General features: G+C 50.1%; 49 protein-coding genes and 1 tRNA gene (1 of these 50 running past the window's edge). 28 read left to right on the forward strand and 22 right to left on the reverse strand.

The genetic code is table 11. The features are described from left to right. From N836_RS60735 to N836_RS60745, 3 genes are all read left to right on the forward strand, one after another. Window positions 1-1279: tetratricopeptide repeat protein (locus N836_RS60735; RefSeq protein ID WP_023074612.1), on the forward strand; the 1279-nt coding region annotated here is incomplete at its 5' end. A gap of 526 nt (window positions 1280-1805) precedes the next feature. After that, window positions 1806-2051, forward strand: coding sequence for a hypothetical protein (locus tag N836_RS60740; RefSeq protein WP_023074613.1), 246 nt, complete (start codon window positions 1806-1808; stop codon window positions 2049-2051). A 252-nt stretch (window positions 2052-2303) separates the two neighbouring features. Next, window positions 2304-2684 carry an endonuclease domain-containing protein gene (locus tag N836_RS60745; protein ID WP_023074614.1) on the forward strand — a complete coding sequence of 127 codons (381 nt, stop codon included), beginning with the start codon at window positions 2304-2306 and terminating at the stop codon, window positions 2682-2684. A gap of 59 nt (window positions 2685-2743) precedes the next feature. On the opposite strand, the gene ileS is transcribed toward N836_RS60745, so the two are convergent. From ileS to N836_RS73640, 4 genes are all read right to left on the reverse strand, one after another. Beyond that, window positions 2744-5659 carry an isoleucine--tRNA ligase gene (ileS, locus tag N836_RS60750; RefSeq protein ID WP_023074615.1) on the reverse strand — a complete coding sequence of 972 codons (2916 nt, stop codon included), beginning with the start codon at window positions 5657-5659 and terminating at the stop codon, window positions 2744-2746. A gap of 340 nt (window positions 5660-5999) precedes the next feature. Further along, window positions 6000-7175 (reverse strand): response regulator, encoded by a 1176-nt coding sequence (locus N836_RS60755; RefSeq protein ID WP_023074616.1) that lies wholly within the window; start codon window positions 7173-7175, stop codon window positions 6000-6002. 337 nt (window positions 7176-7512) lie between these two features. Continuing rightward, the gene (locus N836_RS60760) at window positions 7513-7974 is read right to left on the reverse strand and encodes a GFA family protein (protein WP_023074618.1); all 462 of its coding nucleotides are present in this window, start codon (window positions 7972-7974) and stop codon (window positions 7513-7515) included. Between the two features lie 6 nt (window positions 7975-7980). Then, entirely contained in the window at window positions 7981-8859 is an 879-nt protein-coding gene (locus tag N836_RS73640; protein WP_023074619.1) for a Ycf66 family protein, read from the reverse strand. Between the two features lie 189 nt (window positions 8860-9048). On the opposite strand from N836_RS73640, the gene dapB reads away from it, so the two are divergent. Beyond that, window positions 9049-9876, forward strand: coding sequence for a 4-hydroxy-tetrahydrodipicolinate reductase (gene dapB / locus N836_RS60765; protein WP_023074620.1), 828 nt, complete (start codon window positions 9049-9051; stop codon window positions 9874-9876). On the opposite strand, the gene N836_RS60770 is transcribed toward dapB, so the two are convergent. Continuing rightward, on the reverse strand, window positions 9847-11064 hold the full coding sequence (locus tag N836_RS60770) for a quinone-dependent dihydroorotate dehydrogenase (RefSeq protein ID WP_023074621.1): 1218 nt from the start codon (window positions 11062-11064) through the stop codon (window positions 9847-9849). The two genes, dapB and N836_RS60770, sit on opposite strands and share 30 nt — an antisense overlap. 366 nt (window positions 11065-11430) lie before the next feature. On the opposite strand from N836_RS60770, the gene N836_RS60775 reads away from it, so the two are divergent. Continuing rightward, on the forward strand, window positions 11431-14220 hold the full coding sequence (locus tag N836_RS60775) for a GAF domain-containing protein (RefSeq protein ID WP_023074622.1): 2790 nt from the start codon (window positions 11431-11433) through the stop codon (window positions 14218-14220). 121 nt (window positions 14221-14341) lie between these two features. On the opposite strand, the gene N836_RS60780 is transcribed toward N836_RS60775, so the two are convergent. Then, entirely contained in the window at window positions 14342-15940 is a 1599-nt protein-coding gene (locus N836_RS60780; protein WP_023074623.1) for an NAD(P)H-quinone oxidoreductase subunit N, read from the reverse strand. A gap of 634 nt (window positions 15941-16574) precedes the next feature. On the opposite strand from N836_RS60780, the gene topA reads away from it, so the two are divergent. Both topA and N836_RS60790 read left to right on the forward strand, forming a co-directional pair. Next, the gene (gene topA, locus N836_RS60785; protein ID WP_023074624.1) at window positions 16575-19334 is read left to right on the forward strand and encodes a type I DNA topoisomerase; all 2760 of its coding nucleotides are present in this window, start codon (window positions 16575-16577) and stop codon (window positions 19332-19334) included. 93 nt (window positions 19335-19427) lie between these two features. Next, window positions 19428-21080, forward strand: coding sequence for a DUF3352 domain-containing protein (locus N836_RS60790; protein ID WP_023074625.1), 1653 nt, complete (start codon window positions 19428-19430; stop codon window positions 21078-21080). An 11-nt stretch (window positions 21081-21091) separates the two neighbouring features. On the opposite strand, the gene N836_RS60795 is transcribed toward N836_RS60790, so the two are convergent. From N836_RS60795 to N836_RS60810, 4 genes are read right to left on the reverse strand one after another with little or no spacing between them, the layout of a single operon-like run. Beyond that, the gene (locus N836_RS60795) at window positions 21092-21910 is read right to left on the reverse strand and encodes a TPM domain-containing protein (protein ID WP_023074626.1); all 819 of its coding nucleotides are present in this window, start codon (window positions 21908-21910) and stop codon (window positions 21092-21094) included. A gap of 57 nt (window positions 21911-21967) precedes the next feature. After that, window positions 21968-22462, reverse strand: a complete 495-nt coding sequence (locus tag N836_RS60800; protein WP_023074627.1) for a DUF948 domain-containing protein — start codon at window positions 22460-22462, stop codon at window positions 21968-21970. Beyond that, window positions 22455-22769, reverse strand: a complete 315-nt coding sequence (locus tag N836_RS60805; protein WP_023074628.1) for a YtxH domain-containing protein — start codon at window positions 22767-22769, stop codon at window positions 22455-22457. The genes N836_RS60800 and N836_RS60805 overlap by 8 nt, the downstream gene beginning before the upstream one ends. A gap of 17 nt (window positions 22770-22786) precedes the next feature. Continuing rightward, entirely contained in the window at window positions 22787-23083 is a 297-nt protein-coding gene (locus N836_RS60810) for a hypothetical protein (RefSeq protein ID WP_023074629.1), read from the reverse strand. 99 nt (window positions 23084-23182) lie between these two features. On the opposite strand from N836_RS60810, the gene N836_RS60815 reads away from it, so the two are divergent. From N836_RS60815 to N836_RS60850, 8 genes are all read left to right on the forward strand, one after another. Next, a complete protein-coding gene (locus N836_RS60815) occupies window positions 23183-25342 on the forward strand; it encodes an S-layer homology domain-containing protein (RefSeq protein WP_023074630.1) in 2160 nt (719 codons plus the stop codon). Between the two features lie 143 nt (window positions 25343-25485). Then, a complete protein-coding gene (gene psb28 / locus N836_RS60820) occupies window positions 25486-25818 on the forward strand; it encodes a photosystem II reaction center protein Psb28 (RefSeq protein ID WP_023074631.1) in 333 nt (110 codons plus the stop codon). 47 nt (window positions 25819-25865) lie between these two features. Continuing rightward, entirely contained in the window at window positions 25866-26252 is a 387-nt protein-coding gene (locus N836_RS60825; RefSeq protein WP_327058723.1) for a MogA/MoaB family molybdenum cofactor biosynthesis protein, read from the forward strand. Between the two features lie 256 nt (window positions 26253-26508). Further along, window positions 26509-27186 (forward strand): hypothetical protein, encoded by a 678-nt coding sequence (locus N836_RS60830; RefSeq protein WP_023074633.1) that lies wholly within the window; start codon window positions 26509-26511, stop codon window positions 27184-27186. Window positions 27187-27301: 115 nt separating this feature from the next. After that, complete coding sequence (locus N836_RS60835; protein ID WP_023074634.1) at window positions 27302-27997, forward strand: MotA/TolQ/ExbB proton channel family protein; 696 nt, start codon at window positions 27302-27304, stop codon at window positions 27995-27997. A 64-nt stretch (window positions 27998-28061) separates the two neighbouring features. Continuing rightward, window positions 28062-28493, forward strand: coding sequence for an ExbD/TolR family protein (locus N836_RS60840; protein ID WP_023074635.1), 432 nt, complete (start codon window positions 28062-28064; stop codon window positions 28491-28493). Between the two features lie 3 nt (window positions 28494-28496). Beyond that, the gene (locus N836_RS60845) at window positions 28497-28910 is read left to right on the forward strand and encodes an ExbD/TolR family protein (RefSeq protein WP_023074636.1); all 414 of its coding nucleotides are present in this window, start codon (window positions 28497-28499) and stop codon (window positions 28908-28910) included. A 155-nt stretch (window positions 28911-29065) separates the two neighbouring features. Then, entirely contained in the window at window positions 29066-29938 is an 873-nt protein-coding gene (locus tag N836_RS60850) for a hypothetical protein (protein WP_023074637.1), read from the forward strand. 307 nt (window positions 29939-30245) lie between these two features. Here the strand turns inward: N836_RS60850 and N836_RS73645 are convergent, their stop codons facing one another. Beyond that, window positions 30246-30686 carry a hypothetical protein gene (locus tag N836_RS73645; RefSeq protein ID WP_152532223.1) on the reverse strand — a complete coding sequence of 147 codons (441 nt, stop codon included), beginning with the start codon at window positions 30684-30686 and terminating at the stop codon, window positions 30246-30248. 363 nt (window positions 30687-31049) lie between these two features. Beyond that, complete coding sequence (locus N836_RS73650; RefSeq protein WP_023074639.1) at window positions 31050-31790, reverse strand: DVUA0089 family protein; 741 nt, start codon at window positions 31788-31790, stop codon at window positions 31050-31052. Between the two features lie 531 nt (window positions 31791-32321). On the opposite strand from N836_RS73650, the gene N836_RS60860 reads away from it, so the two are divergent. Next, window positions 32322-32630 (forward strand): YkvA family protein, encoded by a 309-nt coding sequence (locus N836_RS60860; protein WP_023074640.1) that lies wholly within the window; start codon window positions 32322-32324, stop codon window positions 32628-32630. Window positions 32631-32677: 47 nt separating this feature from the next. Here the strand turns inward: N836_RS60860 and N836_RS60865 are convergent, their stop codons facing one another. From N836_RS60865 to N836_RS60875, 3 genes are all read right to left on the reverse strand, one after another. Next, window positions 32678-34525 carry a peptide ABC transporter substrate-binding protein gene (locus tag N836_RS60865; RefSeq protein ID WP_235071138.1) on the reverse strand — a complete coding sequence of 616 codons (1848 nt, stop codon included), beginning with the start codon at window positions 34523-34525 and terminating at the stop codon, window positions 32678-32680. 401 nt (window positions 34526-34926) lie between these two features. Further along, window positions 34927-35232: a hypothetical protein gene (locus N836_RS60870; RefSeq protein WP_023074643.1), complete on the reverse strand. Its 306-nt coding sequence runs from the start codon at window positions 35230-35232 to the stop codon at window positions 34927-34929. A gap of 123 nt (window positions 35233-35355) precedes the next feature. Further along, the gene (locus tag N836_RS60875) at window positions 35356-36948 is read right to left on the reverse strand and encodes a photosystem II high light acclimation radical SAM protein (protein WP_023074644.1); all 1593 of its coding nucleotides are present in this window, start codon (window positions 36946-36948) and stop codon (window positions 35356-35358) included. Window positions 36949-37528: 580 nt separating this feature from the next. On the opposite strand from N836_RS60875, the gene N836_RS60880 reads away from it, so the two are divergent. From N836_RS60880 to N836_RS60895, 4 genes are all read left to right on the forward strand, one after another. Continuing rightward, window positions 37529-37873: a DUF1830 domain-containing protein gene (locus tag N836_RS60880; protein WP_023074645.1), complete on the forward strand. Its 345-nt coding sequence runs from the start codon at window positions 37529-37531 to the stop codon at window positions 37871-37873. A 223-nt stretch (window positions 37874-38096) separates the two neighbouring features. Next, on the forward strand, window positions 38097-38531 hold the full coding sequence (locus N836_RS60885; protein WP_023074646.1) for a DUF4079 domain-containing protein: 435 nt from the start codon (window positions 38097-38099) through the stop codon (window positions 38529-38531). A 104-nt stretch (window positions 38532-38635) separates the two neighbouring features. Continuing rightward, window positions 38636-39181 (forward strand): hypothetical protein, encoded by a 546-nt coding sequence (locus tag N836_RS60890; RefSeq protein ID WP_023074647.1) that lies wholly within the window; start codon window positions 38636-38638, stop codon window positions 39179-39181. Window positions 39182-39229: 48 nt separating this feature from the next. Then, entirely contained in the window at window positions 39230-39994 is a 765-nt protein-coding gene (locus N836_RS60895) for an ABC transporter ATP-binding protein (RefSeq protein ID WP_023074648.1), read from the forward strand. Here the strand turns inward: N836_RS60895 and N836_RS60900 are convergent. Continuing rightward, a complete protein-coding gene (locus N836_RS60900) occupies window positions 39991-40740 on the reverse strand; it encodes a response regulator transcription factor (RefSeq protein WP_023074649.1) in 750 nt (249 codons plus the stop codon). The two genes, N836_RS60895 and N836_RS60900, sit on opposite strands and share 4 nt — an antisense overlap. Before the next feature lie 490 nt (window positions 40741-41230). On the opposite strand from N836_RS60900, the gene N836_RS60905 reads away from it, so the two are divergent. Beyond that, window positions 41231-41479, forward strand: a complete 249-nt coding sequence (locus tag N836_RS60905; protein ID WP_023074650.1) for a DUF6761 family protein — start codon at window positions 41231-41233, stop codon at window positions 41477-41479. Window positions 41480-41549: 70 nt separating this feature from the next. Here N836_RS60905 and grxD read toward each other — a convergent pair whose 3' ends face one another. The 3 genes from grxD to N836_RS73655 form a co-directional block, all read right to left on the reverse strand. After that, window positions 41550-41873: a Grx4 family monothiol glutaredoxin gene (gene grxD, locus N836_RS60910; RefSeq protein WP_023074651.1), complete on the reverse strand. Its 324-nt coding sequence runs from the start codon at window positions 41871-41873 to the stop codon at window positions 41550-41552. 180 nt (window positions 41874-42053) lie between these two features. Beyond that, window positions 42054-42305, reverse strand: coding sequence for a BolA family protein (locus N836_RS60915; RefSeq protein WP_023074652.1), 252 nt, complete (start codon window positions 42303-42305; stop codon window positions 42054-42056). A 147-nt stretch (window positions 42306-42452) separates the two neighbouring features. After that, window positions 42453-43502, reverse strand: a complete 1050-nt coding sequence (locus tag N836_RS73655) for a hypothetical protein (RefSeq protein WP_023074653.1) — start codon at window positions 43500-43502, stop codon at window positions 42453-42455. Between the two features lie 133 nt (window positions 43503-43635). On the opposite strand from N836_RS73655, the gene N836_RS60920 reads away from it, so the two are divergent. Further along, a complete protein-coding gene (locus N836_RS60920; RefSeq protein WP_081716932.1) occupies window positions 43636-45777 on the forward strand; it encodes a S8 family serine peptidase in 2142 nt (713 codons plus the stop codon). Between the two features lie 582 nt (window positions 45778-46359). Here the strand turns inward: N836_RS60920 and N836_RS60925 are convergent. Then, window positions 46360-46433: transfer RNA gene (locus tag N836_RS60925), tRNA-Pro, on the reverse strand. A 412-nt stretch (window positions 46434-46845) separates the two neighbouring features. Here N836_RS60925 and N836_RS60930 point away from each other — a divergent pair. The 3 genes from N836_RS60930 to tsaA all read left to right on the forward strand — a co-directional run bounded on the left by N836_RS60930 (window position 46846) and on the right by tsaA (window position 49924). Next, a complete protein-coding gene (locus N836_RS60930) occupies window positions 46846-47337 on the forward strand; it encodes a hypothetical protein (RefSeq protein WP_023074655.1) in 492 nt (163 codons plus the stop codon). 220 nt (window positions 47338-47557) lie between these two features. Next, window positions 47558-49021, forward strand: coding sequence for a phosphoglucomutase/phosphomannomutase family protein (locus N836_RS60935; protein WP_023074656.1), 1464 nt, complete (start codon window positions 47558-47560; stop codon window positions 49019-49021). Between the two features lie 180 nt (window positions 49022-49201). Beyond that, on the forward strand, window positions 49202-49924 hold the full coding sequence (gene tsaA, locus N836_RS60940; RefSeq protein WP_023074657.1) for a tRNA (N6-threonylcarbamoyladenosine(37)-N6)-methyltransferase TrmO: 723 nt from the start codon (window positions 49202-49204) through the stop codon (window positions 49922-49924). A gap of 380 nt (window positions 49925-50304) precedes the next feature. Here the strand turns inward: tsaA and N836_RS60945 are convergent, their stop codons facing one another. Both N836_RS60945 and N836_RS60950 read right to left on the reverse strand, forming a co-directional pair. Beyond that, entirely contained in the window at window positions 50305-50628 is a 324-nt protein-coding gene (locus N836_RS60945; protein ID WP_023074658.1) for an AzlD domain-containing protein, read from the reverse strand. Further along, window positions 50618-51346: an AzlC family ABC transporter permease gene (locus tag N836_RS60950; protein ID WP_023074659.1), complete on the reverse strand. Its 729-nt coding sequence runs from the start codon at window positions 51344-51346 to the stop codon at window positions 50618-50620. The genes N836_RS60945 and N836_RS60950 overlap by 11 nt, the downstream gene beginning before the upstream one ends. Window positions 51347-51516: 170 nt before the next feature. Between N836_RS60950 and N836_RS60955 the strand changes: the two genes are divergently transcribed. The 3 genes from N836_RS60955 to N836_RS60965 form a co-directional block, all read left to right on the forward strand. Further along, window positions 51517-51948, forward strand: coding sequence for a hypothetical protein (locus N836_RS60955; RefSeq protein WP_023074660.1), 432 nt, complete (start codon window positions 51517-51519; stop codon window positions 51946-51948). A gap of 48 nt (window positions 51949-51996) precedes the next feature. Beyond that, window positions 51997-56904: a DUF4132 domain-containing protein gene (locus N836_RS60960; RefSeq protein ID WP_023074661.1), complete on the forward strand. Its 4908-nt coding sequence runs from the start codon at window positions 51997-51999 to the stop codon at window positions 56902-56904. 615 nt (window positions 56905-57519) lie between these two features. Then, on the forward strand, window positions 57520-57671 hold the beginning of the coding sequence (locus N836_RS60965; protein ID WP_031293515.1) for an efflux RND transporter periplasmic adaptor subunit. 1210 nt of this gene lie beyond the right edge of the window; only the first 152 of its 1362 coding nucleotides appear in the window; its start codon is at window positions 57520-57522; its stop codon lies off the right edge, out of view.

The raw sequence follows: 57671 nt of genomic DNA on the forward strand, positions 1-57671 counted from the left end.
GAAGCAGTATGAGAAGGCGATTGCGCAGTACGAAAAAGCGATCGAGTTGGACCCGTCCTATGCCGTAGCTTACAACAATCTCGGCAATACGTGCTATAGCTTGAAGCAGTATGAGAAGGCGATTGCGCAGTACGAAAAAGCGATCGAGTTGGACCCGTCCTATGCTATGGCACATAATGGTATAGGTAATTTTTATCTAACTATTGGAAATTATCGAGCAGCTTGTGCGAGCTACACAAAATGCATAGAACTGCAGTCTGACTTTGCAGATGCCCTTATTGGTAATGCCAGAGCATTACTATGTCTTGGACAAATAGATAAAGCTTTAGAACATTCGATGAAAGTATTACAACTTTCCCCCGACAATTTGGAGGCAACTCTGTTGCAAATGACATTATCTACGCAAAAAGAAAATTGGATTGAAGCTGGTCAAATAATGTGCAGCGTTAGTGAACGTACTCCTGAACTTTTAGAGCTATTACAGAAAGCTGATAGTCAGCCCAATCAAAGATTACAGGCGGATCAACTTAAGCAATTTGCTACGTCATTCGGTTTGGATATGGAGACTTTTCAAACACAAAGCGATGAGTTCAAAGATGTTTTGAATAATCAATTGGAGAATGCATCTCAGATCTTTATGATGCAAGGACTTCAACTTCAAGCCTTAGGTTATTGTCAACAAGGTAATTATCAATCAGCCATATCGAGTTACTCTCAGGCTATTAAGATGGATGTCAATAATTCTCGGCTTCGTAGCGGCTTAGGAGATGTGTACGTTGAATGTATGCAGTATGAAAATGCGATCTCAAATTATAAGAAAGCAATTGAGCTTGACCCAGATGCATCCTATGCATATAACCGTCTGGGTTGGTTGTATCTGCTTGATAATCATCTAGATGAAGCTGAGAAGACTCTTGAAAAAGCCATCGAATTAGATGATGAGATTGATAACAGCTATATGTTTAATCTGGGTACTGTGTATGCCAAAAGAGGAAATGTTGAGCAAGCTCGTCAATTTTGGCAGCAAAGCCTAGAATTAGTAGATAACGAGAGTGATTGGGACAGAGTTAGCAGAGTCTTCTACAAGTTTGTTTTAGGATATACAGAGCAAGAAATCATAAAAATGGAGATGCTTATTAATTCTGGTGTCTCTCTTGTGGCAATAAAAGATGTTTTAGGAGATGCTGAAATCCTTGCCACTTGCCCTCAACCTCCTGACCGTATCGAAGAAATGATCACCCTTCTCCGCAGTGCTATTGACCAACAATCAATCCAATAATAAGAAAAGTTGATGCGAAGAAAGAAGTCAGGAGCAGGTATCCAGAGATCAGAATTTTACTGCTCACTGACTCCTGTATTCTGAATTCCCGTCTGCTAAAATTATTGACTAACCATCCACTCAACATTTCACAATTTGTATCTTGACTCCAATAGATCAAGTACTCTACCGTTAGCAACAGGTCCGCAAGACCCACAGAACTCAAACCCTTAGCGCTATCGGCGGGTGCTAGCAACACCTACCGACAGCTAACCTCACAAGCTGATCAGGCCAGCTTGAAGGCTAATGTTAAATGTACCTTAGCCCTTCCAGTTTGCAACACTTGCGGGACGGCTAAGGCTTGAGTTTTGGTCCATGCCTGAGGTGAGTTGCCATCAAGGCAGAGGATGAAGGGAGTAGGGGATAGATGGGTTATAGGAGTAGATGCAAAAAAGCATTTGCTCACCCTCATGCCTATCCACCCTAACACCCATCCACCCTCACCCTCACCTCAGGCACTATCCACATCAAACAAACGACCAAAACCATGTTCCAAGACAACACCCAGGGCGCAGGTGCGTCCAACGTTCCACCTGCCAATAATTCTCTCCCCGAGTACCAATTTGAAACTGTCAATCACACTCTCTTTGGCACATTAGACGCGGTACAAAACACCATCAAACTGCTCCACAAGCTCAACTATGCCGAGCCCAACGACTGGAGCCGACCGTTGCCCACCGGGCGAGTCAATGAGGTGATGGCAATTTTGACCCGACGAGTGAGAGTAGGGTAATCACAAGACCTTAAAACCTTAGGGATACCCTCATCCCCTCCTGGGAGGGGCAACGGGGTGGGTCGACCGATAGCGCCCAAGCCGTCGAGACCCACCCCGCCTGCGGCACCCCTCCCGAGAGGGAATGTTCGTAGAATAGTATTTGCTCTGCTTATAAACTTTAATTTTGATAATTGAGCTATGGGCTGTTAGCTAGCGATTTTGAGAGGGATAAATGGTTGAGACTTCCTCACATCTGAACGCTCTCGGTCTATGAAACACCGCATAATACCTTACAACCCAAGACTCAAAGAGCGGGCTCATCGGTTAAGGCAAAATATGACCAAAGGTGAAATTATCCTTTGGCAAAAGCTCAAAAGAAAGCAAATGATGGGATATGACTTTGATCGACAACGTCCCATTGATCAATTCATCGTGGATTTTTACTGTAAGGCTTTACGTCTTGCCATTGAAATCGATGGCTCCTCCCACGATAGCCCAGTAGCGCAAGCACGGGACCACCAACGCCAAGTCAAGCTTGAAGCTCTCGGAGTCAGATTTCTTAGGTTTCGCGATACCCATGTAAAACAGAATACCGACGACGTCTGTCAAGCCATCAGGCAATGGATAACTCAGCACCAACAAGACGAGTAGTAATGCCACTATCCAAGACTAAATCCCCTCCAGGGAGGGGCTCCGGGGTGGGTCAACACCTAGAACTTCCCATCTAACGCTTCTACACAACGCTCACAAACAGTCTCATGCTCTGCTGAATCGCCCACATGGGTGGAATAATTCCAGCAGCGATCGCACTTCTTACCATCCGCATCCACAATACCGATACCAAAGGCATCGGACTCACTGCGATACTTGATGTCTTTTAGCGGTTCCACACTGTCTAAAATCTCCACCTGAGAGACCAACAGCAAATACCGGATCTCATCCACATGGTTCGCTCCAGCCGCCACCGCATCACTCGGATTCATCGCTTTAAGTTGTTCTCTTAGCTGTGTATCTGCCACATAGAGCAACGCTTTCGCCTGTAACGAAGAACCAATATCCTTGGCGGAGCGGGCCTGCTCCAAGACTTGATTCACCTCATCCCGCAGCTCCCGCAGCTGATTCCAGGTAGCCGCCAGTTCTGGTTTGGCCCACTGTGGGTCGATCTGCAGCCAGCCAGCTTCAAAGACAGATTTTGTCCCCGTCTCGTAGGGCATAAACTGCCAGATATCCTCTGCCATATGGCAAAGCACTGGCGCGATCGACTTCGCCAGATTCTCTAGGGCGACTGCCAGAACAGTCTGACAGCTGCGCCGCCGTGGAGAGGCCGCATCGCTGATGTACAGACGATCCTTGGCAATATCCAAATAGAAGTTAGATAGGTCCACCACGCAGAAGTTCTGCACCGTCTGGAAGAACCGGAAGAACTGATAGGTGTCAAAAGCGGACTCCACATCAGCAAAGATTTCGGTCATGCGGTGGAGCATGTACTGATCCAACGAAGGCATCTGGTCATAGGGAACAGCGTCCTTGGCTGGGTCAAAGTCATGTAGATTACCCAGCAAGAATCGAGCGGTATTACGAATCTTGCGATACACATCCGCCAGCTGCTTGAGGATATTTTTGCCAATCGGTACATCAGAGGAATAGTCCACTGATGAGACCCACAGCCGTAGCACGTCAGCACCGTAGGGCGGATTCTGCTTCTTGTTTTTACCACCTTCAATGATTTCGTAGGGGTCCACTACGTTACCGACGGATTTACTCATCTTGCGTCCATTTTCATCCAGGGTAAAGCCATGGGTAAGGACGGTCTTGTAGGGGGCACAGCCATGGGTCGCCACGCTAGTGAGCAGGCTGGATTGGAACCAACCCCGGTGCTGGTCCGAGCCTTCCAGGTAAAGGTCTACCGGATACTTAAGCGCGTCTCGCTGGTCGGCTACTGCGGCCCAGGAAGAGCCAGAGTCAAACCACACATCCATGGTGTCGAAGCCCTTGCGGTAGCTATGGCCATTGTGGCGATAGCTCTCGGGCAGTAGTTCTTCTACAGACATGCTCCACCAGGCATCGGACCCATGTTCAGCAAAAATATCTCGCACATGGGAGATGGTTTCCTGGTTCATCAGCACTTCGCCGGTTTCCTCGTCGTAGAAAGCCGGAATCGGCACACCCCAATTGCGCTGCCGGGAAATACACCAGTCAGATCGATCACCCACCATGGGTGTGATCCGGTTTTCACCCTGGGCTGGAATCCATTGAACATCTGAGATCGCCTTCAGCGCTTCATCACGGAACCCTTCTACAGAAGCGAACCACTGCTCGGTGGCCCGGAAGATGGTGGGTTTTTTAGTACGCCAGTCGTAGGGGTATTTGTGAACGTAGGGTTCATGCTTGAGCAGGGTTTTGGAGTCGGTGAGGGCCGAGATAATTTCGTCGTTGGCGTTTTTGAGAACATTGAGTCCTTCAAAGCTGCCCGCTTCGGCGGTGAAGTTACCACGTTCGTCTACGGGACAGAGGATGGGGAGTCCGTATTTCTGGCCAACACCAAAGTCTTCCATCCCGTGGCCAGGGGCCGTGTGGACTAAACCGGTACCCGACTCGGTGGTAACATAGTCGCCGCCGATGACGATGGGGCTTTCCCGATCGAAGGTTTCGTCCTTGGTGGCCAGGGGATGGCGATAGGTGGAGCCTGCCAGGTCAGATCCTTTGATATCTACCTTGGCGGTGAGACCGCTGCCAAAGGTGTTGGTCAGACGCTCTACCAGTTCCTTGGCGACGATCAAATACTTAAAGGGATCTTTAGAGGTGACTTCTGCAACGGTGTAGGTCAGCTCTGGATTTACCGAAACGGCGACGTTAGCGGGGATTGTCCAGGGCGTAGTGGTCCAGATGGCGACACCTAGATCATCCAGGTAAGGAGCCAGGGCTTCCTTGGCTGTCTCCGATGCGCTCACCATGGGGAAGGCGACGTAGATACTGGGAGAGGTGTGACCTTCGGGATATTCCAGCTCGGCTTCCGCCAGGGCGGTTTGTGACGATGGGCTCCAGTGGACTGACTTTAGTCCTCGGTAGATGTAGCCTTTGAGCACCATCTGGCCAAACACCTCCAGCTGAGCGGCTTCATACTCAGGCTGCAGGGTCATATAGGGCTTTTCCCAGTCACCCCACACGCCAAAGCGACGGAAGCCTTTGGCCTGTTTCTCAATGGTGTCTAAGGCAAATTCCTTAGCTTTTTGGCGTAGCTCCAGCGGCGTCAGGTTGGCGCGCTCTTTGCGATCGATGGTTTGCAGTACCTTCAGCTCAATTGGCAGACCGTGGCAGTCCCAGCCGGGGACATAGCGGACTTTGCGATCGCGCAGCAGCTGATACTTATTGATAATGTCCTTCAGTACCTTATTCAAGGCGTGGCCCATGTGGAGGCTGCCATTGGCATAGGGCGGCCCATCGTGCAGGACAAACACATCCCCCGAATTTTCCTGGGAAAGCGTTTCATAAATCTTGCTGTCATCCCAGAATGCCTGCAGCTCTGGCTCACGCTTTACCGCGTTAGCCCGCATACTAAAGTCGGTCTTGGGCAGTAGGACAGTGTCCTTATAGCTCTTAGCGTCGGCGCTTTTGGGGTCAGTCACAATGTAAGGAAAAAACTAAGGGGATTTACTACGCTCCAGTCATTCTGCCTCAGAAGTTCCTATAGCTTCAATAGTTTTAGTTTTTTTACTTTGATTAGCCCTAGGGAAAACTGGAGACGCAGACGTTTGAAACCTAGCTTAAAGTACAAACTATCCGTGTCCAGACCTGTTAATTTTCCTGGGCACCAGCACCAGGTTTTAACTTAGACACAGACATACTTTAGTGGCCGCACCTATACAAGCGTGACTATGACTTTTCGGCTTGCTGATGTCAGTAGTTTGCCTTGAGCATCTTATCTGCTCTGGCGGGTATGCCTATTGTGTTTAAAACTCTCTCAGCTCAAATGACGCCGAGCACTATTAGGGTCTTCAGCACCGTCTTGGGCCGAATGGGTTTGCTTAAAAATTCTGATGCTCCAACCATTCTGGCTCGCATCCGTTCGGCAACACTATTATTGCCACTACCCACCATCACAATTGGAGTGTCCTTAAACCCTGACAGCCGCCGAATTTGCGCACATAGCTCATAGCCGTTAGTGACTGGCATGGTCAGATTTAAAAAGATTACCTTTGGCTGTAGCTCAACTAGCTTTTTGAGTACTTCCAGCGGATCAGGAATATTGCTGTAGCGATGGCCAGCGGCTTCAATGATGGTGGCCATTGTTTGGCTGTCGATCAAGTTGTTATCGACATAAACAATCCTGGCATCCTTGGGAATAATTGTTCTTTCGAATTTAACAACAATGTTGTTCTGCGCCACAGGTCTTGCCTGTGTAATGATGTCTCCCACAGACTTTAGCTGTAGCGACCGATTACGAAGATGTGGAAAAATCGACAACACAAATGGCATCAGCGACTGGTTGGCTTGAAGTGCCAGATCTCGTAGGGTGTGGTTGCCATCAACCAGCGAATTTAACAATTGCACAAGTTGAGGTGATGCTAAATCTTCTAGCATCGCCAGATCGTTGATCTCCAGTGCATCATTAGGATCGATCTGAGTTAATTCTGCATATTCCCAGGCTTGCCATTCGCGTTTGGCTTGCTCCCATATTTGAATGGTTTGCAAATTAACGTAGGGCAAATTGTAGGCTTTTTGCGGCTTGATGCGATAGATAAATCCTCGACCGGTTTGTTGAAAATTAAAAGTTCCCTGCTGTTGCAGGTCAAATAAAACTTCAGCGATATATCCGGCTACGATTTTTGAGAATGCTGTCCGATTAAATTTTTTACAGATAACTAGGCGAGCTAGACGACCATAGGTCCATTCGGAGGACGCACTCAGGCCATATCTGCGTAAATCAGGTTGATGTTGCAATAACTGGCGGAACCAGCGACGCTTTGCATGGGTGCGCGTAGTTGCCCACACTAGCTGTCCTGCCAAAAAATACAAACGCCACTGATGGATGACACTGCTTTTAATCAGTAGAACGCCAGTCAGCTGTTTCTGTTTAGCAAGCTGTATCTTTTGGTCTAATTCAGAAACAAGTACATTTGACGTGGCGGCTATGGCTCTCATTACTCCTACTGTCTGTGATTGTGCCTACTCAAAAATTGTCCTCACAGATTTATTTGACTATAATCTACAACAACATTTTAAACGCCAGATTTAAGCTGGCTTAACAATAATTACGCTAATATGCGTATTTTTCCCGGTTGGTTATAAAGTTTTAGAAGTCAGGTGATGACAGATGAACGCCTGAAACCAGTGGCTTTGGGAGGAATTAAAATATTTTTTAAAGAAGCTGTGTTAAGCCGTGACTAGGTGTAATTTGTCGGATTCGAACGATATCTGAAACTGCGTATGGGATGCAAATCGTCTACGTCATTTCATCATCAGGATTTTGTCGGAGGCTTTATGATTTCTTCTTGAATCTCTCATGGATCTCTTCAAATTCTTTATCTGTCGGCTGTTGAGCGATATTTAACATATCGTCACTCAGTGTTATCCAGGGCTGAGCGTGGATAGTCCAATGATTGGCAACAGGAGATAGCCAGCTGGTGTCATCTAATGTTCCTGGCTTAATGTTGGTGATTTTGTTGTTGCGACTGGGCTGGTGAAATAGTCGGGTGCCGCAATTGCCACAGAAGAAACATACAACTGTGCGATCGCTAGCGGCAGCCGGACGGCTCCATTGTTTGGGTGTGCCCTGCAGCAGTTTAATGGCCTTCCGTGGTACCGGCATCGACATGCCAAAGGCGCTGGAGGACTGTCGCTGACATTCATTGCAGTGACAGGCATAGAGGGTTAGCGGCTCTGCCTGGATTTCATAGCGAATATTGCCGCACTGACAGCCGCCGGTATATGGAAATGGCATAGTACCTTAATCCCAAAACTCATCATCGGGCCAGTTGCTATCTTCATCGTCCTCAAGTGTCGGGGGCGTTGCTGGTTCGGCTTCAGGCTCAGGGACGGTAGCGGGCACATCCGGTTCAGCGCTCCGCTCTGCAGCGGGCGACGGTATATCTTTTGCCGATGATTTGTCATCGGCAGGGGGAGTTACCTGAGCTGATGGTGGAGTCGTCTCTGCATTGGCAACAGGCTTTGGAATTGACGGTGGCCGAGGTGGCAGTTCAATCATGGGTTTTGGGGCTGGCTTTTTGGAGGTGACGATGTCCTTAAGCCAGCCTGCGAAAATGCCCACAGCTTCTAGAGGATTGGGTTTTTTCCGTTTTGGGGCTGGGCCTTTGTCGGTGGTCGGGGGCTGTTCTGGGGTTTCTACTGCCTTAGGGCTGGATTTTGCCATGGCAGCCGGGACGACCATTTTCAGGGCAAATTCGTCTGCGGCTGGTTTGATCAAAATGGGTGCATCCGGATCAAGGTCTTGATCAATGGTGTCTTCCACACCGTCTTCTACAAATTCGTAGTCTTTGGTCAGTGGACGACTGGCAGCACCGTTGAGGCGGGTCCGCTCAGATTTACCTAGCTGGATTGGGGTTTGTTGAGCGGCAGGGGTAGTCATACGGCGCAATCGCAGGGTTTGATACCCTAACCACAGCAAAAGTCCGACCGAGGCGGTTTGCCCGAGCAGCACAGCTCCGTTCATCTGTCTGGCACAGTACCAGAGCACCACGGCATAAAACATGCCAACACCGCTCCAGAAAAAATCTGAACGACGATGTACTTCTGGCAGGATAAAAGCTGCCAGATAAAAGGCCAAACTGCCTACTCCAACTATCACCGCCAACAGATTTGCCAGCATCCGCTTCGACTCCAGCGTGATGAACAGCCTTAATTATTAACTATTAGGCACCACTCGGCGGGAGTTTTGCAGGGTGAGTTTTGAATTGTGAGTTGTTTCTTTGAACCGGCGCTAACTTTGGGCAACTAGACCTCAAAACTTTAGCTGCAGTTGTAAGATATCTGACTGTACCTCTGTCCTAAAAGCATTATGAGCAGTCAGCCCCAACAAATTCCTGTCGTCGTTAATGGTGCCATGGGGCGAATGGGTCGCGAAATTGTCAAGGCGATTGCGGGTGCCGATGATATGAAGCTGGTCGGTGCGGTGGATCGTAAACCGGAGGATGAGGGGCAAGATATTGGTGAAATTGCAGGTTGTGGTCCTCTGGAAGTGCCGGTGACGACGGATTTGGAGGCCACTTTGGTGATGGCTCAGAGTCAGGGTAACGCGGTGATGGTGGACGTTACCCACCCGGCTAAGATTTATGAGCAGGTCCGGGCTGCGATCGCATACGGTGTCCGCCCTGTCGTCGGCACAACCGGACTCACTCCTGAACAGATTATCGATCTGGCCGAATTTGCCGAGAAAGCTAGCATTGGCTGTTTAATCATCCCCAACTTTGCCATTGGCGTGATTTTGATGCAGCAGGCGGCACTCAGGGCCGCTGAATATTTTGATCACGTAGAAATCATTGAGATGCACCACAACCGCAAAGCAGATGCCCCCAGCGGTACGGCGATCAAAACAGCGCAAATGCTAGAGGAGGTTAAACAATCGTTTAACCCACCCCAGGTTGAAGAAAGCGAAACCCTTCAGGGTTCGCGCGGGGGGACAACCCAAGAAGGTATCAATATTCACAGCGTCCGATTGCCAGGGTTAGTCGCCCACCAGGAAATCATGTTTGGTGCCCCCGGTCAGGTATACACATTGCGCCACGATGCCATGGACCGCGTTTGTTTTATGCCCGGCGTGTTATTGAGCATCCGCAAGGTGCTGCCGTTGAAGTCCCTATTGTACGGTTTGGATAAGATCCTGTAGGTTGGGTTGAGGCACGAAACCCAACCTACGTTGGGGGCTATCGGTGTTTAAGCCAATGGCTTCCTGGATATTGTCTAATCCGTGCTCGTCCAGCTTTTTAAGCAACCCTTTCATCACATTTTTCACCATCCAGGGGCCTTCATAAACCCAGCCGGTATAGACCTGCAGCAGCGAGGCCCCAGCGGTAATTTTCTCCCAGGCATCGTCAGCGGTGAAAATGCCGCCTACGCCGATAATGGGTAGCTGCCCGTTGGTTTTTTGATAGATATATCGAATCACCGCCGTCGAACGCTGACGCAGGGGAGCACCGCTAATGCCGCCAGCTTCTTCTGTAACCAGGTTGCCGGTAGCCTCGATCCGCTTGGTCATCAGCTGTTCCTTGGCAATGGTCGTGTTAGTGGCAATAATGCCGGCCAGATTATACTGCTGGGCCAGCTCCAAAATGTCGTCAATGTCTTCCCAGGCTAGGTCTGGGGCAATTTTGATCAGCAGCGGCTTGTGCTCGGTGTTGGCGGTTTGCAGTGTGGCAAGAATGGGTTCTAGTTGGGCACGGGCCTGGAGCGATCGCAATCCTGGTGTATTGGGTGACGACACATTCACCACAAAGTAGCTGCCCATACTTTGCAATCGTTGAAAGCTTTGCAGATAGTCACCAGCTGCCTCCTCTAAAGGAGTCACCTTAGACTTGCCCAAGTTAATCCCTGTGGGAAAGTCTGCCGTTAGCCCTAAGGTACTGAGATGCTCTGCGAGAGCCGCCGACCCCTGATTATTAAACCCCATACGATTCAAGCCCGCTTGATCCAGGGGCAACCGAAATAAGCGCGGCTTAGGATTACCGGGCTGGGCGTGGCAGGTAACAGTCCCCAGCTCTGTAAAACCAAACCCCATCAGGGGCCAACTGGCAGCGGCTAGGCCATCTTTGTCAAACCCAGCTGCCAGCCCCAAAGGATTACTAAAGGATTGCTGCCAAAGGGACTGGCGGAGGCGAGACGATACTAGCTGACAGCTATTTTCACACCAGGCCTGGGCAAACCGTCGCAGTGGTTGGCTCCAGTAAGGCGCTGTGGTGGGCGGCTGCGCAATCCAGGCAAGGGTATTCAGGGTCTGTTGATGGACCAGTTCTGGGTCGGCCTTAACGCGCTGGAACAGCAATGGAAGCAAGCTAAATTTGTAGACATCTTGCAGCACAAACCATACCCCAAAACAAACCTGTGGATTATATCGTTGAATTTGAGTCGCTTATCAGTATTAACGCATTTGGTTTAAGAGGTATCAGTTAGCTGAGGCGAGAACTGATATATAAATATGTAGCTTGTGATGTTTAGTCATTAGGATGAAAATCGTCAGTACGCCCTGTAATGATGAGCCTTTTAGCCCGCTAGCCCCTCTTAGTGCTGTGGTTTAATCTGGGTCATCCAATTAAGCAGCGATAGTGACATATTTTTCTACGTAACTGGCTTAAATAGCATTCTGTAGAGAGCTGAGCTAGTTTACATTAAGCTACAACCCCATCGTTACTACCCAGGCAATCGCCTGCTTTCCAACCGAGTTTTTATGGTTAGCCCCACACCCCCAGCGACGTGTGAACAACATTTGGCCACCTTGGGTCAGGTCCTCAAAACCGTATGGGAACAGGATACAGTGGATGCCCAATTGGCTGAGCTGGTTAACTATATGCCACAGCTCTATCCCTATGAACTTGCCTGGATTGGTGTATATGATCCAGACGATCAGAGTTTGACCACTAAAACCGCTGTTGTGAAGAGCGGTAAGAATTTCTTGTGGCAAAAGATCCAGCTGCAGCCCGATGATGCTGTACAGCAGGTCATCGAACGAGGGGCTCCAGCCGCTGTCTATGATTTACAAGAATCCCATCGCGCCGGTGAGTGGAAAGCCATTGCTAAACGACTGGAAATCCACGACGCTCTTGTTTTTCCGATTCTACGTCAGGAGGAATGTCTAGGAATTTTGCTGCTGGCGGCGGGTCGACGTGGAGTGTCGCTCAAGTCCGGTGTGCAAAAGAAAACCTTGTCCATACTGGTGACGACTCTAGCGACTATTTTGTATCGCCATCAGCAAGACTCAATTCAGCAGTTAGAAAAGCGACCTTCCCAGTCTTTTTTCCAGCTACTGTCTAAGTTAGAGACGATTCAAGAGTTAGAGCCAAGACTGCAGGCCATTGTCGATGCTACCCATCGATTTGTCGGTCCCAGTCGTACCCGTGGGTACTGGTTTGAACCCCAGGAGCGTTATTTCTGGCATCGTGTGGCTAACGGTGGTCATAATCGCCACGCTTATGCTACTCAAGCCCCCGCCATATCCCAGCTGTCGGCCAGTGGTTACCAGGAATTTTATCAAGCCCTCTCCTGTGGCGATGTGATTGTTATTGGTGAGGGCATGTATTCCCATTCCGAGGCGGTGACTGAACCCTTAAAACAGTCGTTTGATAAGCCATCTTTAATAGTGGCACCAATCCTGATGCAGGGAGATTTACTGGGCTTTCTGGTGGTAGAGGCCTCACAACCGCGGCAGTGGAGTTTGCCTGAAAAACGCTATTTAACGGCGGCGGCTCAAGTGGTAAGCCTGGGTATGCCTACGTCCGTGCTGCAAGAACAGGTGGCTAATCTGGAAGCTAATCATCAGCTGTCGGCTGGGATTGCCCAAAGCATTCATGGCGATCGCGATTGGCAATCGGTGATGGCCCTGTGTGGGGAGCAGCTCATTGCCACCTTGGATATCGATGGTCTGTTAGTCCTGATTCCTGATTTGGAATGTGGTGGCTTTGAAGTGGGCTATCAGCACCATGGCACTCAGAGCAAACCCATCCACGGCATGTGGCGTTCGCTCCACGATATTGACTGGCAGCTGCTAGCTCGGCAAGCGGCCCCAGTATGTATTGAAAATTTGGATAGTGATCTCAAATTGCGGGCATGGCATCCTCAATTTTTGCGCATGGGGATGCAGGCAGCTATGGCCTGTAACCTCTCGCCAGGGCAGGCTCCGGAAGGGGTGCTGGTGGTGACCGATAGCAGCAGTCGGCGTTGGAGCCAAACCGAACAGGACTTACTACAGTCGGTGGGCCGTCAGATTGGCTTGGTCCTCCATCAGTGGTCGTTGCAGCGGCAGGCACAGCAGCAATCCCAGATGCATGACACCATGCAGTGGGGCCTCCGCAACCTGCAGCTTACCTTTGACGTGGCTCAGCTAGAACAGACGGCAACTCACCATATTAGTCAGCTGCTGCGGCTGCCGTTAGTGGCCCTGATTGTTTGGGAAAACGGCCAGAAAGAGGCACGGTTGGCATCCACAGTGGTTCGCGATCAGCAGTTTACCGCTAAGGATAATCCTCCTATTTTGGTGGAGAGCGATGCAATTATTAATTGGGCCATTCAAACCGACGGTGTGATTCAGATTGAATTTGAAGATCTACCAGATGTGACGCGGCAATGGTTGCGATGTCCGCCCCATGCCCAGCTGCTGGTGGTAGCCCTAAGAACATCACCAGAGCATACGTTGAATGGTGCGATTGTGCTGGCAGATCAAGACGATCGGCGCTTTTCTGACCAGCAAATGAGTATGTTAGCGGTGTTAGTGCATCAGCTAGCCTGGTGTCGGCGTCATTTGTTGCTAACCAAACGTTTGCGTGACCATAAAAGTCAGCTGACCGAACTCAACTGGTATAAGCACCATCATATGGATGATATCCGTCGGCAAGTGCGGGATTCGCGACGTCAGCTTACAAATTTGAAACAGCTGCCGGATGTGGGCGAGCAGCCTTATTTCCATGCGGTTGAAAGTCGTTTGGCTGGTATGGAAAAGGAATTGCTCCGGCTGACCAGCCGCGAACGATGGGCGATGGCCTCTGACCCCCGGAAAGTGGCGCTGGTTGGGTTGTTAAACCGCTTGATGAAACGGGTACAAACCCAGGTGCAAAAAAAACAGCTTTGGACCCAGGTGCACTGTGATAGCAATTTAGCGTTGCAGGGCGAAATGCAAAAGATTGAATTTATTTTGTATGAGCTGATTTCAGCCGCGTGTCGACGTTCCCCTGCCCGTGGACGGGTAGATATTTGGAGTCGTCCTCTAGAGCAGCAATGGATTGAGCTGTCGATCACAGACGATGGCGATGTGGATGAAGCGATTATTAATGCCCTCACCCAGGGCCATCGGCAGGATCACTTGGCAGATTCACCCTTGGATAGACCGCCGGGTTTAAATCTGGCGATTTGTCAGTCGTTGATGATTCGTCTGGGCGGAGAATTTATTTTAGAAAAATTGGATGATAACCGTATCCGCAGCTCTGTAATGTTTCCAATGCATCGGCTCAATACTATTGGTGGATGATATTGGCTGATAAGATCCGCGCAAAAATGACAGCCGCCTATACAAAACTATAGGCGGCTGTCGCTATGTATTTAATTGATAGGCTGGTGGTCTATAGGATGCATCTGGCCCCTTTTAGCCTTTAGAAGGCGTTATTGGCAGGGTCTGGTACAGTCGCTGCCACAGTGCTGCTGCTGGTCTGCTGGCCAATGGCTTCAATATTGGCTACCTGCAGTAAGGGCGTCTTGGTGACCGAATCATTTGCCAGGATGAAGAGGGGATTTGATAACACACCGGCCAGGGACGTTGCCACAACGGCTAGCACTAAACTAACCTGCATCGGACGTAGGCCTGGTAAATCCCAGCGGATCACGGGGTAGTTTTTGATGGATTCAGACATCTCCTGGGGTTCTTTAACTACCATCATCTTGACCACACGGATGTAGTAGTAGATGGAAATGACACTAGTGATTAGACCAATCAGGACCAGGTTATAGGCCCCAGCCTGCCAGCCAGCCCAAAAGATGTAGAGCTTACCAAAAAAGCCTGCCAAGGGTGGAATACCGCCCAGGGAAAGTAGACAAAGGCATAGACACAGGGTCAAGAGCGGGTCCTTTTGATACAGGCCAGCGTATTCACTAATCTGGTCAGTACCAGTGCGTAGGGAGAAAAGAATAACGCAGGTGAAGCCGCCCAGGTTCATGAACAGATACACCATCAGGTAGAAGATCATGCTGGCGTAACCAGCATCGGTGCCAATGACCAGGCCGATCATCATAAAGCCTGCCTGACCGATGGAAGAATAGGCCAGCATCCGCTTCATGCTGGTTTGAGCCAGGGCTACCACATTACCCAGAACCATGCTGAGGATAGCCAGGGCGGTGAAAACAAAGTGCCACTCTTCGGTCACTAGGGGAAATGCGCTCACTAGCAAGCGAATGGCCAGGGCAAACCCAGCGGCCTTAGAACCTACGGATAAAAAGGCCACCACTGGTGTAGGAGACCCTTCGTAAACGTCGGGAGTCCACTGGTGGAAAGGAACAGCGGCCACCTTGAAGGCAATGCCTGCAATGACGAATACTAGGGCAATGACCAGACCAATGGAGTTAGCACCGTTGTTAGCTGCAAACTGGGCAGCTAGCGCCTGTGAGATCGCACTCAGTCGTGTCTCACCCCCCGATAGACCGTAGAGTAACGAAATACCGTACAAAAAGATGGCTGAACTTGCTGCACCAATTAGCAAATACTTAAGCGCTGCCTCATTGGAGCGGGGATCTCGCTTCATGTAGCCCGTCAACAAATAGGACGAAATACTGAGGGTTTCCAATGCAACAAAGATGGTAACCAGTTCATCGGCCCCTGCCAGAAACATGCCACCTAGGGTGGCCGTGAGCAAAATCCCTAAAAACTCAGCCAGGGCCGTACCTGACTGCTCCACGTAGCGAATAGACATAGGGACGGTAACGGCGGCTGACAGCACGATGATGCCTCGAAAAACAAGGCTCAGAGCGTCGCTGTTAAACTCACCGAAAAAAGCGATGGGATCACTGGTGTCCCACTGGAGTGCGATCGCTCCAACGGCTGCTAAACAGCCTCCGATAGCGGCGTAAGGGATCCAGCGTGATGACGCTCGTCCGGCAATTAAATCACCTACCAAAATAACTATTATTGTCAGAATGACAATTGCTTCAGGCAGGATTGTGCCTGTATTCAATTGAGCAGCAAGGCTTGCAACATCCATTGGTGCAGTGTTTGGGTACTTCCATTTGGCATCTTACCCTAGTATTCTCGCTCATCTTGCGGTTCCACTGAGGGAAATTTCTGATGAATCAGATTAAATTCCCTGGTCAAACCGCCCAAAAAAATTCCCGTCGGGTACGAGCGGTCTAGAAAATAAATATCTTTTTAATTTCTCCAGATTTCTTGGATGAAAGTGGGTGAAACTGGCCGAATTGCTCGTTGGAGGGGCGATGGCTGCCAAATTTTGAGCCGACGGGGCTGGTTTTAGCCCCTCGCTGGTGGAACAGAAATTAAGGACTTTTCTGTCTTAGAGGTGGACGAAATTCGCCATTTCGATCTATCGATATATAAAGGCAACCATCATAGGAAGCTTTCCGACAATGTGCAGGTACGGCTTTTTGCACTCAACCTCTGTGCTCACTTTTGATAAATTCTGAGTTGGATGCAGCGGTTATGTAATAGTTAGCCAAGGTAGCAAAATCATTGTCATTGCTTCCCATACGGGTATTTTCTCTAGTAATCAGCAGCGATGTTGGGGCGCTAGAGTGAGGCTGGGAACGGCTTGTATGCTGCTCCCGAGGCATTGACCGCCTTTCAGTTAAGCGTAGTTCGACCATTATTTTCAGTTCAGCTGTATGTCCACACTCGTCATTGTTGAGTCACCCACAAAGGCAAAAACGATTCGCAACTATTTGCCCAAAGGCTACCGTGTGGAAGCCTCTATGGGGCATGTTCGTGATTTGCCTAAGTCGGCCAGTGAAATTCCGGCCAATGTTAAGGGTGAAAAATGGGCGCAGCTGGGGGTAAATGTCGAGGAGGATTTTGAGCCCCTCTACCTGGTGCCTAAGGATAAAAAGAAAGTGGTCAAGGCGCTCAAAGATGCGCTCAAAGAGGCCGATGAGCTGGTACTGGCCACTGATGAAGACCGTGAAGGGGAAAGCATTAGTTGGCACTTGCTGCAGTTGCTGAAGCCTAAGGTGCCCACCAAGCGCATGGTGTTCCATGAGATTACCGAAGATGCGATCCGCGCCGCCCTTGATAGCTGTCGCGATATTGATGATCAGTTGGTGCGAGCTCAGGAAACGCGACGGATTTTAGATCGTTTGGTGGGATACACCCTGTCGCCGTTGCTGTGGAAGAAAATTGCCTGGGGGCTATCTGCCGGGCGAGTGCAGTCGGTGGCGGTGAAGCTGCTGGTGGAACGGGAACGAGATCGCAGGGCCTTCAAACAGGGGACCTACTGGGATCTTAAAGCAATGCTACAGCAGGCTAACAGCCCGTTTGATGCAAAACTCACTAGCCTGGGTGGTACCCGCGTAGCTACAGGGAGCGACTTTGACGAAAACACGGGTCAAATTGCGGCTGGTCGCAACGTGGTGCTGTTGGATGAGACCCAGGCCCAGGCATTAAAACAGCGGTTAGAAGCCAGCGTTTGGACCGTTTCTAATCTAGAAGAGCGGCCTTCTAGCCCTAAACCCGCACCGCCGTTTACCACTTCGACGCTACAGCAGGAATCCAATCGTAAGCTGCGGCTGTCTGCCCGAGACACGATGCGCACGGCTCAGTCTCTGTATGAGAAAGGGTTTATCACCTACATGCGTACCGACTCGGTCAATTTGTCTCAACAAGCGATCGCAGCGGCCCGCTCCTGCGTAGAGCAGAAGTATGGCCCAGAATACCTCAGCCCTAAACCACGCCAATATGCCACCAAGAGCAAAGGGGCTCAAGAGGCCCACGAGGCGATCCGACCGGCGGGTAGCACTTTCCGTACTCCCCAAGAAACAGGCCTCAAGGATCGAGAGTTAAGTCTGTACGACCTGATTTGGAAGCGCACAGTGGCTTGCCAGATGGCCAATGCGCGTCAAACCCACATTACCGTCAGCATTGAAGTAGATGATGCCGTCTTCAAGGCGACGGGTAAACGGATCGATTTTCCGGGCTTTTTCCGGGCCTATGTAGAAGGCTCCGACGATCCCAATGCAGCCCTGGAGGATCGCGAGGTCACACTGCCGGCGCTCAAGGTGGGCGATACCCCGAGCTGCACCGAGCTAGAACCCATTGGTCACGAAACCAAACCCCCTGCTCGCTATACCGAAGCTACCCTGGTTAAAACTCTGGAAAAAGAAGGAATTGGTCGTCCTAGTACCTATGCGTCAGTTATTGGTACGATTATCGACCGTGGCTACGTGCATCCGCTGAACAATAGTTTGATGCCCACATTTACAGCCTTTGCGGTGACGGAGCTGCTGGATAAGCATTTTCCGGATTTGGTGGATGTCAAGTTTACGGCTCGTATGGAGCAAACCCTGGATGAAATTTCCACGGGAGAAGCAGACTGGCTACCCTACCTCAAGGGCTTTTATTCCGGTGATGATGGCCTAGCAGGGCAGGTACAGGTCCGAGAGAGCCAGATTGATCCTGCCGAGGCCCGCACCGTTGATCTAGCGGATCTCAGTGCCAAGGTGCGAATTGGCAAGTACGGCCCTTATATCGAGGCTGTCAGTGAAGATGAAACCGAAGAAACGGTGCGGGCCTCGATTCCACTCGATGTCAGCCCGGCGGACCTGAGTGATGACCAGGTACAGGTACTGCTCAAGCAAAAAACAGAAGGTCCCGAAAAGCTAGGGCTACATCCTGAGACCGGCGAACCGATTTATGCCCTGATTGGTCCCTACGGTCCCTATGTGCGTCTAGGCGACAAGACGGAGGAAAACCCTAAGCCGAAACAGGTCTCTCTACCCAAAGGGCTGACCCGTGAGTCAGTGGATCTAGAAACGGCTGTGGGGCTGTTGTCGTTGCCTCGTTTGCTGGGGGTCCATCCAGAAACGGAGGCGAAAATTAAGGCCAGTCTCGGGCGCTTTGGGCCCTATGTGGTTCATGACCAGGGCAAAGAAGGGAAGGACTATCGCTCCTTAAAGGGAGACGACAATGTGCTGACGGTGACCCTGGAGCGGGCTCTGGAGTTATTGGCTCAGCCCAAGCGAGGCCGGGGACGTAAGGCGGCTAAGCCATTACGGGAGTTGGGCAAACACCCCGAATCTGAAGAGCCCATCAATATTTATGATGGCCCCTATGGCCCCTACATCAAGTACGAAAAGGTCAATGCTTCTTTGCCCGAGGGTAAAAAGGTTGAGGACATCACCCTGGAAGAAGCCTTAGAAATTATTGCGGCTAAGGCGGCGACCAAGAAAAAGACGACTCGTCGAAAAACCACGACTAAAAAGTCAACTACGAAGAAGGCCACAGCCAAAAAATCAACGACTAAAAAGACGACGACTAAAAAAGCCAGTACGGCCAAAAAGAGCAGCACTACCGCTGCTGCTAAAAAGTCAACTACGGCGAAGAGTAAATCGACCGCCCAACGTAAAAAGAAGACTGATAGCGAAGCCGAGTAGATAGGGTATGGCGGTCTGGTCTGCCGCAACAAAGGTGCCGTTTGAGTAAACCGATGGTAGATTAGCAGCGTTGTTTGTTTTTTGCGCGCGCCCATGGTTCTCAAGCAACGTCCCCCGCTGCTGGTGACGGTCAGTACGGCGGTTTTACTAGTACTGGGGGGAGCCGCCGCCTATTTTGGTATTGTGCAGCGCCTGTCCACCGAGGTTAAGCTTCCGGCTGGCATGGAGCTGGTGCCTGATAATGCTCTGGTTACTCTGACGCTGACGACGGATGAAAATCAGTGGAATCGCTTGCGACAGCTGGGGACACCCGCGTCTCAAAAGATTTTTGATCAGTTTTTGGTGACCTGGCGCGATCGCATCCTCACTGCCAACGGCTATCGATTTAGAACCGATATTCAACCCTGGGTTGGTAAACAGGTCACCCTGGCATTTTTGCCTAAGACAGGGGAGGGTGAAAACGCCACTGAGATGGTCTTGGTTGCGCCGATTGCTGATCCGCTTAAGGCCCAGGAAATCATGGCAGAACCCCAGGACGGCACTAGCTGGGTCGGGCGCGATTATCAAGGAGTAGGTATCCAGTCCATCAAAACTGCCACGGGCGAGACCTTTGAAAGTGCGATCTTAGGCAATGAGTGGCTGGTAATGGCCTCGGGAGCCGCCGGTATTGAAGCCGTCATTGACAGCTTTGCCGGGGGGGCAGCCATGGTGGGAAACAACGCCTATCAAACGGCATTGAAGCAGCTGAAAACGCCCGTTGCCCTGGTGCAAATGTATGTAAATGTTCCCAGGGCAGCTGATGCCTTCGTTGAAAGCGACAATTTCCCCAGCATTAATGGTTTAGTCGCTGCGGCGACTGTTTTACCCAGGGGATTAGACGTTGAAGCCGCCACCTGGTTGGGGCCTGAAGATCAGCCGCTGTATCAAGACATGGTCAACACTCAGTCGTTGACTCCCCAACGGTTACCGGATTCTACGGTACTGATGTTGTCTACTAGCAGTATTGGCCCGCTATGGCAGGCGCTGAGTGAGGCTGAAGACCTGAATGCGCTGTTACCGATCTCTGCTACATCCCTGATCGAGGGGCTTAACGCCCAGACGGGGTTAGATTTTGACAATGATCTACTGCCCTGGCTTTCCGGGGAAGTGGCCTTTGGGCTATTGCCCCCCAGTGAAACGGGTCAAGCGGCGGTGCCGATGGGGCAGTTGGCTTTGGTGGCCGAGGTTTCTGATCGTGAGGCGGCGGCGGCCACCTGGGAGCAACTGAATGAAGTCATGGTCAGTCGCTTTCGCTTTGATGTGGAGTCTTCAGAGGTTGAGTCGCAACCGATCAACCAGCTGGTGTCCTACTACGGTGGCATTGCTATGGGACACGGCTGGCTCAGTGACGATGTCACTTTCTTTGGGGTGGGGGCTGATGTCTTAGATGCGATCGCACCTCAGCCCAGTAAACCCATTCAGGCCAACCCAGCTTTTCAAACTCTGCTAGACCTATCTCCACAGAACAGCAGCGGCTACTTTTTTCTAGATGTAGAGCGCCTGGAGGAACTGGAAGGCACGTTGCCCTTTCCACCATTGCCCGATGCGCCCCTGTTCTCAGCCATCCAAACCATTGGCGTCACCACCAGCGTGATTGACGAACGCAGCCTTCGCTATGATGCCTTTATTGAACTGCCGAAGGGACGACGAGTGGGACCGCTACCCCAGAACACGCTAAATAGCAGTTCCGAGGAGAAAGCAGAGTAGCTAGAAGTTGCTTAGGCTTCACCGCTGGCGGAAGAGTCCGCAAAGGCAGGGCTCAAAAAGGCTACCAGAGCACCAATGAGAAAACCAGCAATGTTACGAGTCAAGGGCAGCCAATCCTGAGTGCGACTAACTACTGGACCAATGCCGAAAGCGATAAAGAGCATGCCCCACAGCGGTGAGAAAATCAGCATCCACTGCCACGAGAACACCTGACCCTGTTTACGAGGATGGGCTGCAAATCCGCAGATTACACCGCCTAAAATCGATGTAATCAAGGTTAAAATCCACTGTTCTCTAGGTAGGCCAGGCACTACCGAACAGCCGCCTCGGGCTAGACAGGTTTCTAGAGAAGCAATGGACTGCATGACCGACTGATCTTCACCATGGTCGCGCACAAAAAACTGGTTGCCAAAGCGGGTTTGTAGCTCAATCCAAAAGACGCGCGGTAGTAGGGGATAGACAGAATCGCCAACGCTAAAGTTGAGAATATTGCCACCACGGGGATCGGCAATTAGCATAACGCTCTTATCGTCTAAGCCCCAAAAATCCTTAACTGCTCGCCCCGGCGTCTGATCAAACTGGGTGAGTACCCTGAGTTTCCAACCCGTTTCTGATTCAAACTCAGGTAAATGCTCATTGAGATACTCTTCCTGGGAGTTGGTCAGAATTTTGGCCAGGTCGATCACCATCGTCGGTTCATCTGGCAGCAATTCTGGATTGTTGTATGCGTGGGCAGCGGGCGCTGTGATCCCTGCAGTGAAAGCAATACAACAAACCAGCAAACCTCCTACTAAGGAAGCTTGCAACCAATTCTTGAAGCGTAGGCTCATGATGTTTACACTTATTTACCTATCTTTAATGTAAAGAAGAAGACAGGTTTCCGTCAATCACTGGCGACTAGGGCGTTCCTTTCTAGGCTGGTCAGGAGCACCGCTGGCTGGTGGCCGGGGCGAAGGTGAGGGCGGCTGCACCGGCTTGATCGGAGTTTGCGGGGGGGGGCGACGCTTGCGCTTACCCGCAGGCTTAGTCAGTACGCGCCAAGCAGCTCTAAAACCCACAGCCAAACTGTGAGTGGTACGTTTTGCTTGAGAGGCCTGCTGACGCACATCGCTGAGGCTACGATCCACTTGCTTAACAATATTGCGAGCGCTACTGACACCGTCGGTCATATCGTCGGCTAAGCCGCTGAGGTCAGCCCCTGTATGGCGCATTGCTTCTAACGTGCGCGGTAGTTCACGATCCAGGGTGTCAAAAAACTTTTCGGCACTGCGTGCAGCCCTGGCTAAACCCATCAGTGCCGGGACAGATACACAAACTAACGCTACTAGACCGATGGCCAGCAGCAAAATCGATAGTCCTAACCAAATGACGGGATTAGTCACGCTGCGATTCGGTGGCCGTTTTCGCAAAATCTGCTTGGCTGGCGGCTTGACCTGCAATCAAGGCCTCTTTCAGACGTTCCAGGGTGCTGTCCCAATTTTGTAACGTGGTGTGGGAAAGCCGATCTGCATGGAACTGCAAGCTGGTGGACAGGTCTTCGATCATATCAGGCACGGCATCCGCCGATTTTTTGAGGACTTTGCGGGTATGTTTGCCGCTGCGGGGAGCGATCAGGATGCCAAGCACAGTGCCAAGGGCGGTGCCTGCCACTAGGCCAGTGATAAAGTTATCGGATCTGTTTTGGGACATGGGGATGTGGGGGAAGGTCAGGGAAACCGACGTTTGCTAATTAACCAGACGAGACGCAAGAATTTGGCGGTTTGAGTCAGCCGTCGTTGCTGTAGCTGCCACTGGAGATGGATTAGCTGCCACTGACGCAGGTCGGTGCGTCGTTCGGTAAAGGCTAGGGTTTGCTGAATTAAAGTGTTTTCTAATAGTACTGTCCAGTGCTTGAGATCGCGGTTGAGCTGGGTAATCTGGTGTCCAAATTTAGCTACGCGCCAGCTGAGCATAAAGCAAAAAAGCGCGATCGCAACATTCGCTATAGCAATAACCGTGAGCATAGTGATCAACTAAAGTAATGATCAATTATTAACTATCCATGTTGTGTCAACATGCCTTTACCCTTACCCTGAGTGGGTTAACTCATCAGTCTAGTGGCCATGGTGCAAGCTACTGCCTCTGTTTTATATGTCAATCCTGCCGGGAGTGCTCAAGGTAACGGTACTCGCCAGTCACCGTTTGCCACCTTGACTCAAGCCCTGCGGCAAGCCAGTAGCGGTACCACGATCCAGCTGGAGGCAGGTACCTACAGCAGTCGGGAGTCGTTTCCCCTAGTTGTGGCGACGGGCATCACACTCGTTGGCATTGGCGGTACGGTGGTTATTCGCGGTGGCGGTTCACTGGCAACTGAAGAATTTGGCTCGCAGTCAGTGGCTCTGCAGCTTCAGGACCGTACCCAGCTCCGTAGTGTCACTGTGACCAACCCTCAGTCCCAGGGAGTAGGTGTTTGGCTAGAACAGGGCTCAGCGCTGCTGACCCGCTGTCGCTTACAAGGCTGTGGGCGAGACGGCGTGTTTGTGACTGGGGATGCGCTGCCAGTGCTCTTAGCCAATCAGTTTTCTGAGAATCAGGCCAGTGGCTTATTTATGGTGCGCAGCTCTAAAGGAGAAGTGCGTGATAACCGCTTTGAGCAGACCGGCTACGGGATTGCCATTAGCGATCAGGCCGCCCCTTTGCTGATTGACAACGAAGTCAGCAACAACAAGGCGGGTGTTGTCCTCTCCCGTTCAGCGCGACCGGTCCTGCGCCAAAATCGTATCCGTCGCAATCAAACATCAGGCTTATGGGTGCAGGACACCGCCCAGCCCGATGTCGGTCAAAGCCAGGATCTAGGCGGTAATGAGTTTCGCGATAATGGGCAGTGGGATGTCCATAACGAGAGCCGACAGGCGCTGACCAGTGCTGGCAACCACATCAACCCCAACCGAGTGAAAGGAGCCATTCGCTATGTAGCCAGCGAAATTCCTGATCCGGTGGCCGTGCCGTCCCTGCTGTTAGGCCGAGTCCAGCCCCAACCAGCTCCCCCAGTCCCAGACAGTCCGACGCCACCTCCCCTCAATTTAGACAGTCGTTTTCGCGATGTGGTAGGTCACTGGGCGGCACCATTCGTCGATGCTATGGCGGCCGCAGAATTGGTGAAGGGCTTTTTTGATGGATCTTTTCGACCCGATGGTTTGGTGACGCGGGCAGAATTTGCCGCGTTAGTGATGGCTACATTTCCAGCCACCAATCGTAACGGACGTCGCTTGAAGCCCTTCAAAGACGTGGCGTTGGACTTTTGGGCTCGTTCAGTTATTTATCAAGCCCAGACCGAGGGCTTTATTGCCGGATTTCCAGATAATACGTTTCGACCCAATGACCCCATGATTCGGGCTCAGGCGGTTGTGGCCCTGATCAATGGGTTAGACCTGGGTGAAGGCATGACCTCAGAGCTAGGTGTTTATAGAGATCGCGCCCAGGTGCCTCCCTATGCAGTAGAGGAAGTGGCCATGGCCACCCGCCGTGGCATTGTGGTCAACTATCCCGATGTCGCTGAATTTAGACCGATGCAGCCGATCACCCGAGCGGAGACTACGGCAATGGTCTACCAATGTTTGGTCAATCTAGGTCGGATGCAACCCCTGGCATCTCCCTACATCGTGCAGCCAGCCAGGGCTGCTGTGAGCAATAGCGTCGCTGCTGTGGGCAATACAGTGGTGACTAGCCGCCACTGGGCCGATGACTTTTGGCAGCCTCTGATAGCTCAAAACCTTTTAGACGTTACTAGTGCGCCGGATGCACCGATGACGCGGGCGCAGTTTGCCAGCTTAGTGGTAGCGGCCTTTGCTCCCCAACCCCGGCGTTATCCCGTCGCCTTTCGCGATGTGCCCGCTTCCCATTGGGCCGCCGAGGCTATCCATGCAGCCTATCGCGCTAAATTTTTGTCAGGCTTTCCCGATTACACCTTTGCGCCAGAGCAATCGATTCTCAAAATTCAGGTGCTGCTGGCGTTGGTCAGTGGTCTAGGTTTGAACGCTCAAACTACGACTGGGTTACTCACCCGCTATCAGGATCAGGCCCAGGTACCCCGCTATGCGGTAGATGCGATCGCAACCGCCACCAAGCTTGGCCTGGTCTTCAACTATCCTGAGTTAGAGCAGCTGACCCCCAACCGCGTGGCCACCTGTGGAGAAGTTGCCGCCATAGTCTACCAGGGGCTAGTGCTACAAAAACGCATGCCGCCAGTATCCTCGCCCTATCGTATGAATGCAGCGCTATAAGGTGTGTTATCAACGCCTTGCCCCATACCCAGGACACCACAAATTTTTCTGAGAGTGTTTTAAATAACACTCATATGATGGGATGATGGAACTTAAAGCTTTGTAACAAACGGCCCATAATCATAACGTTAGAGGACAGTGTAATGGCAGAAATCCAATTTGCTCGGGGTGTAGCTGAGGAAGTTATTCCAGACGTGCGGTTAACTCGTGCTAAAGATGGTTCTGATGGCACTGCCACATTCTACTTTGATGAGCCCAAAGCCCTTATGGAAGAAGGCTTTGAGGTGACCGGCCTCTACTTGGTCGATGAAGAAGGTATGATGACCAGTCGTGAAGTGAATGCTAAATTTATCAACGGTGCTCCAGCGGGTCTAGAAGCACGACTGCTGCTAAAAAGCCGCGAAGAATGGGAGCGGTTTATGCGCTTTATGAACCGCTATGCTGAGGAGCATGGCCTGGGCTTTACTAAGAGTTAGTTTTGTTTACTGTAGGGGCATTGCATGCAATGCCCCTAGGTTTGTCCATGGCTCTCCCCCATCCCGATCCCGATTTTGTTCCAGCTGTCTGCGGTGTGCTTACCGTCAGTGATACCCGAACGGTGGACACTGATAAGAGTGGCCAGCTGATTAAGACCCGATTGCGGGAAGCGGGGCACCGATTAGAGGTGTATCGGTTGGTGAAAGATGAGCCAGATCAGATTGCTGGCTTAGTGCAGCGGCTAACCTCGTCGGTGGATGTCATTATTTGCAATGGGGGCACCGGGATCGCACCGAGGGATACTACCTATGATGCGATCGCAACGCTACTAGAAAAAGAAATTCCCGGCTTTGGCGAAATTTTTCGTCAGCTTAGCTATGCTGAAATTGGCGCTAGAGCGATAGCGTCTAGAGCTACAGCTGGTGTGTATTAATCTACCCTGCTGTTTTTGCTACCAGGGTCCAGCAATGCCGTCGCTCTAGCCATGGACGCGCTCATCTTGCCTGAATTACAGCACCTGGTACGACAGATGAAAGGTTAGGTATGGCATTGTAGGGGCGTTGCATGCAACGCCCCTACAATGCCCAGCGTTTTCCACCCTATCCCTGAAGTCTCTTAATCGGTCCTTTACCTGTCACCTGGGCCTCCCCGTTATAGTGAGTCTTGATCAACTTTTTCGTTATCGCAGAATGGTCGCCATTGTTCGGTTGGGGGCACTGCTGGGGCTAATTTTTCTTAGCAGCTGTTCACGGCACTTAAATATGTCTCGAATCGAGGCCGATATTCAAGATGACATTGAACGTCAAGGGCGACGGCTCACATTAAAGGATGTCATTTGTCCAAATCGTGTGGTCAAACAAGCAGAGGCTTACTTTCGCTGTGTTGGTGAGCTGCCAGCAGGAGGACAGTTCACCATCAATGTGATTCAGCAAGACGATCAAGGCACCGTAATCTGGGATGTCCCCAGCTCTAAGGTACTGATTAATTTGGCCGCCCTCGAAGAAAAAATCCAGGCAGAGATCAGAGAAGCTGTGGGTAAGAGTCTGGTGGTAAATTGCCGCGATACATACCGCATTAACCAACGAGGCGATTCATTTGAATGCGATGTGGTTGGGGATGGTACCATTGCCGCTGGTCGAGTTGAGTCCGTGCTGGTCAAGGTGAATGGCGAAAGCAATCTGGAATGGCAAGAAGTAATAATTGGAGCCATCCCGGTCACCGAGAATGCACCTGCCGCCGTTGGTTCATCTGCTCCCCCGTCTGAAGCAAGGCCTGATGCGACGGCTGCCGAGGAGGCTGCAACGACCGTATCTACTCCCCTGTCCGATGGAGCGGCTGCTGAGGAGGAAGACAGTAATGGTCAGTAGACTCATTACTGCATTGGGTGATCGCCTACAGCTTTCAACTACATTTTAAGATTCGTTGGCAATTAGTAAGCTTTTGGACAGACCTGACAGGCAAACGTAATCCAGGATATAGGCTATGGCAACTGTATTTGACTTTCTAGCTAGGGGCGGCCCGGTAATGGTGCCCATTGTTGGCGCTTCGGTACTGACCATTTCATGTGCGCTTGAACGGACGCGCTTTTGGTCTGACCTGCTACGTCGGGAGGGCAAAATTGTCAGTGATGTCCTGGATGCTGCCCGACGGGATTTGAATGAGGCGGCTGCGATCGCAAATCAGCACCACGACACCCCTATTGGCCGATTTTTGTTTGCCCCCCTGCGCTTAAATAACGCCTCCCCCGAAACCTTTCGTCTAGCCATGGAAACCGCCGCCGATCGCGAATTTGTCAAAATGCGCCAGGGTGAAAAGCTGCTAGAAACCATCGTGGCTATTGCCCCACTGCTGGGGCTATTGGGTACGGTAACCGGTCTAATTGCCACTTTCAATAGTCTTAATATTGGCGGCGGCGGCGGTGGTGAAGGAGCCAGTGAAGCTGCGGCCGGTATTGGTGAAGCCCTAATTACTACAGCCGCTGGCATGGTCGTCGCGATTTTAGCGCTGTTGGTATTGCGCATTCTAGTCTCTCTCCAGAGTCAACAGGCCGACTATTTCTCCGAAGCTGGGAATGAACTAGAGCTAATCTACCGTCAAAATTGGTATGAACCCGCCCTGTTAGCCTCAGAAAATGGCCATACCCCTGAAGAAACCTCAGTATCAGCAACCTATCAATAGCACCATGTGTCGTGGGGATGTTGCATGCAACGCCCCCACAATGACATTGCAATAGAAGAGAACTATGCCCATCGTTAAACGCAAAGAAAGCAAGATCCCCAAGATCGATCTGGTGCCAATGCTCACTGTGATGATGGGTGTACTGGCATTTTTTGTTGTGATTGCGGTCTCTTTGGGCAGTGAGCAATTAATTGAGGTAGAGCTACCACCAGAACAAACCGAAGATATTCCCCCCGACCAGCTGCCCTCCGCCGATGAGATTTTTATCGTGGAGATGGATGAGAATCAGGAGACTTCTCTCAACGGCCAGCCGATTGATAGTACACAGCTGGTTTTAGAAATTGACAATTACCTAAAGAATAACCCTGATAAAACTGTATACCTGGTGCCAGATCAAGAGCTACCCTATGAGAATGTCATGCAGTTTCTAGGAGATATGCGTGCGGTGGGTGGCGATCGGGTATCTCTGGCGTTAGAGGATGGCGAGGAGGAGTAGAAGATGGGATTACGATCTCGCCATCAGAATTCTGGAGTGCCTGAGGTGAATCTGGTACCGATGATGGATGTTTTGATGACGGTGCTTACATTCTTTGTCATTATCTCTATGGAACTCAGCGGTGTACAGATTTTTGGTGTGAGTTTGCCCCAGGCAGTCTCGGGGGTGGATGAAGAGGTCGTTGAGAAGACTGAGCCGTTAGTGGTTGGCCTACGTGAAGATGGCCAGACGGTTTACAACGACGAGGCGATAACAACTCCGGCACTGGCTCCCATTATTCAAAGCTATTTTGCAGAAAACCCAGAGGGGTTTGTCATGCTCAAGGCCGATCGCACATTGCCCTATGCAGATGTGGCAAAGTTGTTGGCAGACTTGCGAAGTATTGGTGGTAAGCGGGTTTCTTTGGCAGTAGAGTAATTGTACTAATGATTAACCGCACTGCATCTGCACGTACTACAAAACTGAGATCAGTATTATGCATTTCACTTTGAATAATTCAGTCGTGATACCTTTTGCATGTGCATAAAAAATGATGTAAGTCTGTAGATAATAATAAGTCTGTAGATAATAAAATGAAAAAAAATACGTCGGTTAAAGGGTGTTGTGCTCGTCTTAGTCTGTTGGCCACAGCTGTCCTAGGCACCTTGGCTATACTACCCACCAAGGCGGCATCTGCTCAGCTTATTTATACTGGTGTCAATAACACGACAATGCAATTTCCTGATGTGTTCGGGAATCCCAGTCCGCCACAGTTATTTCAAACAAGTGCGGTTTTGACGTTTGAACAGCCATTGCAGGTATTTGATCCATTCACAGGTACGGTTACCTCAGAGAGCAATCCTTTTAATCTATCCATTGGTTTTTTATCTCCACAAGATGCCCTAGCCAATGGTGCTTTAACAATTATATCTGCAACTGAAACATCGGGCTTAACAGGAGGTAGTTTCTTGCAGCAATTTTGGCAAATAAGCTGGTTAGACAGTTTAACCTTTCAGGGGGTGTTCACGGATTCGGGGTTTGGTAATCTTGCTAATCAGCCAAATCTTATCAATGCACCCTTTCCGTTACCCGGTGGTATTGACATTGGCGGTTTCCCATTTCCGCTAGCACCTGGAACTGAATTGGTTGGTCAATTCTCTCCTGAGTTTACGCAGGTGAGAGTTCAGGTTAGTGGCAATACAACTGATCTGGCACGACCTTTTTTTGCGGACATTACAGCAGGATTTTCTGGCCAATCACGGCGAAATATGGCATTTGTTGCATCAGCTGATGAGCCACAATTAAAAATAGCTGGGGGCATTTCGGAGCCAGCTAGTGTGCCAGAACCTCAGACTTTTGTCGGATTTGCCTTGGTGTTAGCCACGGCAGCTTTAGGTTGCTTTAAAGAACAATCTCAAAACTTAGAAGAGGGAAATTCAGTAGTATCAAGCTCCAGAAATCCCTAAGTGTTCGACGAGCAACTGGGTTAATTCTCTAGGGCTCAGACAAGTTAACTGACAATAAGAAACATTATTAGAATATCTCGATCAACTATCTGAAATAGCGTGTTGGAGGTTAAAACAATCGATTAAAAATGCTGAAACAACAAATGTTGGGGCGAGCAAGCTTAAATCTGTTGGCTAAGTGACTCATTTTGAAAGGTAGATAATCGCTTTAGTTGGTTGCTTAATCGAGGAGTGCGCGATCCCAAAAATTGGATAAGAGCCGAAGTTGTGTGAATCAACGAACGGGTCAGATTGTTCTAATAACCCACTAAACGCATCCAAAACTAGGCACTAGGTTGCATCGAGTGATTAGCGTCCGTCCTTCATGACCATGGACTCGCTCTACTATCGCCACACTCTCATACCAAAATGTAGAACCCTGGCTATCTAACCAGTGGAGCATAGTTAACTGCTCAAACTCAAAGCCTACGGCGACTAGGCCCGTCCCGCTGATGCCACTCCAATCTTCATTCCGCTGCAAATAAAAAGTTCGAGAACAATTATCAGCTGTCAGAGGTGCATCCATCTGCCTAATGCAGCGTCCGGTTCGCTGGGCCTGCATCTCTTGAAACCTAGTAAAGCTAGGAAATACCCCATGGCTGTGGCTTTTGCCATGCCAGCATAGGGCTAACTGCCCCGATGGCAAAATCACCCCTTCGGCAATGTCTTCTTCACCCTGGAACACTTGAATATAATCCAGATTTTCCATAGGTCTCCCAATCCCATAGCTAGCTTTAGACTGAGATGAGGCATAAATCCCCAAATCGTCTGCTGTTCGCCACAAGATGCCCAGAAAACGTTAAAACATATCAACTTGATATACAATCTGGCCTTCTCTAGAAATATATAGGTGCAGTTTAGAGAAAGATAGCTGCCTCGACTTTAACGAAATGGGCAGTGGCTAGAGTCTGATGAACGATAAACAGTGGTAGTACTCGGGTCATAGAAGTCTGTGTTCAAAAACCATGCTCAGTTAGAACATACGCTATCTGTCACCGCTTAGAAACTTGAAAGCATATAGCCGCCTTCAACCCAATGGTTGAAGGCGGCTATGGTTTGTTTGAGCAGTGTTTTATTTTTTGCGACGGTGTAGCAATGCGCCTAAACCCACTAAAGCAAAGGCTACGGTAGTCATCGGTTCAGGTACCTGAGCGGGATTATCACCGGGCTGAACTGGCGGCTCCGGCGGCTGGACGATTGGCGGCTCCGGCGGTTGGACGACTGGTGGCTTATCATCATCGTCGTCTTCTCGTAGCGGTAGAACGCCTAGGGCATCAAAAGCCCATTCATTGCTACGAATGTCACCGGTAAAATCGCAAAATGGTCTGTCAGTGGTGCATCGTGAAAAATTACTGGTGAAATTACCATTCCCTGCCTGTCTAAACCCGTCTGCCAAATTATTGGTGTTGCTGAAGTTGTTATACTGCGTTAGTGCCAGGGTATAGGTACCAGCTCCTAAGAGCACCTCTATTAAGCTGTCGTATGCTTGCCCGGTAGTGGGGTCTTGAGCAACCGTATCTGTTTCATCATCATCACCGAAGGTAATCAAAGTTCCGGTGCCGTCAAATAGCGACAGAATTGGATCAAAACCTCCTGCTGCAATTACTGTGCCATCTGCTTGAGTACCACCTGCGTAGGAATAGGTTCTGAGTGTAACCGTCGATGCTGTCTCGACTCTGAAGTTAAACAGGTGCACATCATCATCTTGAGCGAACGTGCCACGCAAAGAAAAATCGGCAGCAAAAGCTGTACTGTTCAGTGTGATCACCATCGCACCAGTGACCACCCCCAGTAGGGTTGACAATGGTTTCATAGGACTATCTCAAGGAATTATTGCGGCTTTGGAATGGCTATGCTGCTGCACTGCAGGGTAGATTGGCCTGTGAAGTGCCTAATGGTCGAAAGCGTTGACTGCAGTAATGGTAGAAATCTGATTAAGAACGGTGATGCTTTAAAATTCAATGGCACATGTCGTTCTCTCTGTCCGCAAGCAGTGCCCTGGATAATTTCTCTGCTTGATAGTGCCAATCTATTGTAGACACAGAAGTATCAACAACTGTTAATACTCAACTTTAAGAAGAACTCAATTAATCTCTGTTAGATATGAACTTCCTCTATTTTTGCTGCATATTACCGGGAAAAAATTGCGAAGGTTCGTGTAGACCACAGCACGTCGGAGCGCAACGTCCAGGTCACGGCGGTGCCGTCGCTGGCGACACCGCCGTTGTCTACTGAGGGCATGTCAGCATTGAGTAAAGCTGCAAAATTTCCCGTGAGGGCTAGCCTTTTGGAGCTCGTCTTTTTAAGGGAAATGGCATCATAAGATAATGCGCTAAAGATTTCTATGAAGCAACTAGTTAAATCGTTTTACGCCTTGTATCGTAACGGCTTGCGAAATCCAAAATACCGCTGGCTGGTGATCTTTGGAACGCTAACCTATTTATTGAGTCCCATCGATGTTTCGCCCGATGTGGTGCCTCTGGTGGGTTGGATTGACGATGGTATTCTGCTTACCTTGCTAGTTGCCGAGGTCTCCCAGCTTTTGTTCGGGGGCTTTGATCGTTCTGCGCCAGCAGCCGACGCGGATGCAGCCGTTCAAGATGATGATGATGACGGCGTGGTCGTGGATGTAAAGGCTCAAGAGGTTCCTTAGGGTAGGTCTTGCCCACAGCCTCTATGCTGCCACTACTTTATCTGCCATTACTCATCTGCTGCTGGTTGGTTATCTGAGCCATTTGTCTCTTCAGTCGGCTCAGGATTATTTTGGGGTTCAGAACGTTGAGATGCGTCTGCGGGTACTTCATCTGATGTGGTCTCTGCCTCGTTTTCAACTGGTTCTACTAGCTGCCAATTGGCAATATCCCAGGTGCTCGCATCCCACGGTGTAAAGGTATACCCGGTAATGCGATAGCTGACGGCGTTAGACAGGGCCCGATGGACGATGGGTAAAACAGCGATATCATCGGCCAGGATTTGATCCATCTGTCGGAATAGTTCGTTGCGTTTATCGGAGTCGCGTTCTTTGCGGGCTGCCTCCCACAGTTTGTCGTACTCTGGATTGCAATAGCGGGCATTGTTGGGTTTTTGCCAGTTGTTGGCCATGGCGGCAATATTGTCGCAGGTCCACCAGCCCATATAGATGGTGGGATCGGGGATGTCATTGCCAATGGCGTATTCTTGTATGTCGGCGTAGAAGTGGTTGATACTGTTGGTCTGGTCTGGGTCGGCGGAGAAGAAATCCTCGGCGCGTACTCGCTCGATCAGTACGTCAATACCGATTTCGCCTAGCTGTTCTTGCACCATGGCCTGGGTGGCCTGGCGAATGGTGCCAATGGAGGTTTGGAAGACCAGCTGCAGGCGTTGGTTGTTGCGATCGCGATACCCATCCCCATCACTGTCCACCCAGCCCGCCTCATCCAAAAGCTTCTTAGCGGTTTCTACATCATGCTCAAATGGAATCGGCTCGTCTGCAGACAGCTCAGGTGCCACCAGGAGTTGGGACGTGGGCTTCCCCAAATCGCCATAAAGTTGTTCAACAATTGCTTGACGGTCAATGCCATAGTCAATGGCCTGCCGTACTTTCAAATCTTTAAAAACTGGATGGGGAAACTCTTTGCTAGCCCGTTCCTTAGCCTCAGTTTCTTTATTTGGATCAGCAAAATTCAGCATAATCCGCTCGACCTGGCTACCAAATGTCAGCACCAGACTGCCGGTTTCACCTGTCTGGACCAAATCTATCAACGCCGCTGACTCTAGCTGAATATTGTGGGCAAAGTCGGCGGTCCCATCCCGTAGCACGTCGCGGGCCGCTACATAGGGAGGCACGTTTCCGACAATTTCAATCCGCTTAAAGTTTTTAACAGGTTGACGATGAAGCTCATTGGGGGCAAAAAGTAAGCGACCATTAGCCTCTGTTAAATAGCGATAGGGGCCAGTGCCCACCGGTTGAAAATTAGCCGGGGCCTCCCGCGCTTGTCGATTATTGAACTCTTTGAATAAATGCTCTGGCAAAATTAACCCGTTCAGGCCGGTAAACGGCGTTTGCCAGCTGGCCGTGGGTTGTTTAAAAGTAATTTTTACCGTGTGCTCATCCACGGCTTCCATGGTCTCAATATCCTGATAATACTGAGCGGTAACCGCAGCAACTGTGGGATTAATAATAAATTCGTAGGTAAAGACGACATCGGCAGCCGTCAAAGGCTCACCATCTGACCAGCGTAGGGTTTCCTGTAGTCGCCAGGTGACTGATAACCCATCCGTGCTGACATCACCATTGTCTACAGATGGCAGTTCATCTGCCAAAATCGGTATCAGCTCTCCATCAGGACCATAGCTGGCTAGGGGCTCATAGATAATACGAGCCGCTTCAAAATCTTGAAACCCCGTGGCCAAATGAGGATTAAGAGTAGCGGGTGACCGACTATAAATCAACGTCAGCACGTCAGGCGCATCCACCACCTCTTCGGCCTCATCACTATTGGGCGACTCGGTGACCGATGAGGGTTGTATCGGTTGCTGGCAGCCAGCAATGACCACTGTCACTGCCATGAGGCTGGCCATCCTTGTTTGTTTGGGACGATGTTGCAGTAAGGATGTGCACCAAGAAAAAAACATGTTTACTCATATGCTGTGCTCTTGTCTGTCTGATAGTAGCCTCTGCGGTCCCCAAGTTGGAGGCGATCGGTGGTCAGAAAGTTAAACTACCAACGTTCTAGATTTTCTCCTGACCAGTGTTCATTTCTTAGAAGACCTAATTGGTAGATGCACCCTGATGTCCTCCCCGGCGGATTCCGCTGGGGATTTTTTTGGCATATTTTTAGCAATCAGAGAAAAATAATCAGTCTGGCAAAACTTGTCAGCAGTAAGCGCCAGAATATTTGCTCTAAAAAGGCCTGCTGGCAGTCTGCCAGCAGGCCTTCCAAAATCTTCGATGGTTTATCAGGCTAAACTTACTCGGCTGCCGGGGTCTCAGCGTCAGCAGGCGGAGCTTCCGTCTCAGTAGCTTCATCAGCTGGAGTTTCAGCAGCGTCCTCTGCAATCACGTCCGGTTCCGGTTCGGGCTCAACTTTCTGCGTAGGCTTAGGACCTCGCATCAGAGCCGGGTTAACTGGGGGTTTCTTATCCCGCTCACCCTTATCTCGGCGACCTTTGCCCTTGCCTTTACCTTTGCCTTTGCCTTTGCCTTTATCTAATGAAGGCTTACGTTCCCTTTCTTCGGGGGGACGATCTTTCTTCAGAATAGGCTTATCTACCATGGTTCTCCGTCAATTCCTGCCTAGTGATCCTAACACTTGCTTAATAATTTACTTTGGCAGCTTTTGAGGAGGAGAGGTGGAGAATCACAGTCGAGATCCACCAACCCTCACTTTAACCCTATGCTATCGAACCAGTAGCTCTGCCTCTTTGGCGACTGTAGAGGAGGCTGCCGATTTCACAGGAGCCGTCAAAGCCTCTTCCAAGGGGGCCAGTCCCAGGCGATCTTCTAAGATATCCATCACTTCTCGGCCAAAATCATTGGGGTTTTGCCGAAATGCCTGTAGGCACACATCACCAAAGAAAGAACCCAACGGCTCTGGATTCCAGAGCAGTTTGTTCGCAATCCAGGGTAGGTGTATGGCTAGGGGGTTATAGTCCTTTTTAAGGATATTATTTTCGATGGCGTAGGTTTCTAAATGGGTATGGGGCTGTAACCCAATAAAGAAGATGGCAGGCTCTACCTTATCGCGACCAAAAATCGATTCTAGAGCGCGATGATAGGCCAGGGTTTGGCGAACAGTTTCGTCGCGTTCATCAATGACGTTAAAGGAATAATTAACCGATACTAGATCGTTAAATCCGGCCGCTTTCAGGTCGCGACAGTTTTGCAAGACAGTGCGTAGGTTATATCCCATGCGCATCTTCCGCACTAACTCTTGGGAACCGCTGGTGATACCGATTTCAAAATAGTTCATGCCGGTCTTCACCATCAGCTCGCAAAGCTCGGGGGTAAGATTGTCGGCCCGGATGTAAGCAGCCCAGTGAATATCCTTCATACCGGAGTCGAGGATTTTTTGCAGCAGCTCAACCGCATCATCAATAAAGCGACGGGCTGGAATAAATTGAGCATCGGTAAACCAGAAGTTACGAATGCCTCGGTCGTAGAGCTGTCGCATCTCCTTAACGACTTCATCAGCTGGGTTGATGCGTACCTGCTTGCCTTCGACAACGGTGTAGACGCAGTAGCAACAGTTGTGAGGGCAGCCACGCTTAGTCTGGACGCCAAGATAAAAGTCACTTTCCTGCAAATAGAACTCGAAGGCAGGCCAAATTTTTTCTATGTAGCCATAGTCGCAGGCGCTTTTTTCAACTGGGGCAGGCCATTCGTGGATCAGTCGCTCTCGAGGTTCGGTTTCACCAACTATGTAACAACGTTCGTTGGCAAGCGACTCCTGGCGAACAATTTTTTCCAATAGGACTTCGCCTTCCCCAACAGAGACGACTGTTCCCTTGGGTAGCATAGAGGCCACCTGCTCATAGAAAACGCTAACTGCGCCACCGCCAACGACGAGCTTTACATCAGAGCAATGGCGCTTGGCTCGCTTGAAGCCTCGCTTGATCAAACCGGTGTTCTGCCACAGCTCATTTAGATAGGTAGACACCATACGCAGCCCACCCATAGCGCCGCGCAGTTTAACTAAAGGGTTACGAGCATAGTTAAATTCGAAGGCATTTTGCAGTGGATTGCCGCCTCGACCGCCAACGGGTGCATAAATCTGGATGTCGCGCCAGGAAAAGATCAGCAGGTTTGGTTGAAATTCGTCAATACAGCGATCTAGGGCTGAGCCGAAGTCCAATGGAGGGATGGTGCCTAAATCAAAGATGCGCTGCTCGATGTCAGGAAAAACTTTGTGAAGGTGATCCGCCAGGTACACCACCCCAATAGGAAAGATGGGGTTACAGGGAAGCCGAACGTATAGAACTCGGTTAGCCATTGCTGCACTAGTTGCTATGTATTGTGTAGTGTAAAAAAATGAAATTAATTTTCAGTTTTTTCACATATCGTTACGATAACATTGCTGATCTGAGATTTCATCGTCAGTGTGTACCAATGAGCTTAAGGAGATCCCAGAGAACCGGCCTACCATGCATTTTCTGGGGAGAATGATTGAAAAGTTAAATGGCAATGGATTTAACTTCTAAATCCGTCAGTCATTTTCTTGACCTCTATTGATGTCATCTTATCCAAACATTATTGATAGTTCTTAATCCTTTAAACGTAACTAAGTAAATTTCACTACATAGATTAAACAGCTAAAAAATCTTTAGTTACTTCAAAGAGTCGTTCTAATTCTTTGAACTGTTTTTTGGTTATTTGAAGCACTTTAAGTTGAGAAGAATTTTATTTTTTATTTCTTTGAAGGAATAGGCGTGATCCGTTTGTGTGGCAACGCTATCTGAGTGTGTTAAGAATTCTGAAAACCTCATTGGTAGTCGCTTTTACAGTTGTTGGGGATCGGCAAATGTTAATGTTATAGGTATTGTTGGTATACCAATGCGCTCTTTTCTCCTCCCATGGCACAAATACTTGATCCCATACCGTTTGATGATAAAAGTACAGCCCTCTGTTGCTATGTGAATAGCTCTAGTAAAATTCAGGTAGTTAGAGTTACAAATATTTCAAATTGGTACTTTGAGCGCGTTGTTTTTCCAGGGCAACGGCTAATGTTTGAAGCAAATATTGAAGGGCAATTAGAAATCCATTCTGGCTCGATGGCAAGTTCTATTTTGGAGGATACGATTCTTTGCTCTCGTTTAAGAATTGACCATATAGAGGAGTCAGTGGGTGAAATTAACTCTGATCTGGAGTTTAGTGGCGAGTCATCATCCCTTAGCGAAATGCAGCCGGTGCATGGTTAGTTGCTAATTTTATGAGCGGCATATTTGCTATGTGACAGATTTGAATGAAGTAGAGGCAGCCCTCTGCCAAAAAAATGGGTTGATGGCTGTCTGAGACGATATGGTCAGACTCTGAGCGTGCTAGCGCGATGCTACTGCTATGTGGTAATCCTTACTCAGTTCCTCATATTCTTTTATGGATTTAGAAGAGTTGGGAAAAGTCGAGTTAGCGTTGTCCTAGGCTATGGATCTGCCATCGTTTATTTGGTTGTGGCGTATTGCAGCTTGGTCTATGGGCCTGTCGCTAGCGGTTTATTTGGGGTTACTGCTTACAGGTAGCAGTGTTTGGTATGTGCGCTCTCATCAAAAGTCACAGCCAGGCTGGCTACGGTTTATTCATTTGCTGCTGGGCGGAGCACTTGTTGCTCTAGTTCTGCTGTTATTAAGTATTGGAATTATTGGCACCTTGGGTGAGCATGGCAACCTGGGGCATTCTTGGCATCTAGGGGCTGGTTTATTGGTGGTTAGCTTAGTGCTGGCGTCGATGGGTGCGGCTACCCAGATTGCGAGTAGGCCCTGGGCTCGGTCACTGCACGTGGTGCTAAATGCTTTGCTTTTTGTGGCATTTGCGGCGGTTAGCTACAGCGGGTGGACTGTAGTGCAGCAATATTTGCCGTAATGTGCTGGCTGAGGGCAGTGTTGTACCGTGACTGCCGGACTCTATAAAGTAATGTTAAGAAAGTAATGTTAAGCTCAAAATCCCTGGCTTTTTAATGTGTATTCATGTCTTCGACGGCTCAGTCTCTAGATCGATTTCGGATTTCGCCACTGATTAAAGTAACGCTGCTGAGTTTCTATGTTGCTCTGTTGTTGCCGCTGCCGTTTTTAGCTCAGGCTACTGATGCACCGGTGGGACCTGGGGCTCTGGTCGTGTTAGCGGTATTGGGGGCAGTGTTTTTAGGAGCAGGGCTGAGTGAACAAGTGCAGACCTCTGATGAAGGTATTGCTATGATTTCACCGCTGCCATGGCGTGGGTGGTTCCTAAAGTGGTCGGCAATTAAGGCGCTTAAACCACGCTCGACTGGTCAGAATGGTACGGTTTATTACTTTATTACTGAGGCGGCAGACCGGGCTTATCTGTTGCCTATGCGAGTAGTCGGGTTTGCTCGGCTAGTGGGTACGGTTGAAGCAAAAACAGGGATTGATACTCAGGATGTGAAGCCGTTGGCGCAGCCGTGGATGTATTTGTTTTTGTTGGTGCTGACGGCCTTGCTACTGCTGATGGATGCTTGGACAGTATGGACCGCAACCCACGGTGGGGTAGGCTGATGAGCGGATGGGTGCTGTTTCCCGTTTTGCAGGCTAGTTGGGTGATGTGTGTTGAAATCTGGTGATGCAGTTTTAGAGTTTACCGATGTGTCTTTGCGGGCCAGCGTAGGTATGGGTCTGCTGTTGGACCGGATTACATTTGCGATCGCACCCCAAACCCGCTTAGCCATTGTGGGTCCGTCCGGTGCCGGTAAAACCTCCCTGCTACGACTGATGAACCGGCTGAGCGATCCTGACAGTGGTCAAATCTGGTATCGGCAGCAGCCCCTGAGCCAATATTCAGTGATTGAACTACGACGCCAAATCGGTTTGGTCATGCAAGATAGTAAGCTGCTTGGGCAGTCCGTTGAAGAGACCCTATGCTATCCCGCCCGACTGCGAGGAGTGGGAGCTGCTGCTGCTAGACGTACCCTGCAGCCATGGTTCGAACGCTTAAAAATCCCCCAAGATTGGTTTGGCCGACAGACGGTAGAGCTTTCCATGGGACAGCGGCAGCGAGTTGCGATCGCACGTACCCTGGCCACCGAGCCTGACATTGTGCTACTCGATGAACCTACAGCCGCTCAAGACATGGGCTATGCTCAGCATCTGCTCACCTATCTGATGGATGCAGACAAACTCAATGCCGTGGTGATGGTTAACCATCAGTTAGAGCTAGTGGCCGATTGGGCTACCCATGTGCTGCATTTGCAACAGGGCAAGCTGGTTAGCTACCAGGCCGCCAGTCAGGTAGATTGGCCGCTTCTCAAGCAAAGAATCATAGACGCTCAGCAAGAGAACGACTGGCAGGATGACTGGGATGAAAACCCCTAGCCCACTGCGTTGATCGCTTTAACTGAGCCCATCTCAACGGTACGGTGATTATTATAAGTATGCAGTCGCTCAATATTGAGCCGATAGCCCACATTCCGAACGGTTTGAATCACACTGGGTTGACGTGGATCAACTTCAATTTTCTTGCGTAGTGATAGCACGTGGGTGTCAACCGTGCGCGGGTTGTCAATCGCATCCGGCCAGGCCCGCCGGAGCAAATCCGCACGACTCAAGGGCGCACCTTCAGCTTGGGTGAGGACATAGAGCAAACTAAATTCCTGGGGGGTGAGGTCAATAAACTGCTCTTTAAAGCGAACACGCCGCTGAACTAGGTCAATATTTAGATCCCCATAGCTCAGAGATGCTGGCGCTGTGAGCTTACGATTCCGTCGGGTTAAGGCTTCAACACGGGCTAAAAACTCCTGCATGCCAAAGGGCTTTTTTAAATAATCATCGGCCCCAGCCTGTAGCCCAGCTACCACATCCGGCTCTCCTGATTTGGCTGACAGGATCATCACCAGCGGTCGTCCCCGTTTTTGTAGCCATTGACATAGCTCTAAACCGCTACCGTCTGCCAGCTCGGTTTCCATAATCACCAGGCTCGGCTGAGCTGTCTGGAAGGTCTCTTTTGCCCGCATGATGTCAGCAGACTGATTGACCCGATAACCTGCCTGCTGGAGATGCCAACTCAGCAGCGATCGCAGGTGGGGATTACCCTCAATAATTTGAATACACGTAGAGGCCACAGCTAACCAAGAAGCCCAGGCTTCATAACACTCTCGTAGAAGAGTATCAAAGACCTTAGGAATATTTTGTAGTTGCGGCTACGGGGCTGAGACTGCGTCCGTATTTATATCCACTCCTTGGGTAGATACTCTATAAATAAGGACACATCGCTACTGGCGTATATCTACTTAGCAACTCTATATAATTTGCAAAGAGAAAGGTAAATACCCCTAACAAGCTGATAAAATCTTAGAAAGACTACCGAAAAAACAAAAAAAGTTTACATAAGTCTGAGTGCATGAATAATTAGTGCGAAAATAAAATATAGCTGTATCTACCCTTCAATTCTTGTTGTACAACTGAATTTTTCGTCACTACGTTAAATTTTGCCCCCATGGAGAACTGTCAGTTATTTAGCAGACAGTTAGCTAGTTAGCCCCCATTATCTAAACAGTCCATAGCGATAGCAAACAGATCCTGGATGCGTGGTTTAGAGGAGACCCACACCTTATGCTTCAAGACGCAAAAACAATCCGCTACTACCAGAGAATTACAGATGCTCTGGTTGATCAGTGGAATCGTGGCTATCGTACTGATGATTTACGACGCTACGTCGCTGGCTACTTAGCAGCGCTTCGTCACTCAGATGCCGTAGAACCTTATCTGGTTCATCGACTAGAGGAAGAAGTTACTCGGTTTATGTTTGACCCCTCAAATTTTGCAGAGGCGCAGCCCAAGCCCGAACTTGATTACCGTTAAGAGTACTCATGTTAAAGGGGAGCCTCCGCAGCGGAAACTCCCCTTGATTGTGTCTAGTTGGTTCTCTTGCTTAGGAGGCCAATGCCACTTCAACCATTTCCTGAAGCTTACCGCTTTGGTATAGCTCAATCATGATGTCAGAGCCACCAATAAACTCACCATCAATATAGACCTGAGGAATGGTGGGCCAGTTGGAATATTCCTTAATGCCTTGACGAACATCATAATCTGCTAGGACGTCAATAGCTTCATAAGTGGCTCCCAAGGAATTCAGAATCTGAGCCACATTGTTAGAAAACCCACACTGGGGCATCAGTTTAGTACCCTTCATGAAAACAAGAATTTTATTAGAAGTGACTAAACTATCGATCTTTTCTTTAACTTCTGGAGACATCGCTACAGCACTCTATTTAGTAAGCTAACTATTTTTGGGAGTCGATTTTTACCCAGTAAACAGGGCTAGAAGCAACCCCGTCAGACCTGTTTAGCTCCAATCCTTTTAAGGACTAGCAATGAAGCCTATTATAATTCGATCTGATCGGATTAGATCCCATGACACCTTGATTAAACAGCGTTATCCCTGCTGTGCCCACTCGTCAGGGGTAAAGGTTTTAAGGGTAAGGGCATGCAGGTCTCCGGATGCCATGGCCGTATTGACACTTCCGTAAACTAGCTGATGCTGCTTAACCAGGTTTAACCCTTCAAACGAAGTGGATACAATAGTTGCCTGGTAGTGATCCTGAGTACCTGTCAAGTCCTGTATAGCCACGTCGGCATCAGGCATTTTAGCTTTGATCAGTTGTTCTATTTGGTCAGGGGAAATCATAGGAAAGTCTGTAGAAAACGTTCTAAACCTTGGCTTGGATTGTTGAACACTGCTCCATGAAGCTTGAGTGCCAGCCGTGGACGGTAGTCAGAAAAACTACACTACTATCAATATTGGCGCAGGTTTGCTTCACTGTGAACCGTCAATTCAGTTTGATTGTTCATTAGAGGTGGCAGTCTCTTCGTTCACCACATAAGGCTGCGCTACAAAACCGATTTCGAGTAGTTGATCATAGGCTTGTCTACCCAAATCGCGAGTTGGGTTTTGGCTGCCAATCACTTCTACTAGCAGAGGAATGGCTAGGTTATGTTGCTGCTGTGCTTTATGAGCCAGAGCCTGTTGTAGCGTTGCTTGATCTCTGAGTTCCGCCGCTTCCAGTGCTTTTTGCCGCATTTCGCTGCTAACACGTCTATCAATACCAGTAAAGGTGTTAAACAGACTTTGATAATGGCTAGATGAGGTGTTTAAGGTGTCCCGTGCAGTTTGTAAACGTGCAACAGCGGTCCCATAATCAGCCGCCGCATAGGCATTCTCGGCCTCTGCTATCAAAATTTCAGCCGCTTTGATCCCAGTGGGACTATCGTCCTGGTTAAGAGGACGAGCCACATCGGCGACGGCTGTGCTGGGATCTTCCGACCCTGTGCGCCGGTACGGACGGCTAACAAAGCCCAGTTCAAATAGCTGTTGGTAAGCATCTAGTCCTAGATCGCGAGTAGGCCCCTGACTTTGGACAATTTCGACCAGTAGAGGTACGGCTAATTCTGCCTGACCTTGAGCACGATAGATGAGGGCCTGCCGTAGTGTAGCCTGGTCGCGCATTTGAGCAGCATCACGAGCGCTGGTACGTAAGTTGCTGCTGATTTCGGCATCAATCCCTGTGAAAGCTGCGGCAATATTTTGATAGCTAGTGGACGTTTCATTCAAATTTTCTCGCGCCGTCTGGAGCTTACGGATGGCCAAATCATATTCCTGATTATCGATGGCGGTTTCTGCTTCTGCTAGTAGACTCTCACCTGCAGCGATTCCCAAATCATCACTGATGCCTGCTTGGGCCAAGAGTGTCGGAGTGGCTGTGGCCTCTGTCTTTACTTCTACAGTCTCTAATGCAGTAGCTGCGGGAGCCATCAGAGCTAAGCTAGCGGCGGCTCCTAATAAGGAGAACGCACCAGGTTGAAAAATGTGTGATATGGAAACCATGGAGCTAACTAAATTGATGACAAAGCAGAATAACAAAGTGTAACGGTCTGCTCCACATGGGAGCTCAAAATTCAGGACCCTAATATATCGTTACAGAGGTTATCAATACATAAATCATACATTTCCAGGCCTTGTGCCTATTGTCAAAGTGGATGTCGTCCGTGAAATACCTGAAATGACTACAGGAGAAAGCCTACAGGGAGTTAGCCCAGAACAAGCTGGGGTAATTTTGCAGCGGGGAGGGGAGGAATTATTACTTTATAAAGTTCATGACTGGCTGACGCTTCGGTTTGAATCGTTGACAGAGCAAGCCGCTCAGCTAGAGCAGCTAACGCAACAGTGGCGGCCTTTAGCGGTGAAATCAGTGGCTCGGGGGCAGTTAGTAGCCTTAAAAGTTCGTCAGCAACAGCTAGAGAGTTGTTTGCAAACGGCACGACAAATGGATAGTGTTCGCTTTGCCAGTCATGTGTATGAGCTAGCTGCTAGCCCTAAGACCCATCTTTATCTGCTCGAACAGCTCACGGTGCAATTTACAGCTGGGTTCCCCCTGAGAACGATTGATCAGCTATCGACGGAGCTGGGTCTGATGCGGGAAAAAGGATTAGATGGGGCTGAACGTACATACGTTTTTCGGGTAGGTAAAACAGCCGTAGAAAATCCGATTAAGTTAGCTAATCGGTTAATGCGACATCCTCAGGTATTGGTGGCTGAACCCAATGTGGTCGTATCTACAGCTCCACTCTATCGACCCAAGGACTCGCTCTATAGCCAGCAGTGGCATCTGCATCATCAAGGAGGTCAGGGGTTGGCAAGCAACTCCCATATCTCTGCAGAAAAGGCCTGGGATATTACGCGGGGTAGCCGTTCGGTAGTGATTGCTATTACCGATGATGCGTTTGATTTGAACCATCCAGATCTCCAGGGAATGGGTAAGCTAGTGGGCCCGGCCGATCTCAAACAGCGCGATAGTTTACCGATGCCCAGTCAGGACTATGAAAATCACGGCACGGCGGTAGCTGGACTAGCTGTCGCTGAAGAAACCGGTAATGGTGTGGTCGGTGTGGCCCCAGGCTGCAGTTTTATGCCGATTCAAACCACTGGCTATTTAGATGATGAATCCATTGAGCAGCTGTTTGACTGGGCGGTTGATCAGGGCGCGGCGGTGATTTCCTGTAGCTGGTCGCCGGCAGCTGCGTACTTTCCCCTCTCCCTGCGTCAGCGTAATGCTATTAATCGGGCGGCGACCAAGGGACGTAATGGCAAGGGCTGCGTAGTGCTGTTTTCGGCGGGAAATGCGAACCGACCGCTCAATGGCAAAGTCCGTGAGCTGGGCTGGCCTAAAAATGCGCTACGAGGGGTGATCCAGTGGTTAGGTGGGTTTGCCATGCACCCTGATGTGATTACAGTTTCAGCCAGCACGAGCCTAAATCGTAAGGCGGCTTATAGCAACTGGGGTAAGCATGTGTCTGTGGCGGCTCCCAGCAATAATGGGCCGCCGGTTATGGCGCTACCCGATGTAGGGCAGGTAGAAACAGGGCCTGTGGTGAAGGGCTCCTTTGATGGCTTAGGCATGACGACGGCTGATCGTCTGGGTGGCATTGGCTATAGCAGGAGTGATTACACCAGCCGCTTTGGGGGTACATCCAGTGCCTGCCCAGTGGTTGCTGGGGTGGTGGGGCTGATGCTGTCAGCTAATCCAGATTTAGATGCCGGGGAGGTCAAGCAAATTTTGCAGGATACCGCCGACAAAATTGAAGACCATACCCCTGATCCCCAACTGGGATTAGCCTATGGCAGCTATGACAACCGTGGTCACTCCCGCTGGTTTGGGTACGGTAAGGTGAATGCCTATAAAGCTGTCAAAGCTGCTCGCGATCGCCACTTGGCAACTCGACGGCTTAGTCAAACAATTGAACAAACCAGCGCCGTCACGCTCACACTACCGGCTGATCGAGTTGCTATGCAACAGGCTGGAATTACGATTAATCAGCACGGGCAGCTGCAAGATATTCAAGTCTATTTAGAGATTCGCCATGGTTTTTTGGGGGATCTTTCCATTGCAGTTATAGACCCCCGAGGCAAATCAGTGCTGCTGCAGGGGCGTACCCTGGGGCGACAGACACAGCTGCGTAAAACCTATACCTTTGAAAACACCCCGACCCTGAGTCTGCTGATGCATCGTCAGATACATGGGCGATGGCAGCTAAAAATTGTAGATCACAGTGAAACTCACCAGGGGCAATTGTTACAATGGTCACTTAAATTAGGTACTTAGCAGAGGTTTGTAAGCCATTTGTCGTATGGATACAAACCTTATCTTGTAAGCTTCTGGGCTTGCGGTATATATAGAGAGCGAGGTCAGTAGCACAGCTTACGCATTTTTTTTCTAGGAATGCTAGATTTAGGGTATGACGCTTTTATTAGCGCAATACCTACTGTCAACATCTAGCTGTGTTGTTGGCTTACTAGGGATATCTACGTGTTCTTAGTTAGCAGTATCTACCCAGTTCTTGGGGATATCACTGGCTACTTTTAGCTATATAGGACATCAGGGTTTTATCGGTTTAAGCTACTGACATTAGTCAAGCATGTCAGTGGAACGTGTGAGTGAGTGTTTGTATTGAAATGGCTCGATATGTAACGTGTTTCCTGTTGAGTATTAGTAGTTACGTATCTGTCAGCTAAAAGGGACAAAGAGCGCGATCGCAAGGTCTGAGATACCTATATCTAATGACTTACCAGCTACTGACGGTCCAAAGATCGTCTGTAGCGTAGTGCTCAAAATTGGCCTGACTGGATAAGCCAGCATCTGTACGAGTACCCATGGTCTCGATGGCTGACTGGACACCCTTCAAAATCGGGATGACTGGATTCGAACCAGCGGCCCCTTCGTCCCGAACGAAGTGCGCTACCAAACTGCGCTACATCCCGTCTCAGCTAACCCTAAGCAACCACCCGTACAATCAAACAATGTTTGAAACGTTTGCGTTGCTAATTGCTGATACCAAACTAGGTTATCACACTAGTTTTGAGTGTGGCTTCCGAGTCAATAACGACAGGTACTAAATTGAAGAGATACGTAGTAAATTCAAGGTATGCCACGTTATAGCCAGATACTTCACTGATACTTAAAGATTATCGGTTTTGTTCGTTGGTTTCTTTATGTCGCTAACGTTTCAATCCGACTTTATATGTGCATCCTTAATGTAAGGGTGCGGTTCATTCTCACTTTTTCTGATACATGTTAGTTCTGCCGTTATGATGAGCTGCGATTTGCCACAGACAGGTAAGGAATCATTCAGTCAGCCAATGTAGCGAAAGATAACCGCTTAGGAGACAATCCGTGTTTGCTCTTAATCTTGACTGTTCATCTGCTGCCGATCAATTAGAGGCAGATGTGTTGAACATTACTAATGTCCCTACGGGGTTTGATTTTCAAGTTTTGACCCCCTTAGAAATGGTGACCAACCAGTTTAGTGGGGTGAGCTTTGCTTGTGCGATCGCACTTATTCCATCTAATCCACGATTTGTTGCCAAACCAGGGCAGCGCGTGATCATGCCGACCGGTAATGATAACCGGCTATCCATTGCCCTGGATGAAACTGTGTATTCATTTTGTCTATGGGGCCGCTGTACTCAGCCGATGGTGCTGAAGGTGCTAGAACGCAGTGGCAAGGTGTTACAGATACATAGCGATCGCACATTTCGGTGGTCCGACAGTTCAAAGACGGCCCTGCTACCGCTGCAGATCCTCAAGCTAGAGAACATGAGCAACATTGCCATGGTAGAACTGTCAGCCGATGCTCCCTTTACTGTTGAAGGGCTATCTGTGTAGTTAGTCGTATCACCGTCATCGTGTTTACATAAGCTTTATCGCTGTTTAGGCAACTCTTGAGACCCCTAGGCAGTCGAGTTCAGTAAGGCTAAGTTCAAAAAAATGTGCTAAAGAGTTCTACCCTCTAGCATTTGCTAAGGTCACTGTTTAAACTGCTGAGGAGATCAGGATCTCACTTAGCAGCTGTGAATTTCTTAGATGTGGCATTACTGAAATCATTATGGCAACTGCATTATCTCCATCGGTATTTATAGGTAAATCGATCAAATTTGGTACAGATGGTTGGCGTGGCATGATTGCCGCCGACTTTACATTTGAGCGGGTAGATTTAGTAGCCGCCCTGGCGGCTAAAGTACTTGAAGAATGTTATGGCAGCAATGGCAGTCGTACCGTGATTGTGGGCTACGACCGTCGGTTTATGTCTCCTGAATTTGCCGGACATGCCGCTGAGTCCATCGCCCAGGCTGGTTACGACGTACTCCTGTCCGAGTGCTTTGCCCCCACTCCCGCCTTTAGCTGGGCCGCTCATGAAAAAGGAGCCCTGGGCGCGATTGTCATCACCGCCAGCCATAACCCCGCCGCATATTCTGGCCTTAAGGTTAAAGGCGCGTTTGGCGGCTCAGTCCCACCAGACGTTACTAAAAAAGTTGAAGCCTTGCTCCCCGAAGGGAAGCCCGTAGCAGAAAAACCAGGCACCATTACCGCCTTTGATCCCTGGCCTAGCTACTGCCAGGCCCTGCAGAGCATGGTCGACATAGATGCCATTCGGGCCGCTATTGCTGACGGTAGTCTGAGCGTCTTTGCAGATGTCATGCATGGATCTGCAGCTGGTGGATTTGAAAAAATCCTGGGGATGCCGATTCATGAAATCAATGGCGATGCTGATCCCCTATTTGAAGGTGGAGCACCAGAGCCACTACCTCGATATATTCCTAAGCTCTACAAGGCAGTTAAAGATCGCTACCAGTCTGGGGCTGAGGGGCTTACAGTTGGCATCATTTTTGATGGCGATAGTGATCGGGTTGCCGGTATGGATGGCCAGGGCGAATTTCTCAGTTCCCAGGTGCTGATTCCAATTTTGATTGAGCATCTAAAAGCACGCCGTGGTTTCGATGGTGAAGTAATCAAAACCATCAGTGGTTCTAACCTGATGCAAAAGGTGGCTGAACTGCATGGGCTGTCAGTTCACGAAACCCCAATTGGCTACAAGTACATTGCCGATCGCATGCTCGAAACAAAGGTTTTGATCGGTGGTGAAGAATCTGGTGGGATTGGCTATGGCCATCACATTCCCGAGCGGGATGCATTGCTATCAGCACTGTATCTATTAGAAGCCGTTGTTAAAAGTGGTAAGGACTTTGGTCAACTCAACCAGACACTACGGCAGCAAACTGGGTTTGAAGGAGCCTACGATCGGATTGATTTACCCCTGGCCAACATGGATGTCCGTGCCAAACTGCTAGACAGTTTGCAGAATGCGACACCAACTGAAGTTGCCGGTAAGGTAGTCAGTAGTGTGCTATCTATTGACGGTTACAAGTTTACTTTGGCCGATGGTAGCTGGTTACTCATCCGATTTAGTGGAACTGAACCGGTGTTACGTCTTTACTCTGAAGCGGCCACCATCGAAGAAGTCCACAAGCATTTGAGCTGGGCCAAAGAATGGGCCAGTTCCGTAGGCTAGTGTTCGTTGGGTACCTGACCATGGTGCCCTCGTAGAAGATTGGTGCTTTGATTTGGGATTAAGACCACGCTCCTTTGGGGTGTGGTTTTTTGACTACTTCAGGCCTCGTCGTTATGCCTCTGCCCTCATTCTTCCATCCTTCGCTATATGCTGGGATTGGTCTTTGCTCCTTGCTGTCTAATGGTTGCCGAGGTTACGTTTAGCCCCATTGCCTATATTCAATCCTGCTATCCTGAGCGATTTGGCATTCCTCGACAGGCAGGGCTAGTGGCATCGGCCTATGCAGATATCGTTTTTGAGGCGACCGAAGAAAATAAGCTGGCGCTACGCGGGATCGAGGAATTCTCCCATGTGTGGGTGATATTTGTATTCCATGGTCAATCCTATGGCGACTTTAAACCGTTGGTGAGACCCCCCCGGTTGGGTGGCAATAAGAGTGTTGGCGTATATGCTACCCGCAGCCCCAATCGGCCTAATGCAATTGGCATGAGTGCGGTAAAGCTATTCGGTGTTATTGAAAAAAAGAGAACATTACGGCTACAGGTGCAAGGGGGAGATTTTTTAGATGGTACTCCGGTGATTGATATTAAACCCTATGTACCCTATGCCGATGCCATTGAATCAGCCCAGGCTGCCTGGGCGGTTGAGCAGTCGAGTTTGTTGTCGGTTAGTTGGAGTGATGAAGCTGAGGCGGTTTTAATTGACTGTGTTGAGCCGGGGGCAAAGAAATTACGTTGTTTAATTGAAGAGACCCTGGCCCAGGACCCAAGACCTGGCTATGAGCGCGGTAAAGACGGTCGTGAAGGCCAACGATGGCATATGCAAGTAAGCAATTACAGTGTGTTTTGGACGGTGGAGAAGGGGGTCGCCAAGGTCATTAAGTTGGCATGGGTTGAGAGATAAGGGGATTGCACAAAAATACAGTCCCTGGTTGAGGCTGTAGATGGGTGGATGAGTGATGGAGTAACGGGGGAATTATTTAAGCGCGTGAGCCTAACTTTGATCGCTCACAAGTTCTTATAGCTACCGTGTATACATAAGTCGGAGAATAGCTCTAGAGTTCGAGCCCTCATCCCCCAACCCCTCTTCTCCCGCGGGGAGAAGGGGCGTCAGATCAAAGTCCCTCTCCCGCGGGAGAGGGGTTTGGGGAGAGGGCCAACTCAAGGTATGAAGCACCTTTCAAAGCACTAGCTTCCGGATGTGTATACACGGTAGGCTCTTATAGGGAGAGCGCTTTGCGCCTGCCCCGAGGCTCTTTTTGATGGCAAATAATCTTTTTCTCTTTAACTCAGGAGAGTCTGCCACAGCAGGAAAACCCCCATGCCTACAAGAATTGTTAGCAACAGGTTCTTTTTCCAAAGTCCAATGCCTAAAGCGGCTAGAGCACCGATAAGGCGAGGATTGTCGCTACTAAGCCAAAGATTGTTCTCTTCAACTAAAACCGTGGGAACAACAATGGCGGTGAGTACAGCTGGCGGTACATAGTTTAAGGCCTGTAATAGGCGAGGCGGAAGGGTAATGCGACCGCTCATGGCCAGGAGCGGATAGCGAACGAGAAAGGTAACCAGGGTCATACCGCCCAGCAGGATGATTTCGTTATGAGTCATGGGTTTTCTTTAAATAGTTTTCGAGTAAGACGCCAGTGAGGATGGCTGCGATCGCAGCTACCATTAGCCCCAACTGATGGGGCAAGCCTCGAGCTAGCAGAGCTGTAATGCCTGCTGTGACCACCGTAGCCACCATGGGTCGATTGGTCAGATAGGGAATGGTCATGCCGATAAAAGTGGCGACCATGGCAAAGTCCAATCCCCAGGCGCTGGCATTGGGAATAGTTTGACCCAGGGTCAAACCGAGCAGTGTACAGAGCTGCCAGTTGACATACATCGCCAGAGCTGAGCCGAGCTGAAACCAATGTTTGTGGGGGGATGGATCGGGCTGACGGTAGCGCTGGATAGCCACCATAAAATTTTCATCAGTCAGCCAAAATCCTAGGGGCAACTTCCAAGCCTGGCTGAGGTGTTTGACATAGGGCACCAGGCTGACCGCATAGAGCAGGTGCCGCAGGTTTACCACCCAGGTGGTGAGGATGATAATGCCCAAGGGAGTGCCTGCGCCTAGCAAGCCCAGGGCAATAAATTGAGATGAGCCAGCAAAAACGATGGCTGACATGCCCATAGCCCCACTAAAGGAGAGACCGCTGGACTGGGCCAGGGTGCCAAAAATAATCCCAAAGGGAGTTGCGCCGACGATGAGCGGGATGGTTTGGCGGGCTCCAGCCCAAAACTCACGATGAGCTGGCTGCCCATGTTTAGACGCCGTAGTCATGGAGATACCTGGATGCAAGTACCCGTCTAGGGTAAGCAGTCTCAATAGGGCCTGTCTTGAACGTTTTTGCACCCTGTGGCACCAACCTACGGATACGGATGTCAAAACATACTGATGCCGCTGCTGCGTAAATTTAGCTATAGTTCATATGCACTGTTGGTTGATCACATATGCCTAATTCAGTCACGGTTGAAGCCAAAGTTGTTGGGCGTCGTCGCCCAGTCATTACTGGTTGGTCGGTACCGCTACCACCGGGCACCAGCCGTGCACCGTTTACCCTGCGAGACTTAATTACCTGCGTGGTCCGAGCAGAGGTGGAGGCATTTCAGGCTCGGCAGGCCGAACAGCGTTTACAGCAGGTGTTGAGTAAGGCTGCGATCGCGACGGGGCTGGCCCAGGGCAAAGTTACTTTAGGGGACCGTGATTTTGAGCAGACCGTTAATCCAGAGACTGCCGTGGATAATGCCATTATGGGATTTATCGATGGTCTGTACTACGTCTTTTTGGACGATATCCAACAGGAGGATTTAGATGCCACAGTGCATTTAACCGCACAGAGTCGTCTCACGTTTGTGCGTCTGGTGGCGCTGGTGGGTGGTTAGGGACACAGCTCAGAACCGCTTCAGTATTGTGAATAGCTAACTACGACTATGCTTAAACGCGAAATTGCCCAGGAGAGATTAAAAGCGTTTCGAGTGGATGACTGGGCCGAGCGCAGAAGCGCCACTCTTGCCGCTTTACCGGATGCCCTAAATCAGATTGGGCAAAGCTTATTAGGGCTTAACGGTAAACAACGTCGGGACTCCTGGCAAGATATGGCAGCGGTTAGCAAATTGTCGACTCAAGATCGCAGACAGCTGTTTTTAGCTATTTTTCCCCAGATTGGAGCCTATGTGGATGCAGCCTATGAGCTGATGCTCCAGCTGCCCTATCAAAACGGCTACGCCAGACGGGCGTTTCGATCTAGCCAGCCTGCACATTACACTGATAAGCGCAGCCAGTGGCTATATTCTCTCCTGGGGATCACCCAAGAGTATGAACAACCGCTGGACTGGTATGCGGCCTGGTCTCCCTATATTGGCTATGGAGCTGATTGTCTCGGCTTGGTCTTTGCGGCTGCCATTAATCAAGATGATGAGACTGGCAAACAGGTTTTTGATATTCTGTGCGACTCGGCCCGAGGGGACCATGACATTGGAGCCATGGGTCGCCATGTGACGCGGGCCTTGCTGGTGGCAGAACAGCCTGAAGGCTGGCAGCTCATGGAGAATATGCTGGTGGCGGCCCAGCGTCAGGAAGGGCTGCGTCAGGTGATATTAGAAACCATTGATGAAGCTCACCCCCAGGCGTTTCAGCGGATGCTGCGGGTGATTCTAGAACAAAATTTGGTGCGGTTTAGTGCCACAATTCGGGCAGCGGATGTGTGGTTTGGTCTGGGATGGGATGTGGACCAACGACGCTGGGTTCAGGAGAGTTTGGAGCAGGTATTAACGCTTTTAGAGCAGTCTGAAACGGTGGCACTAGAGGAGACTGAGCCGAATCGACTGTATCTATCACTTTGGTCCCTGGCCTTTAAAGATGTTGGGCAGGCGATCAAGGCGGCTCAGGCTGTGTTCCAGACAGGTCAATTGGAGCAGCGGTTTGTGGCTGCCTATCTGTTGCGACAACTGGATATTTCTGAAAGTCGAACAGCGCTGCTCCCTAGTCTGGCCGATGATGACCTACGGGTGGCGGGGCAGGCCTTTTTTGCTCTCTCCCATTATTCGGCTCGGTCTGACCAAGGAGATGCATTTGAGGCGTTAGAAGCTTTTCTGCAACGATTCTTGGCTAAAGAGACGGTGCTTAAATCACTGGTCTGGCCTTGGATGCAAGCGACGATTGATCGAGCCAGTATTGCGGATGAGCTGGTGAGACGGCAACAGGATCGTCCCATTGACTGTTTGCTGCCCTATGTTGCAATGATGGGACATTGGGGGAAGCGACAGCTGGCTGAACAACTGGCTCAAAGTCAGCCCTGGGATGAGGCTATGGGTGAGGTCATCTTCGGATTACTGCGAGATCGCAGCAGCTATGTGCGGGAGGAAATGATTCGACAGCTGCAGCTCCATGGCTATGTGCCCAGCGAGCTGGAGGCGAAAACCATGGAAGCCCTGATGACCCGTAAAGCAGCTGACCTACGACAAGGGGTAATTTCGCTATTGCTAAAACAGACGGATGCAGCTGTAGTTACCAGTGCCGAACGCTTGTTAAAGACCTCTAAGCTGCCGCAGCGTTTGGCCGGGTTAGAACTGTTAGCGCAGCTGCAGCAGGCGGAGCGTGCCGATGTTCGTGCCATTGCTGAACAGTATGGAGAACAGCGCTCTAAGCGTACGGCCAGCGAGCAAGAACTGTTGGATAAGTTGTTGGCCAGCGAGCAAGATGTGCCTACTCTCAATGACGCATTAGGCTTGGCTCCTCCCCAGCAAAGGACCAAACCGATGTGCCCTGAGATGCCAGAAACTCCCATACCTCTGGTGACGGATGCGGCCCAGGCTGTACTACAATCCTTGGATAATTTAGTCGATCAGCATCGGGCGACTTCTGTTCCTAGTCGTTGGGGAGACCCCGAACTTTTAGGTAACATGCACTGGTTCCCGTGGCCAGAGGCTCAGCTCTCCTTAGAAGAGAATTTGCAAAAACTGCCGCTGGCTGAGGTGTGGCAAACCTGGTTAACAGAGCAGGGACCACAGGATAGCTTAGAGCTGGTGCGAGCGACGGCGACCTTGAGTAGTGGCTCTAGCTACAGCGTGGGCGGATATCGATTTTTTGATGAACAACCGCCTGGCTGGATTCAGGGGTTAACTCAACAGTGGTCTCTCTCCACTGAGCCACTCCAGTATCCCGCTATTGTCAACAGTGTGCTGCAGTGGCTGCAGTTGTTAGCACCTCCCAGTCAGGGGGTCGCTCGGGTGTTAAATGGGGCTCAGTATACCTTGGCCACGATTCTCGAACGGGCCTCCGGCGCTCAGCGCTATGACTGGCGACAAACTTCGTTGATGACCTGGCTGTCGTTGGCAAGGTCCCATTATCAACAGTATTCAACTGACTGGAATGACCAACAGGTGAAGCAACTTTGGCTGCTGCTACGTTGGGTGGATGAGCCGGAGGCGGCTTCTTTGCCACGCTGGCAACAGATAGAGAATGCTAAATCCTATGGACAGCAGTACGAACAGGTTAAAGAGGGCGGTTTTGTCTCCCGGCAGCGTCCAGAGCTAAACGAGGTCATGGGGGCGTTTCGGGTGGGAGCAGCCACAGCGGCGGATGTATATGATCAGCTGTTGGGCAGTCAGCAGACCGTTGGCCGCTATGGAGGACATAGGTTTGCGGAGCTACAACGGCTGACTAAGCGCAAGGGTGATCCGTTGTTGAAAACCTATCCGCAACTGGGGGAGATGGTGGAGCAGTGTCGCGATCGCATCCTCTCCGTTGAACTCAGTCGAGGCGATTTACCCACGGCAGCTACCGCCCCAGCCCTAGCCCTCAACTCTATCCAGGGCATTGCTGTCGTGGTGAAGCTGCTGCAGAACTTTGGCAAAGAGAAATTTGCTCGCGGCTGGCTATGGGATAGCCAGAGTAAATCGTCCGTGTTTAGCCATCTGTTCCGGGTGTCGTTTCCGGCAGAGGCGGATACTCCCAAGGCCTTTACCAAAGCGGTCAAAGTGGCCGAAATCCCTGAGCAGCGCCTGGTAGAGTTGGCGGTATATGCCCCCCAGTGGACCCGCTATGTGGAACATGCTCTGGGGTGGCCAGACCTGGCAGAGGCGGTTTGGTGGTTTCATGCCCACACCAAGGACAATTCTTGGCAGGTGGATGGGACTATTCGTGATCTGTGGGCGGCTCAAATTGCGGAGCTGACGCCCTTATCAAGCCAGGATTTAGTCGATGGTGCGGTGGATGTGGCTTGGTTCCAGCGGATATATCAGCGATTAAAGGCCGAGCGGTGGGCCAAACTCAACGAAGCGGCTAAATATGCCTCCGGTGGAGCGGGTCATAAGCGAGCCCAGCTGTTTGCAGAGGCCATGCTCGGTGAGACCAAACGTACCGAGTTGGTAAAGCGCATTCAAGATAAACGCCATCAGGATGCAGTGCGAGCCTTGGGGCTGCTGCCGCTGGCCAAGGGGAAAAAACGTCAGACCGATCTGCTAGAGCGCTATCAGATGATTCAAGAGTTTTTGCGCACCAGTCGTAAATTTGGCTCCCAACGCCAGGCCAGTGAAAAGCTGGCATCCCGTATTGGTATGGAAAATCTGGCGCGGACGGCAGGCTACCCTGACCCACAGCGGTTGGAATGGGCGATGGAAGGCGTTGCGATCGCAGACCTGGCCGCAGGTCCTGTTGCTGTTGCTGTCGACGAGGTCACCGTTAGCCTCAGCCTGACGGTGACCGGTGAACCCCAAATAGGCGTAATCAAAAAAGGCAAATCCCTCAAAAGCATTCCTGCCAAACTCAAGAAAAACCCTGATATTAAAGCCCTTCAAGCGCGTAAGCGCGACATCACTCGCCAGGCTAGGCGCATGCGGGGGTCCCTAGAGATCGCCATGTGCCGGGGCGATGAATTTACCGGTGCTGAACTGAAACAGCTGCTCACCCATCCCGTACTCAACCCCATTTTGCAGCAGCTAGTATTTGTGGACGAGACCTTAGCAACTTGGGGATATCCCCTGGACAACACCCTGCAAAGCTATGACGGTAGCCAGATAGCACTAACGGCAAAGATGCGATTGCGCCTGGCCCATCCGGTGGATTTTGCCAGGGGTGAAACCTGGCATCTGTGGCAGCAATACTGCTTTGACCAGAGTCTGGTGCAGCCCTTTAAACAAATCTTTCGAGAGCTGTATGTGCTCACCACCGCTGAACAACAGGGGCGCGGCTCCAGACGCTATGCTGGACATCAGGTGAACCCTCGTCAAGCATTGGCCCTATTAGGTCAGCGGGGCTGGGTTACCCATCCAGAAGAAGGAGTGCGTCGCACCTTTCATGACGAGAATCTGTTGGTATGGATTGACTTTGAAGAAGGTTGGTATACACCCACGGAAGTCGAAGGATTTACCCTTGATCAGGTGTGTTTTGTGGATCGTCAGCACCACAAACCCGTTGCCGTTAAGGATGTACCCCCCAGGGTCTTTAGCGAAGTGATGCGAGATTTAGATCTGGTAGTCAGCGTTGCCCATCAAGGGGGTGTTGATCCAGAAGCCAGTGCCTCAACTATAGAAATGCGGGCCGCTTTGATCCGTGAAACCAATCGTTTGTTGAATATCACCAATGTGGAACTACAAGCTGCCCATGCTCTGATCGAGGGACAGCTAGGTAACTATACAATTCATCTAGGCAGTGCCACTGTTCACCGTCAACCTGGGGGGGCACTGTGTATTGTGCCGGTTCACAGCCAGCATCGGGGTCGATTATTTTTACCCTTTGCCGATGACGATCCAAAAACGGCGGAAGTTGTTTCTAAGGTGTTGTTGTTGGCCAATGATCAGGCGATCAAGGACCCGACGATTTTGGAACAGCTGTTGTAAAAGTGTAGCTAGTTTTACGAGTTCAGGCAGATAGGTTGTGGGGCAGTTCTGTTATGGGTATCCAGCTTTTGAATTATGAATTTTGCTCATACTATTTCATCCATAACTGGACGGCTAGATTGTTTACATGAAACAACAGATATACGCTATGGTGGATTGAAATGAGCATGAGTACTATCACGTGCTCAAGGCTGATTGATTCAACCTGCACAGTTCGCAATTTTTGTCGTTCGGAGATTTATATCATTATTTTTACTCCAACAATTTAATTAAAAGACGGAGATTTTGAAAAAGCAGATCGCGATTGCTGATTTGGGGGGTGGGCCGCTCTGTAGCCTTTGCTATTTGACGGTTCCTCACAGCTAAAATCATCCCCTCAATCAGAATGCCAGCAAATCTTTCAATCAACAATTTTGTTGCCGAGCTTCAGTACTTGTAAGGAATTTACGAGCAACCTGCTCAGTTGAGTGGCAGCCTTCTGGTGAAACTTTGTCTATTTCGCCAGTATCTTCAGCCTCCCACCATTTGAGCTTGCTACAAAACTACTAAAGTTCGATAATATGGAACTATTGCCTAAGAATCGTTAAGTTCGATTCCTGTCAACTTTTCATTTTTATGACTTCAAATTCTAGTCCTTCCACGGCGGTAGAAACTGCTTCAATGCAGTCGTCTTCGATATCGGCTCAAGCCCCAACTCAGCGCAACTGGTTGATTTGGCTAGCTGCTTTAATTTTGTTGGCGGTCGGAGGGTTTGTCCTATGGCGGGT

The organism is Leptolyngbya sp. Heron Island J, from assembly GCF_000482245.1.
Lineage (GTDB): Bacteria > Cyanobacteriota > Cyanobacteriia > Phormidesmidales > Phormidesmidaceae > Leptothoe.

What these genes read in the sequence shown, in the direction of transcription:
- N836_RS60745 (WP_023074614.1), top strand. Translation starts at nt 2,304, where the DNA reads ATGAAACACCGCATAATACCTTACAACCCAAGACTCAAAGAGCGGGCT.
- N836_RS60795 (WP_023074626.1), bottom strand. Translation starts at nt 21,910, where the DNA reads ATGAGCCTACGCTTCAAGAATTGGTTGCAAGCTTCCTTAGTAGGAGGT.
- N836_RS60915 (WP_023074652.1), bottom strand. Translation starts at nt 42,305, where the DNA reads ATGATTTCCCCTGACCAAATAGAACAACTGATCAAAGCTAAAATGCCT.
- N836_RS60905 (WP_023074650.1), top strand. Translation starts at nt 41,231, where the DNA reads ATGCTTCAAGACGCAAAAACAATCCGCTACTACCAGAGAATTACAGAT.
- N836_RS60850 (WP_023074637.1), top strand. Translation starts at nt 29,066, where the DNA reads ATGAAAAAAAATACGTCGGTTAAAGGGTGTTGTGCTCGTCTTAGTCTG.
- N836_RS73650 (WP_023074639.1), bottom strand. Translation starts at nt 31,790, where the DNA reads ATGAAACCATTGTCAACCCTACTGGGGGTGGTCACTGGTGCGATGGTG.
- dapB (WP_023074620.1), top strand. Translation starts at nt 9,049, where the DNA reads ATGAGCAGTCAGCCCCAACAAATTCCTGTCGTCGTTAATGGTGCCATG.
- N836_RS60935 (WP_023074656.1), top strand. Translation starts at nt 47,558, where the DNA reads ATGGCAACTGCATTATCTCCATCGGTATTTATAGGTAAATCGATCAAA.
- N836_RS60780 (WP_023074623.1), bottom strand. Translation starts at nt 15,940, where the DNA reads ATGGATGTTGCAAGCCTTGCTGCTCAATTGAATACAGGCACAATCCTG.
- N836_RS60810 (WP_023074629.1), bottom strand. Translation starts at nt 23,083, where the DNA reads ATGCTCACGGTTATTGCTATAGCGAATGTTGCGATCGCGCTTTTTTGC.
- N836_RS60830 (WP_023074633.1), top strand. Translation starts at nt 26,509, where the DNA reads ATGGTCGCCATTGTTCGGTTGGGGGCACTGCTGGGGCTAATTTTTCTT.
- N836_RS60955 (WP_023074660.1), top strand. Translation starts at nt 51,517, where the DNA reads ATGCCTAATTCAGTCACGGTTGAAGCCAAAGTTGTTGGGCGTCGTCGC.
- N836_RS60860 (WP_023074640.1), top strand. Translation starts at nt 32,322, where the DNA reads ATGAAGCAACTAGTTAAATCGTTTTACGCCTTGTATCGTAACGGCTTG.
- N836_RS60840 (WP_023074635.1), top strand. Translation starts at nt 28,062, where the DNA reads ATGCCCATCGTTAAACGCAAAGAAAGCAAGATCCCCAAGATCGATCTG.
- N836_RS60950 (WP_023074659.1), bottom strand. Translation starts at nt 51,346, where the DNA reads ATGACTACGGCGTCTAAACATGGGCAGCCAGCTCATCGTGAGTTTTGG.
- N836_RS60805 (WP_023074628.1), bottom strand. Translation starts at nt 22,769, where the DNA reads ATGTCCCAAAACAGATCCGATAACTTTATCACTGGCCTAGTGGCAGGC.
- N836_RS60865 (WP_235071138.1), bottom strand. Translation starts at nt 34,525, where the DNA reads ATGGCAGTGACAGTGGTCATTGCTGGCTGCCAGCAACCGATACAACCC.
- topA (WP_023074624.1), top strand. Translation starts at nt 16,575, where the DNA reads ATGTCCACACTCGTCATTGTTGAGTCACCCACAAAGGCAAAAACGATT.
- N836_RS60885 (WP_023074646.1), top strand. Translation starts at nt 38,097, where the DNA reads ATGGATCTGCCATCGTTTATTTGGTTGTGGCGTATTGCAGCTTGGTCT.
- N836_RS60755 (WP_023074616.1), bottom strand. Translation starts at nt 7,175, where the DNA reads ATGAGAGCCATAGCCGCCACGTCAAATGTACTTGTTTCTGAATTAGAC.
- N836_RS60880 (WP_023074645.1), top strand. Translation starts at nt 37,529, where the DNA reads ATGGCACAAATACTTGATCCCATACCGTTTGATGATAAAAGTACAGCC.
- N836_RS73645 (WP_152532223.1), bottom strand. Translation starts at nt 30,686, where the DNA reads ATGGAAAATCTGGATTATATTCAAGTGTTCCAGGGTGAAGAAGACATT.
- N836_RS60845 (WP_023074636.1), top strand. Translation starts at nt 28,497, where the DNA reads ATGGGATTACGATCTCGCCATCAGAATTCTGGAGTGCCTGAGGTGAAT.
- N836_RS60960 (WP_023074661.1), top strand. Translation starts at nt 51,997, where the DNA reads ATGCTTAAACGCGAAATTGCCCAGGAGAGATTAAAAGCGTTTCGAGTG.
- tsaA (WP_023074657.1), top strand. Translation starts at nt 49,202, where the DNA reads ATGGTTGCCGAGGTTACGTTTAGCCCCATTGCCTATATTCAATCCTGC.
- grxD (WP_023074651.1), bottom strand. Translation starts at nt 41,873, where the DNA reads ATGTCTCCAGAAGTTAAAGAAAAGATCGATAGTTTAGTCACTTCTAAT.
- N836_RS60775 (WP_023074622.1), top strand. Translation starts at nt 11,431, where the DNA reads ATGGTTAGCCCCACACCCCCAGCGACGTGTGAACAACATTTGGCCACC.
- N836_RS73640 (WP_023074619.1), bottom strand. Translation starts at nt 8,859, where the DNA reads ATGCTGGCAAATCTGTTGGCGGTGATAGTTGGAGTAGGCAGTTTGGCC.
- N836_RS73655 (WP_023074653.1), bottom strand. Translation starts at nt 43,502, where the DNA reads ATGGTTTCCATATCACACATTTTTCAACCTGGTGCGTTCTCCTTATTA.
- N836_RS60740 (WP_023074613.1), top strand. Translation starts at nt 1,806, where the DNA reads ATGTTCCAAGACAACACCCAGGGCGCAGGTGCGTCCAACGTTCCACCT.
- N836_RS60875 (WP_023074644.1), bottom strand. Translation starts at nt 36,948, where the DNA reads ATGGCTAACCGAGTTCTATACGTTCGGCTTCCCTGTAACCCCATCTTT.
- N836_RS60790 (WP_023074625.1), top strand. Translation starts at nt 19,428, where the DNA reads ATGGTTCTCAAGCAACGTCCCCCGCTGCTGGTGACGGTCAGTACGGCG.
- N836_RS60825 (WP_327058723.1), top strand. Translation starts at nt 25,866, where the DNA reads ATGGCTCTCCCCCATCCCGATCCCGATTTTGTTCCAGCTGTCTGCGGT.
- N836_RS60835 (WP_023074634.1), top strand. Translation starts at nt 27,302, where the DNA reads ATGGCAACTGTATTTGACTTTCTAGCTAGGGGCGGCCCGGTAATGGTG.
- N836_RS60890 (WP_023074647.1), top strand. Translation starts at nt 38,636, where the DNA reads ATGTCTTCGACGGCTCAGTCTCTAGATCGATTTCGGATTTCGCCACTG.
- N836_RS60870 (WP_023074643.1), bottom strand. Translation starts at nt 35,232, where the DNA reads ATGGTAGATAAGCCTATTCTGAAGAAAGATCGTCCCCCCGAAGAAAGG.
- N836_RS60760 (WP_023074618.1), bottom strand. Translation starts at nt 7,974, where the DNA reads ATGCCATTTCCATATACCGGCGGCTGTCAGTGCGGCAATATTCGCTAT.
- N836_RS60815 (WP_023074630.1), top strand. Translation starts at nt 23,183, where the DNA reads ATGGTGCAAGCTACTGCCTCTGTTTTATATGTCAATCCTGCCGGGAGT.
- N836_RS60945 (WP_023074658.1), bottom strand. Translation starts at nt 50,628, where the DNA reads ATGACTCATAACGAAATCATCCTGCTGGGCGGTATGACCCTGGTTACC.
- psb28 (WP_023074631.1), top strand. Translation starts at nt 25,486, where the DNA reads ATGGCAGAAATCCAATTTGCTCGGGGTGTAGCTGAGGAAGTTATTCCA.